57 protein-coding genes (2 of these 57 running past the window's edge) are annotated in these 56,383 nt (G+C 57.6%); 18 read left to right on the forward strand and 39 right to left on the reverse strand.

Features of this window, described 5'->3' with window-relative positions:
- Nucleotides 1-484, reverse strand: partial view of an NADP-dependent isocitrate dehydrogenase gene (gene icd / locus BBA90_RS13285; protein WP_039383903.1) — the 5' portion only. 767 nt of this gene lie to the left of the window's left edge; 484 of the gene's 1,251 nt are visible here — the first part of the coding sequence; it begins with the start codon at nucleotides 482-484; the stop codon falls past the left edge of the window.
- 131 nt (nucleotides 485-615) lie between these two features.
- On the opposite strand from icd, the gene rluE reads away from it, so the two are divergent.
- From rluE to BBA90_RS13325, 8 genes are all read left to right on the forward strand, one after another.
- Complete coding sequence (gene rluE, locus BBA90_RS13290; protein ID WP_412159128.1) at nucleotides 616-1,254, forward strand: 23S rRNA pseudouridine(2457) synthase RluE; 639 nt, start codon at nucleotides 616-618, stop codon at nucleotides 1,252-1,254.
- Nucleotides 1,255-1,281: 27 nt separating this feature from the next.
- A complete protein-coding gene (locus tag BBA90_RS13295) occupies nucleotides 1,282-1,755 on the forward strand; it encodes an NUDIX domain-containing protein (protein ID WP_065649563.1) in 474 nt (157 codons plus the stop codon).
- Between the two features lie 40 nt (nucleotides 1,756-1,795).
- The gene (gene mnmA, locus BBA90_RS13300) at nucleotides 1,796-2,908 is read left to right on the forward strand and encodes a tRNA 2-thiouridine(34) synthase MnmA (RefSeq protein ID WP_065649564.1); all 1,113 of its coding nucleotides are present in this window, start codon (nucleotides 1,796-1,798) and stop codon (nucleotides 2,906-2,908) included.
- A gap of 34 nt (nucleotides 2,909-2,942) precedes the next feature.
- Nucleotides 2,943-3,584, forward strand: coding sequence for a high frequency lysogenization protein HflD (hflD, locus tag BBA90_RS13305; protein WP_065649565.1), 642 nt, complete (start codon nucleotides 2,943-2,945; stop codon nucleotides 3,582-3,584).
- Nucleotides 3,585-3,628: 44 nt separating this feature from the next.
- On the forward strand, nucleotides 3,629-4,999 hold the full coding sequence (gene purB, locus BBA90_RS13310) for an adenylosuccinate lyase (protein WP_065649566.1): 1,371 nt from the start codon (nucleotides 3,629-3,631) through the stop codon (nucleotides 4,997-4,999).
- 108 nt (nucleotides 5,000-5,107) lie between these two features.
- The gene (gene phoP / locus BBA90_RS13315; RefSeq protein ID WP_065649567.1) at nucleotides 5,108-5,776 is read left to right on the forward strand and encodes a two-component system response regulator PhoP; all 669 of its coding nucleotides are present in this window, start codon (nucleotides 5,108-5,110) and stop codon (nucleotides 5,774-5,776) included.
- A gap of 4 nt (nucleotides 5,777-5,780) precedes the next feature.
- Nucleotides 5,781-7,241, forward strand: coding sequence for a two-component system sensor histidine kinase PhoQ (phoQ, locus tag BBA90_RS13320; RefSeq protein WP_065649568.1), 1,461 nt, complete (start codon nucleotides 5,781-5,783; stop codon nucleotides 7,239-7,241).
- A gap of 58 nt (nucleotides 7,242-7,299) precedes the next feature.
- Nucleotides 7,300-8,421 (forward strand): cupin domain-containing protein, encoded by a 1,122-nt coding sequence (locus tag BBA90_RS13325; RefSeq protein ID WP_065649569.1) that lies wholly within the window; start codon nucleotides 7,300-7,302, stop codon nucleotides 8,419-8,421.
- Nucleotides 8,422-8,472: 51 nt separating this feature from the next.
- Here the strand turns inward: BBA90_RS13325 and pepT are convergent, their stop codons facing one another.
- Complete coding sequence (pepT, locus tag BBA90_RS13330) at nucleotides 8,473-9,702, reverse strand: peptidase T (protein ID WP_065649570.1); 1,230 nt, start codon at nucleotides 9,700-9,702, stop codon at nucleotides 8,473-8,475.
- 286 nt (nucleotides 9,703-9,988) lie between these two features.
- Between pepT and potA the strand changes: the two genes are divergently transcribed.
- Genes potA through potD form a run of 4 tightly spaced genes read left to right on the forward strand, consistent with a single transcriptional unit; the run spans nucleotide 9,989 to nucleotide 13,769 of the window.
- The gene (gene potA, locus BBA90_RS13335; RefSeq protein ID WP_065649571.1) at nucleotides 9,989-11,104 is read left to right on the forward strand and encodes a spermidine/putrescine ABC transporter ATP-binding protein PotA; all 1,116 of its coding nucleotides are present in this window, start codon (nucleotides 9,989-9,991) and stop codon (nucleotides 11,102-11,104) included.
- Nucleotides 11,097-11,948: a spermidine/putrescine ABC transporter permease PotB gene (potB, locus tag BBA90_RS13340; protein ID WP_167350687.1), complete on the forward strand. Its 852-nt coding sequence runs from the start codon at nucleotides 11,097-11,099 to the stop codon at nucleotides 11,946-11,948. Before potA ends, potB begins: the two co-directional genes overlap by 8 nt.
- Nucleotides 11,945-12,718: a spermidine/putrescine ABC transporter permease PotC gene (gene potC / locus BBA90_RS13345; RefSeq protein ID WP_065649573.1), complete on the forward strand. Its 774-nt coding sequence runs from the start codon at nucleotides 11,945-11,947 to the stop codon at nucleotides 12,716-12,718. The genes potB and potC overlap by 4 nt, the downstream gene beginning before the upstream one ends.
- 10 nt (nucleotides 12,719-12,728) lie before the next feature.
- Complete coding sequence (gene potD, locus BBA90_RS13350; RefSeq protein ID WP_065649574.1) at nucleotides 12,729-13,769, forward strand: spermidine/putrescine ABC transporter substrate-binding protein PotD; 1,041 nt, start codon at nucleotides 12,729-12,731, stop codon at nucleotides 13,767-13,769.
- A gap of 32 nt (nucleotides 13,770-13,801) precedes the next feature.
- On the opposite strand, the gene cobB is transcribed toward potD, so the two are convergent.
- The 4 genes from cobB to lolC form a co-directional block, all read right to left on the reverse strand.
- A complete protein-coding gene (cobB, locus tag BBA90_RS13355; RefSeq protein WP_065649575.1) occupies nucleotides 13,802-14,635 on the reverse strand; it encodes a Sir2 family NAD+-dependent deacetylase in 834 nt (277 codons plus the stop codon).
- A gap of 145 nt (nucleotides 14,636-14,780) precedes the next feature.
- Complete coding sequence (gene lolE, locus BBA90_RS13360; protein WP_065649576.1) at nucleotides 14,781-16,025, reverse strand: lipoprotein-releasing ABC transporter permease subunit LolE; 1,245 nt, start codon at nucleotides 16,023-16,025, stop codon at nucleotides 14,781-14,783.
- Nucleotides 16,022-16,726 (reverse strand): lipoprotein-releasing ABC transporter ATP-binding protein LolD, encoded by a 705-nt coding sequence (gene lolD, locus BBA90_RS13365; RefSeq protein WP_065649577.1) that lies wholly within the window; start codon nucleotides 16,724-16,726, stop codon nucleotides 16,022-16,024. The genes lolE and lolD overlap by 4 nt, the downstream gene beginning before the upstream one ends.
- Nucleotides 16,719-17,918: a lipoprotein-releasing ABC transporter permease subunit LolC gene (gene lolC, locus BBA90_RS13370; RefSeq protein WP_065649578.1), complete on the reverse strand. Its 1,200-nt coding sequence runs from the start codon at nucleotides 17,916-17,918 to the stop codon at nucleotides 16,719-16,721. Before lolC ends, lolD begins: the two co-directional genes overlap by 8 nt.
- A 378-nt stretch (nucleotides 17,919-18,296) precedes the next feature.
- Here lolC and mfd point away from each other — a divergent pair, with 378 nt between their 5' ends.
- A complete protein-coding gene (gene mfd, locus BBA90_RS13375) occupies nucleotides 18,297-21,749 on the forward strand; it encodes a transcription-repair coupling factor (protein ID WP_065649579.1) in 3,453 nt (1,150 codons plus the stop codon).
- A gap of 66 nt (nucleotides 21,750-21,815) precedes the next feature.
- Here mfd and BBA90_RS13380 read toward each other — a convergent pair whose 3' ends face one another.
- From BBA90_RS13380 to yceD, 21 genes are all read right to left on the reverse strand, one after another.
- A complete protein-coding gene (locus BBA90_RS13380) occupies nucleotides 21,816-22,358 on the reverse strand; it encodes a glycine zipper 2TM domain-containing protein (RefSeq protein WP_039383872.1) in 543 nt (180 codons plus the stop codon).
- A 289-nt stretch (nucleotides 22,359-22,647) separates the two neighbouring features.
- The gene (locus BBA90_RS13385) at nucleotides 22,648-23,952 is read right to left on the reverse strand and encodes an NAD(P)/FAD-dependent oxidoreductase (protein ID WP_065649580.1); all 1,305 of its coding nucleotides are present in this window, start codon (nucleotides 23,950-23,952) and stop codon (nucleotides 22,648-22,650) included.
- 243 nt (nucleotides 23,953-24,195) lie between these two features.
- A complete protein-coding gene (nagZ, locus tag BBA90_RS13390; RefSeq protein ID WP_065649581.1) occupies nucleotides 24,196-25,236 on the reverse strand; it encodes a beta-N-acetylhexosaminidase in 1,041 nt (346 codons plus the stop codon).
- Between the two features lie 15 nt (nucleotides 25,237-25,251).
- The gene (gene thiK / locus BBA90_RS13395; RefSeq protein WP_065649582.1) at nucleotides 25,252-26,073 is read right to left on the reverse strand and encodes a thiamine kinase; all 822 of its coding nucleotides are present in this window, start codon (nucleotides 26,071-26,073) and stop codon (nucleotides 25,252-25,254) included.
- Nucleotides 26,054-26,653, reverse strand: a complete 600-nt coding sequence (gene lpoB, locus BBA90_RS13400; RefSeq protein ID WP_065649583.1) for a penicillin-binding protein activator LpoB — start codon at nucleotides 26,651-26,653, stop codon at nucleotides 26,054-26,056. The genes thiK and lpoB overlap by 20 nt, the downstream gene beginning before the upstream one ends.
- Before the next feature lie 11 nt (nucleotides 26,654-26,664).
- Nucleotides 26,665-27,030: a YcfL family protein gene (locus tag BBA90_RS13405; RefSeq protein WP_065649584.1), complete on the reverse strand. Its 366-nt coding sequence runs from the start codon at nucleotides 27,028-27,030 to the stop codon at nucleotides 26,665-26,667.
- Nucleotides 27,031-27,047: 17 nt separating this feature from the next.
- Nucleotides 27,048-27,398 carry a purine nucleoside phosphoramidase gene (gene hinT, locus BBA90_RS13410; RefSeq protein WP_065649585.1) on the reverse strand — a complete coding sequence of 117 codons (351 nt, stop codon included), beginning with the start codon at nucleotides 27,396-27,398 and terminating at the stop codon, nucleotides 27,048-27,050.
- 179 nt (nucleotides 27,399-27,577) lie between these two features.
- Nucleotides 27,578-29,011: a PTS glucose transporter subunit IIBC gene (ptsG, locus tag BBA90_RS13415; protein ID WP_065649586.1), complete on the reverse strand. Its 1,434-nt coding sequence runs from the start codon at nucleotides 29,009-29,011 to the stop codon at nucleotides 27,578-27,580.
- Between the two features lie 281 nt (nucleotides 29,012-29,292).
- Nucleotides 29,293-30,084: a metal-dependent hydrolase gene (locus tag BBA90_RS13420; RefSeq protein ID WP_065649587.1), complete on the reverse strand. Its 792-nt coding sequence runs from the start codon at nucleotides 30,082-30,084 to the stop codon at nucleotides 29,293-29,295.
- 15 nt (nucleotides 30,085-30,099) lie between these two features.
- Nucleotides 30,100-31,092 carry a DNA polymerase III subunit delta' gene (gene holB / locus BBA90_RS13425; RefSeq protein WP_065649588.1) on the reverse strand — a complete coding sequence of 331 codons (993 nt, stop codon included), beginning with the start codon at nucleotides 31,090-31,092 and terminating at the stop codon, nucleotides 30,100-30,102.
- On the reverse strand, nucleotides 31,089-31,724 hold the full coding sequence (gene tmk, locus BBA90_RS13430; RefSeq protein WP_065649589.1) for a dTMP kinase: 636 nt from the start codon (nucleotides 31,722-31,724) through the stop codon (nucleotides 31,089-31,091). Before tmk ends, holB begins: the two co-directional genes overlap by 4 nt.
- On the reverse strand, nucleotides 31,714-32,733 hold the full coding sequence (gene mltG / locus BBA90_RS13435) for an endolytic transglycosylase MltG (protein WP_065649590.1): 1,020 nt from the start codon (nucleotides 32,731-32,733) through the stop codon (nucleotides 31,714-31,716). Before mltG ends, tmk begins: the two co-directional genes overlap by 11 nt.
- Nucleotides 32,730-33,542 (reverse strand): aminodeoxychorismate lyase, encoded by an 813-nt coding sequence (gene pabC, locus BBA90_RS13440; RefSeq protein ID WP_065649591.1) that lies wholly within the window; start codon nucleotides 33,540-33,542, stop codon nucleotides 32,730-32,732. Before pabC ends, mltG begins: the two co-directional genes overlap by 4 nt.
- A 115-nt stretch (nucleotides 33,543-33,657) precedes the next feature.
- A complete protein-coding gene (fabF, locus tag BBA90_RS13445) occupies nucleotides 33,658-34,899 on the reverse strand; it encodes a beta-ketoacyl-ACP synthase II (RefSeq protein ID WP_065649592.1) in 1,242 nt (413 codons plus the stop codon).
- Between the two features lie 84 nt (nucleotides 34,900-34,983).
- On the reverse strand, nucleotides 34,984-35,220 hold the full coding sequence (gene acpP, locus BBA90_RS13450) for an acyl carrier protein (RefSeq protein ID WP_039383843.1): 237 nt from the start codon (nucleotides 35,218-35,220) through the stop codon (nucleotides 34,984-34,986).
- A gap of 153 nt (nucleotides 35,221-35,373) precedes the next feature.
- Nucleotides 35,374-36,108, reverse strand: a complete 735-nt coding sequence (gene fabG / locus BBA90_RS13455; protein WP_065649593.1) for a 3-oxoacyl-ACP reductase FabG — start codon at nucleotides 36,106-36,108, stop codon at nucleotides 35,374-35,376.
- 10 nt (nucleotides 36,109-36,118) lie between these two features.
- The gene (gene fabD / locus BBA90_RS13460; RefSeq protein WP_065649594.1) at nucleotides 36,119-37,051 is read right to left on the reverse strand and encodes an ACP S-malonyltransferase; all 933 of its coding nucleotides are present in this window, start codon (nucleotides 37,049-37,051) and stop codon (nucleotides 36,119-36,121) included.
- 16 nt (nucleotides 37,052-37,067) lie between these two features.
- Nucleotides 37,068-38,021 (reverse strand): beta-ketoacyl-ACP synthase III, encoded by a 954-nt coding sequence (locus BBA90_RS13465; protein WP_065649595.1) that lies wholly within the window; start codon nucleotides 38,019-38,021, stop codon nucleotides 37,068-37,070.
- The gene (plsX, locus tag BBA90_RS13470) at nucleotides 38,022-39,062 is read right to left on the reverse strand and encodes a phosphate acyltransferase PlsX (RefSeq protein WP_065649596.1); all 1,041 of its coding nucleotides are present in this window, start codon (nucleotides 39,060-39,062) and stop codon (nucleotides 38,022-38,024) included.
- Nucleotides 39,063-39,089: 27 nt separating this feature from the next.
- Nucleotides 39,090-39,260, reverse strand: coding sequence for a 50S ribosomal protein L32 (gene rpmF, locus BBA90_RS18840; RefSeq protein ID WP_017348070.1), 171 nt, complete (start codon nucleotides 39,258-39,260; stop codon nucleotides 39,090-39,092).
- Nucleotides 39,261-39,274: 14 nt separating this feature from the next.
- The gene (yceD, locus tag BBA90_RS13475; protein ID WP_065649597.1) at nucleotides 39,275-39,796 is read right to left on the reverse strand and encodes a 23S rRNA accumulation protein YceD; all 522 of its coding nucleotides are present in this window, start codon (nucleotides 39,794-39,796) and stop codon (nucleotides 39,275-39,277) included.
- A 140-nt stretch (nucleotides 39,797-39,936) separates the two neighbouring features.
- Between yceD and BBA90_RS13480 the strand changes: the two genes are divergently transcribed.
- Nucleotides 39,937-40,521, forward strand: a complete 585-nt coding sequence (locus BBA90_RS13480) for a Maf family protein (protein WP_065649598.1) — start codon at nucleotides 39,937-39,939, stop codon at nucleotides 40,519-40,521.
- Between the two features lie 11 nt (nucleotides 40,522-40,532).
- On the opposite strand, the gene rluC is transcribed toward BBA90_RS13480, so the two are convergent.
- Nucleotides 40,533-41,489: a 23S rRNA pseudouridine(955/2504/2580) synthase RluC gene (gene rluC / locus BBA90_RS13485; protein WP_065649599.1), complete on the reverse strand. Its 957-nt coding sequence runs from the start codon at nucleotides 41,487-41,489 to the stop codon at nucleotides 40,533-40,535.
- A 299-nt stretch (nucleotides 41,490-41,788) separates the two neighbouring features.
- On the opposite strand from rluC, the gene BBA90_RS13490 reads away from it, so the two are divergent.
- Entirely contained in the window at nucleotides 41,789-41,998 is a 210-nt protein-coding gene (locus tag BBA90_RS13490; RefSeq protein WP_139074200.1) for a hypothetical protein, read from the forward strand.
- 64 nt (nucleotides 41,999-42,062) lie between these two features.
- Nucleotides 42,063-45,392, forward strand: coding sequence for a ribonuclease E (rne, locus tag BBA90_RS13495; RefSeq protein ID WP_065649600.1), 3,330 nt, complete (start codon nucleotides 42,063-42,065; stop codon nucleotides 45,390-45,392).
- A 176-nt stretch (nucleotides 45,393-45,568) separates the two neighbouring features.
- On the opposite strand, the gene flgL is transcribed toward rne, so the two are convergent.
- The 11 genes from flgL to flgB form a co-directional block, all read right to left on the reverse strand.
- On the reverse strand, nucleotides 45,569-46,531 hold the full coding sequence (gene flgL, locus BBA90_RS13500) for a flagellar hook-associated protein FlgL (RefSeq protein WP_065649601.1): 963 nt from the start codon (nucleotides 46,529-46,531) through the stop codon (nucleotides 45,569-45,571).
- 17 nt (nucleotides 46,532-46,548) lie between these two features.
- Nucleotides 46,549-48,183 (reverse strand): flagellar hook-associated protein FlgK, encoded by a 1,635-nt coding sequence (flgK, locus tag BBA90_RS13505; protein WP_065649602.1) that lies wholly within the window; start codon nucleotides 48,181-48,183, stop codon nucleotides 46,549-46,551.
- 120 nt (nucleotides 48,184-48,303) lie between these two features.
- Nucleotides 48,304-49,251 (reverse strand): flagellar assembly peptidoglycan hydrolase FlgJ, encoded by a 948-nt coding sequence (gene flgJ, locus BBA90_RS13510; protein WP_065649603.1) that lies wholly within the window; start codon nucleotides 49,249-49,251, stop codon nucleotides 48,304-48,306.
- Nucleotides 49,251-50,360, reverse strand: a complete 1,110-nt coding sequence (locus BBA90_RS13515) for a flagellar basal body P-ring protein FlgI (protein WP_065649604.1) — start codon at nucleotides 50,358-50,360, stop codon at nucleotides 49,251-49,253. The genes flgJ and BBA90_RS13515 overlap by 1 nt, the downstream gene beginning before the upstream one ends.
- Nucleotides 50,361-50,369: 9 nt before the next feature.
- Entirely contained in the window at nucleotides 50,370-51,080 is a 711-nt protein-coding gene (locus BBA90_RS13520) for a flagellar basal body L-ring protein FlgH (protein WP_065649605.1), read from the reverse strand.
- 61 nt (nucleotides 51,081-51,141) lie between these two features.
- Nucleotides 51,142-51,924, reverse strand: a complete 783-nt coding sequence (gene flgG / locus BBA90_RS13525) for a flagellar basal-body rod protein FlgG (protein ID WP_039383803.1) — start codon at nucleotides 51,922-51,924, stop codon at nucleotides 51,142-51,144.
- 17 nt (nucleotides 51,925-51,941) lie between these two features.
- Nucleotides 51,942-52,700, reverse strand: coding sequence for a flagellar basal body rod protein FlgF (locus tag BBA90_RS13530; RefSeq protein WP_065649606.1), 759 nt, complete (start codon nucleotides 52,698-52,700; stop codon nucleotides 51,942-51,944).
- Nucleotides 52,701-52,720: 20 nt separating this feature from the next.
- Nucleotides 52,721-53,923 (reverse strand): flagellar hook protein FlgE, encoded by a 1,203-nt coding sequence (gene flgE / locus BBA90_RS13535; RefSeq protein WP_065649607.1) that lies wholly within the window; start codon nucleotides 53,921-53,923, stop codon nucleotides 52,721-52,723.
- Nucleotides 53,924-53,948: 25 nt separating this feature from the next.
- On the reverse strand, nucleotides 53,949-54,620 hold the full coding sequence (gene flgD / locus BBA90_RS13540; RefSeq protein WP_065649608.1) for a flagellar hook assembly protein FlgD: 672 nt from the start codon (nucleotides 54,618-54,620) through the stop codon (nucleotides 53,949-53,951).
- A gap of 12 nt (nucleotides 54,621-54,632) precedes the next feature.
- Entirely contained in the window at nucleotides 54,633-55,037 is a 405-nt protein-coding gene (gene flgC / locus BBA90_RS13545; protein WP_039383794.1) for a flagellar basal body rod protein FlgC, read from the reverse strand.
- A 2-nt stretch (nucleotides 55,038-55,039) separates the two neighbouring features.
- A complete protein-coding gene (gene flgB / locus BBA90_RS13550; protein WP_039383791.1) occupies nucleotides 55,040-55,453 on the reverse strand; it encodes a flagellar basal body rod protein FlgB in 414 nt (137 codons plus the stop codon).
- Nucleotides 55,454-55,606: 153 nt separating this feature from the next.
- Here flgB and flgA point away from each other — a divergent pair, with 153 nt between their 5' ends.
- Nucleotides 55,607-56,266: a flagellar basal body P-ring formation chaperone FlgA gene (flgA, locus tag BBA90_RS13555; protein ID WP_065649609.1), complete on the forward strand. Its 660-nt coding sequence runs from the start codon at nucleotides 55,607-55,609 to the stop codon at nucleotides 56,264-56,266.
- A gap of 103 nt (nucleotides 56,267-56,369) precedes the next feature.
- Nucleotides 56,370-56,383, forward strand: partial view of a flagellar biosynthesis anti-sigma factor FlgM gene (gene flgM / locus BBA90_RS13560; protein ID WP_065649610.1) — the start only. Its footprint extends 292 nt past the window's final position; only the first 14 of its 306 coding nucleotides appear in the window; the start codon lies at nucleotides 56,370-56,372; the stop codon falls past the right edge of the window.

Raw genomic sequence — 56,383 nt, forward strand, 5'->3', positions numbered from 1 at the left:
CCGCGTAGATATCTTCGGAGTTCTCGCGGAAGATCACCATATCGGTCTCTTCCGGGCGTTTCACCGGGCTTGGCGTGCCTTTGTAGTAGCGTACCGGACGCAGGCAGACGTAGAGATCCAGCTCCTGACGCAGCGCTACGTTCAGCGAGCGAATACCGCCGCCAACTGGCGTGGTCAGCGGGCCTTTGATGGCTACGCGATACTCTTTGATTAAATCCAGAGTTTCCTGCGGCAGCCAGACATCCTGGCCGTAAAGTTCTGTTGATTTCTCACCAGTAAAGATTTCCATCCAGGAAATTTTACGCTCGCCGTTGTAGGCTTTCTTCACGGCAGCATCAACCACTTTCAGCATGACCGGGGAAACGTCAACGCCGATACCATCACCCTCGATATAAGGAATGATTGGGTTATGCGGGACATTCAGTTTGCCCTGATCAAGGGTGATTTTCTGACCTTCTGCCGGAACAACTACTTTGCTTTCCATTAACCTCTCCTTCGAGCGATTTTTTGTTAATGATTTGTAAGATGCGGGTCAATACTACTTGAATATTTCCCCTACGCCAATCACCGTAGTTTCGCGTTATAATGCGCCGATTGTTACTTACTGCAAAGCTCATGCGAAAAACATCTCAGAAAATTCACCCACCTAAACGCACCGCGGTCTCCCGCCATGCTACACGCCGCCCGACACGTGCGGCCGGCCCGCGCCGTGTAATTTTATTTAACAAACCCTTTGATGTGCTGCCACAATTCAGCGATGACGCCGGGCGCCGCACGCTGAAAGACTTTATTCCGGTCAGTGACGTCTACGCTGCAGGCCGTCTGGATCGTGACAGCGAGGGGCTGATGCTGCTGACCAACGATGGCGCGCTGCAGGCGCAGCTCACCCAGCCCGGCAGACGTACGGGTAAAATCTACTTTGTTCAGGTCGAGGGCGTGCCGCAGGAATCAGATTTATCCCTGCTGCGCAGCGGCGTTGTGCTTAACGACGGCACAACGCTGCCAGCAGGTATTGAGCAGGTCAGCGAGCCGGACTGGCTCTGGCCGCGCACGCCGCCGGTGCGCGAGCGCAAAACGATCCCGACCAGCTGGCTGAAAATCACCCTGTACGAAGGGCGTAACCGGCAGGTACGACGCATGACGGCGCATATCGGTTTCCCGACCCTGCGCCTGATCCGCTTTGCGCTGGGAGACCACCAGCTTAACGGTCTTGCTCCCGGCGAGTGGCGCGATATCAGCGCTGAATTTCAATAACCGCAGGTTAATCAAAGCGAGTGAACGATGTTTAAACCTCATGTAACCGTTGCCTGTCTGGTGCAGGCGCAGGGTAAACTGCTGGTAGTCGAGGAGCGTGTCGCCGGACGCATTACCTGGAATCAGCCAGCGGGTCATCTGGAAGCGGATGAGACGCTGCAGGAAGCGGCACGGCGTGAGCTGTATGAAGAGACCGGCATCCGCGCGGAGCTGGACTATTTTCTCGGCGTGCAGCAGTGGATTGCGCCGGACAAGACACCTTTTGTGCGTTTTCTCTTTGGCATTGATCTGCCAGTACCCTGCGTGACCACGCCGCTCGACAGCGATATCGATTGCTGCTGGTGGCTGGCACCGGAGCAAATTCTTACGTCCGATCAGTTACGTTCGCCGCTGGTCGCGGAGAGCATACGGCTGTGGCAACAGGGTGCGCGCTACCCGCTGCAGCTGGTGGCGCCGTTCAACTGGCCGTTTCACAAGGGTGCGCATACCGTGACTCCATGATAGAATGCGCCGCCTGTTTTACTGTAATTAAGAGTGCGTCATGTCTGACAACAGCCAGAAAAAAGTAATCGTCGGAATGTCCGGCGGCGTCGATTCTTCCGTTTCCGCGTGGCTACTGCAGCAGCAGGGCTATCAGGTTGAAGGCCTGTTCATGAAGAACTGGGAGGAGGATGACGGCGAGGAGTATTGCACCGCCGCAGACGATCTGGCTGACGCACAAGCCGTGTGTGACAAGCTCGGCATAAAACTGCACAAAATTAACTTTGCGGCTGAATACTGGGACAATGTGTTTGAGCATTTTCTCGACGAATACAAAGCGGGGCGCACGCCCAATCCCGATATTCTCTGCAACAAAGAGATCAAATTTAAGGCGTTTCTTGAATTCGCTGCCGACGACCTTGGCGCAGATTATATCGCTACCGGCCACTATGTGCGTCGGGCCGATGTGGCAGGCAAAAGTCAGCTGCTGCGCGGACTTGATGGCAACAAAGACCAGAGCTATTTCCTCTACACTCTGAGCCACCAGCAGATCGCCCAGAGCCTGTTCCCGGTCGGGGAACTGGAAAAACCGGAAGTGCGCCGCATTGCCGAACAGCTGGATCTGATTACCGCGAAGAAAAAAGATTCGACCGGTATCTGCTTTATCGGTGAGCGTAAATTCCGCGATTTCCTCGGGCGTTATCTGCCTGCGCAACCAGGCGAGATTGAGACAGTTGACGGTGACATTGTCGGTGAGCATCAGGGGCTGATGTATCATACGCTCGGCCAGCGTAAAGGTCTGGGCATTGGCGGCCGTAAAGAGAGCAATGACGATCCCTGGTATGTGGTGGACAAAGATGTCGCGCGCAACCGGCTGATTGTCGCACAGGGTGGTGACCATCCGCGCCTGATGTCAGTCGGCCTGATTGCCCAGCAGCTGCACTGGGTCGATCGTCAGCCTGTAACCGCCCCGCTGCGCTGCACGGTTAAAACCCGCTACCGCCAGAGCGATATCCCGTGTGAAGTCCTGCCGCTTGGCGACGATCGCATTGAGGTGCGTTTTGATGAAGCGGTTGCTGCGGTGACGCCGGGCCAGTCTGCGGTGTTCTATCTGGACGACGTCTGTCTCGGTGGCGGTATTATTGAGCAGCGTCTGCCGCTGCCAGACGCCTGAAACGGCGCCGCTGATTTTTCTGCAGGAGTAGAGCGTGGCTAAAAATTTTTATGATATTACGCTGGCGCTGGCGGGCATTTGCCAGGCCGCACAGCTGACGCAGCAGCTGGCACATCAGGGTCAGTGCGACAGCGCAGCGCTGCAGGTGTCCATGCGCAGCCTGCTTGATCTCAATCCCGCTTCCACGCTGGCGGTGTATGGTAACGACGAAGCCAATCTGCGCCTGGGTCTGGAGACGTTAATGGCGGTGCTGAACAGCGGCAGCCGCCAGGGTGCCAGTGCTGAAATGACGCGCTACACGCTGGGTCTGATGGTGCTGGAGCGCAAGCTCAGCGGCAACAAAACAGCGCTGGCGACGCTGGCACAGCGCATTAGCCAGCTCGATCGCCAGCTGGCGCACTACGGCCCCGAATCCGATACCATCACCAGCGCCATGGCGGGTATCTATGTCGATGTTATCAGCCCGCTGGGTCCGCGCATACAGGTTACCGGCTCACCGCAGGTGCTGCAGAATACTCAGGTACAGAACAAAGTACGCGCTGCGCTGCTGGCGGGGATCCGTTCTGCGGTGCTCTGGCAGCAGTGTGGCGGTGGCCGCCTGCAGCTGATGTTCTCACGCCAGCGTCTGCTGAATGAAGCCAACGCTATTTTATCCCGGCTGGGTCCGGCGTATTAAGCGCCGCCCTGCCCTCATCTGTTAACGTTTCAGGAGTTGCACTGATGGAATTATCCTCTCTGACCGCCGTCTCACCCGTTGATGGCCGTTACGGCGATAAAGTCAGCCCGCTGCGCGCTATTTTCAGTGAGTTTGGTTTACTGAAATTCCGCGTGGAAGTGGAAGTTCGCTGGTTACAGAAACTGGCTGCGACCGCAGAGATCAGGGAAGTTCCTGCATTTGATGCCGACGCAAACGCTTTCCTTGATGCGATTGTCAGCAATTTTAACGAAACTGACGCCGCACGCATCAAAACGATAGAGCGCACCACCAATCATGATGTGAAAGCGGTTGAGTACTTTCTGAAAGAGAAAGTGGCTGATGTCCCTGCGCTGCAGGCGGTCTCTGAGTTCATCCACTTTGCCTGCACCTCTGAAGATATCAACAACCTCTCCCATGCGCTGATGCTGGAAACCGCCCGCCGCGACGTCATCATGCCTTACTGGCAGAAGATCATCACCGCGGTGAAAGGACTGGCGCAGGAGTATCGCGACATCCCGCTGCTTTCCCGTACGCATGGCCAGCCTGCTACGCCGTCAACCATGGGCAAAGAGATGGCCAACGTGGCCTACCGCATGGAGCGTCAGCTGCGGCAGCTGGGCAACATTGAGGTGCTGGGCAAAATCAACGGCGCCGTCGGCAACTACAATGCGCACATTGCGGCTTATCCGGAAGCGGACTGGCATCAGATCAGCGAAGACTTTGTGACCTCGCTTGGCATCACCTGGAACCCTTACACCACGCAGATTGAGCCGCACGACTACATTGCAGAGCTGTTTGACTGTATGGCGCGTTTCAACACTATCCTGATCGATTTTGATCGCGATATCTGGGGCTATGTTGCGCTGAACCACTTTAAACAGAAAACCATTGCCGGCGAAATTGGCTCCTCGACGATGCCGCACAAGGTCAACCCCATCGATTTTGAAAACTCTGAAGGTAATCTGGGTCTGGCAAACGCGGTGATGCAGCACCTCGCCAGCAAGCTGCCGGTTTCGCGGTGGCAGCGCGATCTCACCGACTCAACCGTTCTGCGCAACCTCGGCGTCGGCGTCGGCTATGCGCTGATCGCCTACCAGTCCACGCTGAAAGGCATCTCCAAACTGGAGGTGAATCGCGATCGCCTGCTGGATGAGCTGGATCACAACTGGGAAGTGCTTGCCGAACCGATTCAGACCGTGATGCGCCGTTACGGCATCGAAAAACCTTATGAAAAGCTAAAAGAGCTGACGCGCGGCAAGCGCGTGGACGCGGCGGGCATGCAGGCCTTTATCGACAGCCTGGCGCTGCCGGAAGAAGAGAAAGTGCGCCTGAAGCAGATGACGCCGGCTAACTATCTGGGCCGCGCGGTACAGATGGTCGATGATCTGAAGTAATCCCGTCCGCACAGGCGCGCGCCGCGCGCCTGTTGCGTTGTTCTCTGGTTTAGCTCCCTTCACGTATACTCACTTTATTATCACTGAGTTTGCAGGTAAGGAAAAAGTATGCGTGTTCTGGTTGTGGAAGATAATGCTCTGCTGCGCCATCATCTCGCCGTTCAGCTGCGTGATATGGGGCATCAGGTTGATGCCGCTGAAGATGCGAAAGAAGCTGACTACTTTCTTCAGGAACATCTGCCTGACATTGCGCTGGTTGATCTTGGCCTGCCAGACGAAGATGGCATGTCGCTGATTCGCCGCTGGCGCAGTGACGCGGTACGCCAGCCAATTCTGGTGCTGACGGCGCGCGAAGGCTGGCAGGCAAAAGTTGAAGCCCTGGAAGCAGGCGCGGACGACTACGTTACCAAGCCCTTTCATATTGAAGAAGTTGCTGCCCGCCTGCAGGCGCTGATGCGGCGCAATAGCGGACACGCTTCGCAGATCATCTCCCTGCCGCCGTTTCAGGTCGATCTCTCCCGTCGAGAGCTCTCAGTAAATGAGGTGCCGGTAAAGCTGACGGCGTTTGAATACACGATCGCGGAAACGCTGATCCGCAACGCGGGAAAAGTGGTCAGCAAAGATTCGCTGATGCTGCAGCTCTATCCCGATGCCGAACTGCGCGAGAGCCATACCATTGATGTGCTGATGGGCCGCCTGCGTAAGAAAATCCTTGCACTGCATCCGACCGAAGTGATCAACACGGTACGCGGTCAGGGCTACCGTTTCGATCTCTGACTGCATGAACTGGTTTCGCCGGCTGCGCCCGCTCTCGCTCCGTACCCGCTTTCTGCTGGCGACGGCCGCCGTAGTGCTGGTTATCTCACTCTCTTATGGCATGGTCGCGGTTATCGGCTACGTCGTGAGTTTTGATAAAAATACCTACCGCGTGCTGCGCGGCGAGAGCAATCTCTTTTTTACCCTGGCGCAGTGGCAGGACAACAAACTCACCATCGCGCAGCCGGAGCGCATGACGCTGAATTTCCCGACGCTGGTCTTTATCTATGATGAGCGCGGCAAGCTGCTGTGGCAGCAGCGCGACGTGCCGGAGATCCGGGATAAAATTCAGCCAGAGTGGCTGCTGAAACCTGACTTTTACGAAATTGACACCAGCAACCGCACCAGCCTGACGGCATTAGGCGATAACATACAGGCGCAGCAGCAGCTGCACGCACTGGACAGTAACAGTAACGACACCTTTACCCATTCGGTGGCGGTGAATCGCTACGACGCGACGGTGAACCTGCCGGCGCTGACCATTGTGGTGGTTGACTCCATTCCGCAGGAGCTGCAGCACTCAGACGTGGTGTGGTCATGGTTCAGCTATGTGCTGGCAGCCAATCTGCTGCTGGTGATCCCGCTGCTCTGGCTGGCCGCACACTGGAGCCTGCGCCCGATTGGCGATCTCACCGCGCAGGTGCGCGAGCTGGAAACCGGTCAGCGGGAAAACCTGGGCGACAACCCGCCACAGGAGCTGAAAAGCCTGGTGCGCAATCTTAACCTGCTGCTGACCAATGAACGCCAGCGCTACACCCGCTACCGCACCACGCTCTCTGATTTAACCCACAGCCTGAAAACTCCGCTGGCGGTGCTGCAGAGTACGCTGCGATCGCTGCGCAACGGTAAATCGCTGACGATTGAACAGGCGGAGCCGGTGATGCTGGAGCAGATCAGCCGTATTTCACAGCAGACGGGTTACTATCTGCATCGCGCCAGTATGCAGGCCGATCACAACCCGCTGCAGCGCGATTTTCATTCGGTTTCAGCCCTGCTGGACAGCCTCTGCTCTGCGCTCAACAAGGTTTACCAGCGCAAGGGGGTGGAGATCACCCTCGACATCCCGCCCGAGCTGGTTTTTGTCGGCGATCAGAATGATTTTATGGAAGTGCTGGGCAACGTACTGGATAACGCCTGTAAATATTGCCTGGAGTTTATTGAAGTGAGCACGCGCCAGACTGACCAGGCGCTGCATCTGTTTATCGACGATGACGGGCCGGGTATTCCTGAAAGCAAGCGCGACCTGATTTTTGTACGCGGCCAGCGGGCCGATACGCTGCGGCCGGGACAGGGACTGGGGCTTGCGGTGGTGCGGGATATTCTTGAACAGTATGCCGGAACCGTGATCGCCTCTGCCAGCCCGCTGGGCGGCACGCGCATGGAAGTGGTGTTCCGGCGGCAGGAAGTTACACATCACCGCGAGTAGAACCGGCTGCAGACTGTTATACTTGCCAGCAATTATTGCTCCAACCGGAATGCTTCGTATGGATTATCAGCTCGATATCAACCAGGCCGACTTTATTCAGCGCTACTGGCAGAAACGCCCGGTCGTGCTTAAACGCGGCTTTAAAAATTTTGTGGATCCCCTCTCTCCGGATGAGCTGGCGGGTCTGGCGATGGAAAACGAGGTGGACAGCCGCCTCGTCAGCCATCAAAACGACAAATGGCAGGTCAGCCACGGCCCGTTTGAAAGCTACGACCATCTGGGTGAAAACAACTGGTCACTGCTGGTTCAGGCGGTTAACCACTGGCATGAGGGCTCTGCTGCCCTGATGCGCCCGTTCCGCTTTCTGCCCGACTGGCGCATCGACGATCTGATGATCTCGTTTTCAGTACCGGGCGGTGGCGTGGGGCCGCATTTCGATCAATATGATGTCTTTATCATTCAGGGCACCGGCCGCCGGCGCTGGCGCGTGGGTGAAAAGGTGCCGATGAAGCAGCACTGCCCGCATCCCGATCTGCTCCAGGTTGCGCCGTTTGACGCCATCATTGATGAAGAGCTGGAGCCGGGCGATATCCTCTATATTCCGCCGGGTTTCCCGCATGAGGGCTACTCACTGGACAATGCGCTCAACTATTCAGTCGGGTTTCGTGCGCCTAATGGCCGTGAGTTAATCAGCGGCTTTGCGGACTATATGCTGGCCCATGAGCTGGGCAGCTATCGCTACAGCGATCCGGAGGTGCCTCCGCGCAGCTGTCCGTCGCAGATCCTGCCTTCTGAAGTGGAAGGCATTCGCCAGGTCATGCTGGACGTGATCAATCAGCCGGAGCAGTTCAGCCAGTGGTTTGGCGAATTTATTTCGCAGTCGCGCCATGAGCTGGACGTTGCGCCACCGGAGCCGCCTTATCAGCCGGATGAAATTTATGATGCGCTGCAGCAGGGCGATACGCTGACGCGCCTTGGCGGTCTGCGCGTGCTGACGCTGGGCGAGGCCGTCTACGTTAATGGCGAGCAGATCACCAGCCAGCATCCGCAGGTGCTGGCCGCGCTGGCGCACCGGCACGAACTCGCTCTGACAGATTTTGGTGACGCGCTGGATGACCCGTCACTGCTGGCCCAGCTGGCCGGCCTGGTGAACAGCGGCTACTGGTTCTTTGCTGATTAAGATCTTTTCCCGCGCCTCTCCTGCAAGCAGGAGAGGCGCGATGCGCCACCGTTACGCCTTCTTCTCTGCCGCCAGCGCAGAGAGCCGCACAATCACTTCTGTCGCTTTTTGCATCACATTCAGTGAGGCAAACTCATGTTTGCCATGGTAGTTATAGCCACCGGTAAAGATATTCGGACAGGGCAGCCCTTTCCACGACAGCGCAGAACCGTCAGTGCCGCCGCGAATCGGCTTCACGTCAGGCTCAATGCCGCAGTCGCGCATCGCCTGCAGCGCCAGCTCAATAATATGCGGATGCGGCTCCACTTTTTCGCGCATATTGCGATAGCTGTCGCTGATCTCTACTTTAACCGAACATTCGCTCTGCAGCCCTTTGCCCACCCGCTGTCCGATATTCTCCAGCAGCTGTTTGCGCTGTTCATAGCTGTCTGCATCAAAATCGCGGATCAGGTACATCAGCTCAGCGTGCTCCACCGTGCCTTTGATGGAGTGCAGATGGAAAAAGCCTTCGTAGCCGTCAGTGAACTGCGGCTTCTCTTTAGCAGGCAGCTCGGCATGAAAGCGCATCGCCAGATCCAGCGCATTCACCATGACGTTCTTTGCGCTGCCCGGATGCACATTATTACCGGTGATATAGACCATTGCGGTTGCGGCGTTGAAATTCTCAAACTCAAACTCACCCAGCCCGCTGCCATCCATCGTATAGGCCCAGTCGGCCGCAAACCCTTCCACGTCGAAGTGCGACGTGCCGCGGCCGATCTCTTCATCCGGCGTAAAGGCAACCCGGATAGCGCCGTGCGGCACGTCGCCCTTCGCCAGCTCCGCCATTGCCGTCATAATTTCTGCAATGCCCGCTTTATCATCCGCGCCCAGCAGCGTTTTGCCATCGGTGGTAATCAGCGTATGTCCGGTCAGCTTATGCAGCACCGGGAACATCACCGGCGACAGCACTTCGTCACCGTTCCCCAGGGCAATGTCGCCGCCGCGATAGTTTTCCACGATCTGCGGATTAACATTTTTCGCCGTGTAGTCTGGTGAGGTATCCATATGAGAGATAAAGCCGATAACCGGCACCGGCCAGTCGACGTTGGCCGGCAGCGTACCCATTACGCAGCAGTGGTCACTCAGTGATACATCAACAAAGCCCAGTGCAATCAGCTCTTCCTGTAGCTGACGCGCCAGGATCCACTGCCCCTCACTGCTGGGCACCTGCCGCGCCTGCGGTTTAGCCTGCGTCTCTATCGCTACATAGCGCAGAAAACGCTCCAGTAACTGTTCCATCTGTTATCCCCCTGTTTAAGCCGGTGTTATTATGGTGGCGGCAACTGTACGCCGCGTTGCGTTATATCACTCTTCTTTAGGTTAGCCTGCCTGCCGGGTACTGTACCAGGTAAATTATTGCCGGCTGACGTGCCATGCATAGTTCGGTAATTTTCCCTCTTTTCCGGGTAATTCAGCGGTAAACCATGGCATTACATAAATTTTCAGGTATTATCCCGCCTTCACTACGGCTCGCTGTCGCCGGCAGCGAGGCGGTATCCTGCTCCCTTCAGACTGAGTGACTAAAATGACGCAAACATGCGCACAACAGGCGCTGGTTACGCTTTCTGGCATCAGTAAAGCTTTCGATGGGAAAACCATCATCTCAGATTTCGACCTGCATATCGGACACGGGGAGTTTATTACCCTGCTCGGTCCGTCAGGCTGCGGGAAAACCACCATTTTGCGCCTGCTTGCCGGACTGGAAACCACCGACAGCGGCCGTATCACACTGGATGGCAGCGATATTACCGATACGCCCGCCGAACAGCGTCATATCAATACCGTGTTTCAGAGCTACGCGCTGTTTCCGCATATGTCCGTGTTTGAAAACGTCGCATTTGGTCTGCGCATGCAGAAGCGCCCCGCGGGTGAAATCGTGCAGCGTGTTGATGAAGTGCTGGCTATGGTGCAGCTGGAGCGTTTTGCCGACCGGCGCCCGCACCAGCTCTCAGGGGGACAGCAGCAGCGGGTGGCTATCGCCCGCGCCGTGGTCAACCGGCCAAAAGTGCTGCTGCTGGATGAGTCTCTCTCGGCACTGGATTATAAGCTGCGTCGTCAGATGCAGAACGAGCTGAAAGCGCTGCAGCGCAAACTGGGTATCACCTTTGTCTTTGTCACCCACGATCAGGAAGAGGCGCTCTCCATGTCAGACCGCATCGTGGTGATGCGCGACGGTCGCATTGAGCAGGATGGCACGCCGCGTGAAATTTATGAAGAGCCGGGCAATCTGTTTGTGGCGCGTTTTATCGGTGAAATCAACGTCTTTGACGCCGAGGTGATCGCGTGCGACCGCGCGCCCAGGATCCGCGCGCGCGTTGAAGGCATCGCCTGCGATCTGCACTGCCCGTTCCCGGTGGCACCCGGTGATAAACTGCACGTACTGCTGCGCCCGGAAGATCTGCGCGTTGAAGAGATTGCCCATGACAGCCGCAGCGAGTATCTGACCGGTTTTGTTCGCGACCGCAGCTATAAAGGCATGACCCTGGAGTCCTCGGTGGAACTGGAGAACGGCAAGCTGCTGACGGTCAGCGAGTTCTTTAACGAAGATGACCCCGATTTTGACCACTCGCTGAATCAAAAAATGGCCATCCGCTGGGTGCCGGACTGGGAGGTGGTACTGCCCTATGAAACTGATGCGTAATCGTCTGCAGAAAGCGATTGTTGCCCTGATTGTCAGCTGGCTGGCGCTGTTTGTGCTGTTACCTAATCTGATGATTATCGCCACCAGCTTTCTGACGCGCGATGATGCGCATTTTGTCAGCATGGTATGGACCTTTGATAACTATCGCCGCCTGCTCGACCCGCTCTACGCCAGCGTGCTGCTGCATTCGCTGAATATGGCGTTTATCGCCACCCTGTGCTGTCTGCTGCTGGGCTATCCGTTTGCCTGGTGCCTGACCCGGCTCTCGCCGCGGCTGCGTCCGCTGATGCTTTTTTTGCTGATTGTACCCTTCTGGACCAACTCGCTGATCCGCATCTATGGGCTGAAGATCTTTCTCAGCACCCGCGGCTGGCTGAATGACGTTCTGCTCTGGCTTGGCGTGACAGACAAACCCTTTCGTATCATGTTCACCTCTGAAGCGGTGATCCTGGGTTTAATCTATATTCTGCTGCCGTTCATGGTGCTGCCGCTCTACTCCAGCCTGGAGAAGCTCGACCGATCGTATCTTGAAGCAGCGCGCGATCTCGGTGCCAGTAAGCTACAGACGGTTGTACGCATTATTCTGCCGCTGACCCTGCCTGGCATCGTCGCCGGCTGCCTGCTGGTGTTTATCCCGGCGATGGGTATGTTTTACGTGGCGGATCTTATGGGCGGTGCCAGAAATCTGCTGATTGGTAACATTATCAAGAGCCAGTTTCTGAACATCCGCGACTGGCCGTTTGGTGCAGCAACCAGCGTGGTGATGACGCTGCTGATGGGCATTATGCTGCTGTTCTACTGGCGTGCGGCGCGGCTGCTGAATAACCGGGTGGATCTCTCATGATGACGCGTCTGCTACGCGGTGGCTTTATGACCGCGATTTACGCCTGGCTCTATATTCCGATGATTATCCTGATCGTGAACTCTTTTAATGCTTCGCGCTTCGGCATTAACTGGCAGGGATTCAGCATGCGCTGGTATCAGCTGCTGCTGAATAACGACAGTCTGATTCAGGCAGCACAGCACTCGCTTATCATGGGTGTGCTATCCGCAACCTGCGCCACGCTGATCGGGGCGCTGACGGCAGTCGCGCTCTACCGCTACCGTTTTCGCGGTAAACCTTTCGTCAGCGGCATGCTGTTTGTGGTGATGATGTCGCCGGATATTGTCATGGCAATCTCCCTGCTGGTGCTGTTTATGCTGCTGGGTATCTCGCTCGGCTTCTGGTCGCTGCTGTTTTCGCATATCACCTTCTGCCTGCCTTTTGTGGTGATTACCGTTTACTCGCGCCTGAAAGGATTTGATGTCCGTATGCTGGAGGCGGCAAAAGATCTCGGTGCCAGCGAAATGACCATTTTGCGTAAAATCCTGCTGCCGCTGGCGATGCCGGCCGTAGCGGCGGGCTGGCTGCTGAGTTTTACCCTCTCTATGGATGACGTGGTGGTCTCGTCATTCGTTACCGGACCGGGGTTTGAGATCCTGCCGCTGAAGATCTACTCCATGGTGAAGGTCGGTGTTTCACCCGAAGTGAACGCGCTGGCGACGATCCTGCTGCTACTGTCGCTGCTGCTGGTGGCGGTGAGTCAGCTACTGCTCCGTGATAAAACCCAATAGAGGATATCCCATGAAAAGACAATCTTGCTGGCTGGTCGCCGGAGCGCTGGCGCTGTGTATGCAGAGCGCGCAGGCTGATGACAAGACGCTCTACTTCTACAACTGGACGGAATATGTGCCGCCGGGTCTGCTGGAGCAGTTTACCAAAGAGACCGGGATCAAAGTGATCTACTCCACCTATGAATCCAATGAGAGCATGTACGCCAAGCTGAAAACCTGGAAAGATGGCGCTTACGATCTGGTGGTGCCCTCAACCTATTTTGTGGCCAAAATGCGTAATGAGGGGATGCTGCAGAAGATCGACAAAGCGCAGCTGAGCAACTTTAAGAATCTCGATCCCGACCTGCTTAACAAGCCGTTTGATCCCGGTAACGACTACTCTGTTCCCTATATCTGGGGCGCGACTGCCATCGGTGTCAACAGCGATGAGATCGATCCCAAAACGATCACCCGCTGGGCTGATCTCTGGAAACCGGAGTATAAGCAGAGTCTGCTGCTGACGGATGATGCGCGCGAAGTGTTCCAGATGGCGCTGCGCAAGCTCGGGTATTCCGGCAATACGCAGGACCCGGCGCAGATCACCGCTGCCTGGGAGGAGCTGAAAAAGCTGATGCCCAACGTACTGGCGTTTAACTCCGATAATCCGGGCAACCCGTTTATGGAGGGCGAAGTGAACGTCGGGATGATCTGGAACGGCTCCGCTTATGTGGCGCGTCAGGCGGGCACCCCGCTGAGCATAGTCTGGCCGGCAGAAGGCGGCATTTTCTGGATGGATAATCTGGCGATCCCGGCCAACGCGAAAAACCGGGAGGGGGCGCTGAAGTTGATCAACTTCCTGCTGCGCCCTGAGGTGGCAGCTCAGGTAGCAGAAACCATTGGCTACCCGACGCCTAATCTGGCAGCGAAGAAGCTGCTGCCTGCGGCCGTAGCGCAGGATCCGTCACTCTACCCGCCAGCTGATGTGATCAGAAAAGGCGAATGGCAGAATGACGTCGGTGCCGCCAGCGTACAGTATGAAACGCTGTTTCAGAAGCTGAAAGCCGGCCGCTGATGGCTCAGCCGGGCGCCGCACGGGCGCCCGGTTTAGTGCACCAGGCTCTCCAGCAGGCGCTGCACAAATGCCGGTACCACTTCGCTTGCCAGACCATACTTTCCTTCAGCAAACTCATTGCCGACCTGACTCGGCTCCAGGTTCAGCTCAACCGTGTGCGCACCCTGCAGCGTGGCTTCATGCACAAAGCCGGCGGCGGGATAGACATGCCCTGAGGTGCCGATGGCGATAAACAGATCGACCTGCTGCATCGCCTCATAGATCTCTTCCATGCCGAGCGGCATTTCGCCAAACCATACTACATGCGGCCGCAGCCGGGCCGGAAACTGACAGCAGGTGCAGCGATCGTCTGCAGTGACGTCGCTATACCACGTCACCACCTGGCCGCTCTCTTCACAGCGTACTTTCAGCAGTTCACCATGCATATGCAGCACGCGCTGGCTGCCGGCACGCTCGTGCAGATTGTCGATGTTCTGTGTGACCAGCAGAAAATTATCGCCCAGCGCCTGCTCCAGTTCTGCCAGCGCCAGGTGCGCGGCGTTAGGCTGGATCTCCGGCTGCTGCAGCTGCTGGCGGCGAATATTATAAAAGCGCTGAACCAGCGCCGGATCGCGACGGAATCCTTCCGGGGTGGCGACATCTTCAATGCGATGCTCTTCCCACAGGCCGTCAGAGGCGCGAAAAGTCCGGATACCTGATTCGGCCGAAATGCCGGCACCGGTCAGCACCACAACGCGCGGCAGCGGATGCGCGGCGAGTTCAGCGCTGCGATCGCGCTCAAAAATGCGCTGGCGAAAGCGCTGATGCACTTTACGGCGGTTTTTCCTGTCGCGGGCGAGTCGTAGGCGGCGGCGCTGTATGCGCATAAAAACTCCTTGATCTGCGGCGCGGTACGCCGTGTTTCGGGTGTTGTAGTGGGCAATGTTGTCCCGATAATAACGACTGCGCGGCGATACCGCCCTGCGCAGACGCTGAATCTGTACGCAGCCGCCGGAGCGGCTGCCAGGGTAGCTACTGACCGCTCAGCACACGGGCCGGGTCGAGGCGGCTGGCGCGCCGGGCCGGATACCAGCTGGCAATCAGGCTCAGCACGATAGCGGTTGCCAGTACAGTGACAACATCAAGCCAGTGCAGTTCCGATGGCAGGAAGTCGATAAAGTAGATATCGCCTGCCAGCAGCGTATGCCCGGTCAGATGTTCGATGCCGCGCATCACCGGCGTCAGGTTCAGCGCCACCAGCACGCCGGTGACCACACCGCTGACGCTGCCCAGCAGACCCGCCAGCAGCCCGTACCAGATAAAGATAGCGCGGATAAGCCCATCTTTCGCCCCCAGGGTACGCAGCACGGCAATATCTGCACTCTTATCTTTGACCGCCATCACCAGGGTGGAAACGATATTGAAACAGGCGACGCCAATCACCAGCACCATCGCCAGATACATAATGGCGCGGATCATCTGGATATCGCGATACATGTAGCCGTAGGTGCCAATCCAGCTTTTGATGTAAACATAGGCGTGGGCTACCTCACCGGCCGAGCGCACCAGCTTTTGCGCCTGAAACGGATCGTGCATCTTCAGCGCGATACCGCTGACGCTGTCGCCCAGACCCAGATAACGCTGCGCATCCGCCAGCGGCACCAGCGCCAGGCTGTGATCGAGCATACCGCTCAGCTGCAGAATACCGCTGACCTGCAGCCGGATGCGCTTCGGCTGCTGCAGCTTATTGTCCGCGCTGCTGTTCGGGATCATGATGGTGATCCAGCTGCCCTGCTTCACGTTCAGCGATTTGGCAATGCCGCCGCCTAAAATAATCTGCTGTTTGCCGGCAGCAAACTGTGACCAGGCGTCGCCAGCGACAAACTGCGGCAGTGCGCTGAGTCGCGACTCCTGCTGCGGATCAACCCCTTTTACCTGCAGCGCCTGCAGCCTGGCCCCGCTCTCGATTAAGCCGGTAAAGTTAACATAGGGCGCCGCCGCCGCGATGCCGGGCACCTGCTCCATCGGAGCTATCAGGGATTGCCAGTCGCGCAGCGGTCCGTCGACCGGCTCAATTTCGCCGTGCGGAACGACGGCCAGAATGCGGTTATTCAGCTCACGCTCAAAACCGTTCATCGCGCTGAGGCCGATGATCAGTACGGCCACGCCCAGCGCGATCCCCACGGTGGAGATCACTGAAATCAGCGATACCATGCCGCCACGCCGCCGGCCCCGGCTGAAACGCAGCCCCAGCAACAGTGAGAGAGAAGAGGTCATGCCTCAGCTCCCAGCGTCAGGCGATCGCTCAGCTGTCCGTCACGCATTTCCATCTGCCGCGTCAGGCGTTTTGCCAGCTGCAGATCGTGTGTTACCACCAGAAAAGCGGTGCCCTGACGCACGTTAAGCTCGCCCAGCAGTTCAAATATTGCATCGGCGTTGCGCGCGTCGAGGTTACCGGTTGGCTCATCCGCCATCACCAGACGCGGACGGTTGACCAGCGCCCGGGCTATCGCCACACGCTGCCGCTCGCCGCCTGACAGCTCAGAGGGACGATGCGCGGCGCGCTTCTCCAGTCCGACCGCCGCCAGCATTTCACGTGCGCGGCTCTCTGCTTCCGCTTTGGCCGTTTTGCCAATCAGCAGCGGCATCGCCACGTTTTCCAGCGCGCTGAAGTCAGGCAACAGGTGGTGGAACTGATAGATAAAGCCCAGCTCGCGGTTGCGCAGCTCTGCTTTCGCGGAAGCGCTCATGGCATTCAGCGTGCGGCCATCAAACACCACGTCGCCCGAGGTAGGCGCATCCAGCCCGCCCAGCAGATGCAGGAGCGTACTTTTACCTGAGCCGGAGCTGCCGACAATCGCCGTCAGCTCACCGGGCTGCAGGCTGAAAGCCACGTTGCGCAGCACATCGGTCTGCACGCTGCCTTCCTGATAGCGTTTGCACAGGTCGCGACACTGCAACAAAGGGGTATTACTCATAACGTAGAGCCTCAGCGGGTTGAACGGCGGCAGCGCGCCAGGAGGGATAAAGGGTTGAGAGCAGCGCAACCGTCATAGAGACCAGAGCGATAATCACCACCTGCCAGGGATTAATGTCCACCGGCAGCGCCGCGCCCTCAAGAAACAAACCGATGACCGGCATCAGCGTATTCAGCTGGCTGGCCAGCAGCACGCCCAGCAGCGCACCCAGCAGCGCACCAATGATCCCGGCACTCGCGCCCTGCACCATAAAGACCGCGACGATCTGCCGCCGGGTCAGGCCCTGCGTCTGCAGTATCGCCACCTCGCCCTGCTTCTCCATAATCAGCAGACCCAGCGAGGTAATGATATTGAACGCCGCTACGGCAATAATCAGACTCAGCAGCAGCCCCATCATATTTTTTTCCATGCGTACCGCCTGGAAAAGATCGCCTTTGCGCTCGCGCCAGTCTTTCCACACCGTGCCCTGCGGCAGCGGCTGGGTGCTCAGCGTATCCACGCTCAGCGGCTTTTCCAGCCAGAGCCGCCAGCCGGTGATGTTGCCTGCCGGATAGCGCATAACGCGTGACGCATCCTGCTGGTTGACCAGGATCTGATAGCCATCTACTTCACTATTCGCCGCATAAGTGCCGGCAACGGTAAAGATGCGCTGGCTGGGCAGGCGCCCGACCGGAGTAAACTGGCTCACCGACGGCACCATCAGACGCAGCGCGTCGCCCCGCTTCACGCCAAGCTGTGAAGCGAGCTGCTCACCGAGGATCACATTATAGTGGCCCGCCTGCAGCACCTGCTGCTGCGTGTTGACCAGGTAAGGCGTGAGCGGATCGGGTTCGTCCGGGTTTATTCCCAGCATCACGCCAACCGACACATTGTGCGCACTCTGCAGCACCACATCAGCGGTGGTCAGGGGCGCAACGCGCGTGACGCCCTGCAGCTTCAGGCTGTCAGCCGGCAGCTGCTGCGGATCGATACTGCCTTTGTCGCTGGTAATGAGCGCCTGCGGCATCAGCCCCAGGATATTTCCCTCCAGCTCACGCTCAAAGCCGTTCATCACCGACAGCACGGTCACCAGCGCCATCACGCCCAGGGTAATGCCGATAGTGGAAAGCCAGGAGACGAAGCGACCAAAGCGGTCTGAAGCCCGTCCACGCATGTAGCGTAAACCGATAAATAGCGCAACTGGTTGATACATGAGTTCCGTTCTGGCCATTGCCTGATAATAAGGTAGAGGGATGATAATGGAGCCGCCTGCTTTATGAAACCTCTAACCCACTGAGTGATGAGCGAAGTTGCATCAAAATGCGTCCCTGCCGCGTCACAGGCCAGATTTCTCTCGCAGCGGCCGGCGCGGCCGGCTGCACGGGCGAACAAAAGCTGTACGAACGGCTGCAGCGGGCGGCGCGCGCATACCATCACTGGCATATCGGGACTATTATATCTGTCAGGCTGATAGCGCGGAGTCGCTGTCGCTCCCTTCCGGCCTGCCTGCGGGCACAATGGAGAGATGATCATCAGGGCGGTTTATGGAATGATGACGCCCTGAAATACAAGGAGAGCACGTCGAGACCCTATGTCGGAACAGCATCGTTATACCCTGCCTGCCAAAGCAGGAGACCATCGTCAGCTCGGCCAGCTGGTCGGCGCCGCGCAGGCGGTTGAGTGCGCCAGTATCACCGAACGCCATCAGGGTCCGGTGTTGATGATCACCCCGGATATGCAATCCGCGCTGCGGCTGCAGGAGGAGATCCGTCAGTTTACCGACCTGCCGGTCATTAACCTGCCGGACTGGGAAACGCTGCCTTACGACAGCTTTTCGCCCCACCAGGATATTATTTCAGCACGCCTCTCTACGCTTTATCAGCTGCCGATGCTGGCACGCGGCATGCTGATCCTGCCCGTGAATACGCTGATGCAGCGCGTCTGCCCGCATAGTTTTCTGCACGGGCATGCGCTGGTGATGCAGCAGGGACAAAAACTGTCACGCGACGCGCTACGCGATCAGCTGGAGCAGGCGGGTTATCGCCACGTCGATCAGGTGATGGAGCACGGCGAATACGCCACGCGCGGTGCCCTGCTCGATCTCTTCCCGATGGGCAGCGACCAGCCCTATCGCATCGACTTTTTTGATGATGAAATCGACAGCCTGCGCCTGTTCGACGTTGACAGCCAGCGCACGCTGGAATCAGTGGACGCAATCAACCTCCTGCCGGCGCACGAATTTCCCACTGACAAAGCGGCGATTGAGCTGTTTCGCACCCGCTGGCGCGAGATTTTCGACGTGCGCCGCGAGCCGGAGCATATCTATCAGCAGGTCAGTAAAGGCACGCTGCCCTCCGGCATCGAATACTGGCAGCCGCTGTTTTTTGAGCAGCCGCTGCCCACGCTGTTCAGCTACCTGCCCGCCAGCACGCTGGTGCTGAACTGTGGCGATCTGCCCGGCAGCGCGGAGCGCTTCTGGCAGGATGCGCACGCGCGCTTTGAAAACCGGCGCATCGATCCGATGCGTCCGCTGCTGGAGCCGGCCACGCTCTGGCTGCGACCCGATGCGCTGCTCAGCGAACTGAAAGACTGGCCGCGCATGCAGCTCACGGCAGAAACGCTGCCGGAAAAAGCGGCCAATACCAACCTGGCGTATGAGCCGCTGCCGGAACTGACCGTGCAGGCCCAGGCGAAAGCCCCACTCGACCTGCTGCGCCAGTTTCTGGAGCAGTTTAGCGGTCAGGTGATTTTCTCGGTAGAGAGCGAAGGCCGGCGGGAAAGCCTGCAGGAGCTGCTGGCGCGCATTAAGCTACGCCCTCAGCCGGTTGAGCACTTCAGCGAAGCAGCGGCTCAGCCCTACAGCCTGATGATAGGCGCCAGCGAGCGTGGCTTTATTGATACGCTGCGCAATCGCGCGCTGATCTGTGAAAGCGATCTGCTGGGCGAGCGCGTCAGCCGTCGGCGGCAGGATAACCGCCGCACCATCAATCCGGACGTGCTGATCCGCAACCTGGCGGAGCTGCATCCCGGTCAGCCGGTGGTGCACCTGGAGCACGGCGTCGGACGCTATATCGGACTCACCACGCTTGAGGCCGGCGGGATTGTGGCGGAGTACCTGATGCTCTCCTACGCCGGCGACGCCAAACTTTATGTGCCGGTCTCCTCACTGCATCTGATCAGCCGCTACGCCGGCGGCGCCGATGACAATGCGCCACTGCACAAGCTTGGCAGTGATGCCTGGTCACGCGCGCGGCAGAAAGCGGCAGAAAAAGTGCGCGATGTGGCGGCGGAACTGCTGGATATCTACGCCCAGCGTGCCGCGAAGAGCGGCTACGCCTTTAAGCACGATCGCGAACAGTACCGGCTCTTCTGCGAAGGCTTTCCGTTTGAAACCACGCCGGATCAGGCGCAAGCGATTAACGCCGTGTTGAGTGATATGTGCCAGCCGCTGGCGATGGATCGCCTGGTGTGTGGCGACGTCGGCTTTGGTAAAACGGAAGTGGCGATGCGCGCGGCGTTTCTGGCCGTGGAGAACACCAAGCAGGTGGCGGTGCTGGTTCCCACCACCCTGCTGGCGCAGCAGCACTATGATAACTTCCGCGATCGCTTTGCCAACTGGCCGGTGCGTATCGAGATGCTGTCACGCTTCCGCAGCGCTAAAGAGCAGGCGCAGGTACTGGAGCAGGCGAGCGAAGGCAAAATCGATATTCTGATCGGCACGCACAAACTGCTGATGAGCGATCTCAAATGGCGCGACCTCGGGCTGCTGATTGTGGATGAAGAGCATCGCTTTGGCGTGCGGCATAAAGAGCGCATCAAGGCGATGCGCGCCGACGTCGATATCCTGACGCTGACCGCCACACCGATTCCGCGTACGCTGAATATGGCGATGAGCGGGATGCGCGATCTGTCGATTATCGCCACGCCGCCTGCCCGCCGCCTGGCGGTAAAAACCTTTGTGCGTGAATATGACAGTCTGGTGGTGCGCGAAGCGATTCTGCGCGAAGTGCTGCGCGGTGGCCAGGTTTACTACCTCTATAATGACGTGGAAAACATTGAGAAAGCGGCGCAGCGGCTGGCGGATCTGGTGCCGGAAGCGCGTATCGCAATTGGTCACGGCCAGATGCGCGAGCGCGATCTGGAGCGGGTGATGAACGATTTCCATCACCAGCGTTTTAATGTGCTGGTCTGTACCACCATTATTGAAACCGGTATTGATGTACCCAGCGCCAACACCATTATCATTGAGCGTGCCGATCACTTTGGTCTGGCACAGCTGCATCAGCTGCGTGGCCGCGTGGGTCGTTCGCACCACCAGGCCTACGCCTGGCTGCTGACACCCCACCCCAAAGCGATGACCACCGATGCCCAGAAGCGGCTGGAAGCGATCGCCTCGCTGGAAGATCTTGGCGCCGGCTTTGCGCTGGCAACGCACGATCTTGAAATTCGCGGCGCCGGTGAGCTGCTGGGTGAAGATCAAAGCGGTCAGATGGAGAGCATCGGCTTTACGCTCTATATGGAGCTGCTGGAAAACGCGGTGGATGCGCTGAAAGCGGGACGTGAGCCGTCGCTGGAAGATCTCACCAGCAATCAGACCGAGATAGAACTGCGGATGCCGGCGCTGCTGCCGGATGATTTCATTCCCGATGTCAGCACCCGTCTTTCACTCTATAAACGGATTGCCAGCGCCGCCGACGAGCAGGACCTGGCTGAACTGCGGGTAGAGATGATTGACCGCTTCGGTAAACTGCCTGATGCCGCGCGCAATCTGCTGGATATTGCCGCGCTGCGCCTCGCCGCGCGCGAGCTGGGCGTGCGCAAAATTGAAGCCAGTGACAAAGGCGGCTTCTTTGAGTTTGCCCCACAGAACCAGATCGATCCCGGCTGGCTGATTAGCCTGCTGCAGAAAGATCCGGCACAGTGGAAGCTGGATGGCCCGACGCGGCTGCGCTTCACGCGCGATCTGACTGAACGCAAGCTGCGCATGGAGTGGGTTCAGGAGTTTATTACCGAACTGGCAAAGCACCGGCTGCCGGCAGGCTGATACACAATAAAAAAGCGCCTTACGGCGCTTTTTTTATCTGGTTTGCTGTGAAATAGCTTTGCCCAATCAGGCCTGATTCGAATTCAGGATGAGCTGACCATTACGGTCAAGCGGGATGCGGGTGCCAGGGTCATTCTCCATGCGGATTTTGCCCTGCTGGTCGCCTATTTTATAGGTCACATCATAACCCAGCATCTTTTCCTGTTTACTGTATACCGTTCTGCAGCGCTGTTCGCTGGTGGTGTAGGTATCCCGCTCCTGCAGCGCGCCCTGCACCTGATTACCGCCGTAGCCGCCGGCCAGCGCACCCGCTACGGTAGCCACATCGCGACCGCGACCGCCGCCGAACTGATGACCCAGCACGCCGCCAGCGACGGCACCCAGCACAGAACCGGCAATGCGGTTCTCATCCTGTACCGGACGACGGTGCGTCAGCGTAACGTTACGGCACTCCTGACGCGGCTGTTTAATACTCTCTTTAATCGGGGTGGCTGACAGCACCTGAGCAAATTGCGGACCGCGATCAAACACGTTCATGCTGGCGACCGCCGCCACGCCCAGCGCTGCTGCTACGCCGATTCCGATACCCGCAAGCATTGATTTATTCACAGGAATATCCTCCTGACAGTGTTACCGCGCATTCCCGTCGCTACAGGCTGTAGCGGAGGCATAACCGGCGTGCGCGCCGCGCCGTGTTCCTGAAGATAAGTTTTGCAGATGGTCCGGAATTGCAACATCAGATTAATGGAGGAAACGCAGCATAAGCGCAGCAGGGCCAGCTTTTAGGAGAGTTCCGAGCAGCAGGCTGAAGGCAGGTATTCTTACGGTGAACTGATGATTTGCAGCGATGTAATGACGGTAAAACAGGCGCGGGCGACATCATGTCGCCCGCGATTAATTAGTGCAGTTTAAGTCGCGGACGCAGTACGCGGTTCAGACTGCCGACCAGCATCATTAACCCGGTCTTGAAGTATCCATGGAGCGCAATCTGATGCATACGATACAAAGAGATATAGACAAAGCGCGCAATACGCCCTTCCACCATCATTGAGCCGCGCATCAGGTTACCCATCAGGCTGCCTACCGTGGTAAAGCGCGACAGCGAAACCAGCGAGCCGTGATCTTTATAAACATACGCTTTCAGCGGCTTACCTTTACGCTGCGCCAGGATGTTATCCAGCACGCGCGACGCCATCTGATGTGCCGACTGCGCGCGCGGCGGTACGAAGCCACCATTGGGCAGCGCACAGGAGGCGCAGTCGCCAAGCGCATAGATATTTTCATCGCGCGTGGTCTGCAGCGTCTCTTTTACCACCAGCTGGTTAATGCGGTTGGTCTCCAGACCGCCAATCTCTTTCATAAAGTCAGGCGCTTTGATGCCTGCTGCCCACACCATCAGATCGGCAGCAATATACTCACCCTCTTTGGTGTTAAGCCCTTTAGCATCGGCGCTGGTCACCATGGTCTGCGTCAGAACGCGCACGCCCAGTTTGGTCAGCTCCTGATGCGCCGCTGCAGAGATACGCGGCGGCAGCGCGGGCAGAATGCGTTCACCCGCTTCCACCAGCGTGACGTTGAGCGCGCTGCTGTCGAGGCCTTTGTAGCCGTAGCTGTGCAGCTGCTTCACCGCATTGTAGAGTTCAGCGGAGAGCTCCACGCCGGTGGCGCCGCCGCCAACAATGGCGATATTCACTTTCTGCAATTCGCCTTCGCTGGCGGAAAAACGCAGGAACTGATTCAGCATCTCATTATGGAAGCGACGCGCCTGATGCGGATTGTCGAGGAAGATGCAGTGATCTTTCACGCCCGGCGTACCAAAATCGTTGGACGTACTGCCCAGCGCCACCACCAGACGGTCCCACGCCAGCTCACGCTGTGGCACCAGAATCTCACCCTGAGCGTCGCGGATTTCTGCCAGTTCAATGGTTTTGCGGTCGCGGTGGATCTGCGTCAGCGATCCCAGCTGAAACTGAAAGCCGTGGTTACGGGCATGGGCCAGATAGCTCAGCGCATCGATGCCCTCATCCATAGAACCGGTCGCCACCTCATGCAGCAGCGGTTTCCAGAGATGACTGTGGTTACGGTCAACCAGAATAATCTCCGCTTTTTTGCTGCGGCCCAGCTTATGCCCCAGCTGCGTTGCCAGCTCCAGGCCGCCGGCACCTCCGCCAATAATGACGATCTTTTCCACGGTTGTAGTCAATGCAGACCCCTCAAAGTTGTAAACCAAAGGTTAATTGATGGTTAAATAAAACCTTAATAAACATAGGGTTGGCGATAGTTAATCGCGTGCTGAGGGCAGAATATCACGCCGGCAGAACCAGATCATAAGGAAATTGATGCAGATCAATCTTTCACGGGGATTATCAGAATGTTACACATTTTGTGAATAGCATCACACGACAAACGCCGCATTCACAGAGCGGAACGCGGCGTTTCGACATGCTTACGGCTGCGCGTTATGTGCCAGCCAGCGCGTCTGCAGATCGCTGAGCTGACGCTGATTCTGGCGCCAGCGCGCGCTGTCCTGTAGCGCATCCAGCGAGTGCCGGCCGCGATGCCAGAGCCGCGCAATACGCTCTGCCGGACCCGCCTGCAGATTATCCAGTACGCTGATTGCGCCCGCCCGCTGGTTGCAGACCAGGATCATATCGCACCCGGCATCCAGCGACTGCTGCGCCCTTTCGGCATAGCTGCCCATCACGGCAGCCCCCTCCATCGACAGATCGTCGGAGAATATCACGCCGTCAAAGGCGAGCTCCTGACGCAGTACCTGCTGCAGCCAGTAAGGCGAGCCGCTGGCGGGCAGCGGATCCACATCAGTATAGATAACGTGGGCTGGCATCACCGCATCCAGCAGCTGTTCACTGATGAGCTGCTGAAAAATAGCCATATCGTGCTGGCGCAGCGTGGCTGCATCGCGCGTGTCGCGCGGTGTCTCTTTATGCGAATCCGCGCTGACCGCGCCGTGGCCGGGAAAATGTTTACCGGTGGTTTTCATACCGGCTTCGCGCATGCCATTAATAAAGCGCCGTGCGATCTGCAGCGCAATGGCAGGGTCAGCATGAAACGCCCGATCGCCTATCGCAGCGCTGATGTGTCCGATATCCAGTACCGGAGCAAAACTGATATCAATATCAAGCCCGGTCATTTCTGCCGCCATCTGCCAGCCCGCCTGCTGCGCCAGTTCGCCTGCCGTAGTCAGATCGTGCAGGGCAGCAAAGGATTGCATTGCCGGCAGCTGTGTAAAGCCTTCACGGAAACGCTGCACGCGTCCGCCTTCCTGATCAACCGCCACCACCAGCCGGTTGCGGGAAGCAGCGCGGATCTGACGCACCAGCTCGCGGAGCTGAGCAACGTCATGAAAGTTGCGCGTAAACAGAATAAGTCCGCCCACCAGCGGGTGCTGCAGTATTTCGCGCTCTTCGGCGTCCAGCGTGTAGCCGGCAACGTCCAGCATCAGCGGGCCGGGTGCATTGATTGTCATAGCTCTGTTCCTGAGTTAAATATCCTGCCAGCTGGCCTGCGCCAGCTGCTGTAAAGTTGCCTCTCCGCTCTGCTCGGCGCGCAGCTGATACCAGCTCGCCATCAGCAGTTGCAGCCACGGCTGCCAGCGCGCTATCTGACGCGCCAGCACGGCGCCATCCATTTGCGTCAGTGCGGCATACTCTTCTGTCCACGCCGCGGCCTGCGCCGGTGCCCCTGCGCAGAGGGCAGCCAGTTCCAGCGCCACGTCGCCATCGGCCGCATACTCCCAGTCAATCAGCCTTAGTCCGGCCGGCGTGGCGATCACATTACCCGGGTGGACGTCCATATGCAGCGGCGCAAGGCGCAGCGGGTGCGGTTCACCCTGTCGCTGCAGCCGCTGCAGCCGCTTCAGCCAGCGCCAGTGCCGCTGACGGCAGCGCTGCCAGTAGTGCTGCAGCAGAGGCAGCAGCCGCAACGGATAGCCGGTCAGCGGCTGCCGGTGCAGCGTACTGATCAGCGTCACTATTTCGCTGCGCTGCGCGTCAAAGCCGGCAGGCGTCAGCGCCTCGCCCGGCAGCCAGCGCTGCAGCAGCCACGGAGTCTGCCAGCTGAGCGGTTCAGGCCCAAGGCCGGCCTCGCGCAGCTGGCGCAAAATACGGTACTCGCGCTGCCGGTTAACAAAGGGTATGGGCTGCAGGGGTATGCGCCGCGCCAGCAGCGTATCCTGCTCGCCCGTGATTTTAAAACTGTTGCCGCTCAGCCCGGGCAGCGCGAAAAAATAGCCGGCGGCGGATGCCGTCGGCCACTGTTGCTGCACCAGATGAACCAGCGCGGGATCAGGGTTGTGTTGCACCATTACCTGACCAGATGATTTCGCCGGTCTGTACCAGCATCAGCTGCATCTGCAGCGTGGGTGACTTCACCTCGCCTTTCGCATTGCTGTAAAGCACATACTGCGCATTGACGATGCGCGCCAGGCCAATCGCTTTGCTGCGCGAATTCAGACTGTCTTCCGGTGAGAGGCCCAGCGTCTGCCGTGCCTGATTCAGCTGGTCATCGGACACCAGGGTGAATTTGCCGTTATTTGCCAGCGCGTTCTGAATCGCACTGGTGGCTTTTTCTGTCTGCAGCGCGCCATTGGTGCTGTTTTTAAGGCGATCAACCAGCAGCACGCTGCCCGGATTCACTCCGGCAGACTGTACCATGTTTGCCACCAGCGGCGAGACGCTGGCGCTCCAGTTAATGGTCTTTAGCTTAGGCGGCTGCGGCACATTTTGCGGCGGCGGCACGGGTTGCGGTTCCGGCTGCGGCTCCGGCTGAACCGGGGTCGTCGGCTGTGTCGGTTCGACCGGTGCCGGCGTCTGCTGTTTTACCACACAGCCGGTAAGCATCAGCGCAAACAGTAGCGCGCCAGAACGTTGAACACTGCGGATCACGGGGTTACTCCTTAGAGATAAAGATAAAGCCGCACTTTGCTGGCGGTGAGATTGCCCATTTGCGAAGCCACCACTACGCTGCCGTGTGCGGGAACAGTTTGCGTCTGTGCCGGCTCCTGTGGCTCAATTTCCAGTCCTTTATCGTCATACCAGTAAAAACGATAATGCACCGTCACAGGCGCTTCACGCAGATTTTGCAGCGTGCTGGCCGCCTGCAGCTGTCCGTCGCGGCTGGTAAGCTCTGGCTCGTCAGTAATGATCCCCGCAGACAGCACGGATGACTCCATCACCAGCGATTGCGAGGTATTGATCATCGGTTTATCACTACTGCAGCCTGCCAGAGTCAATAATAGCAGGCCACTCAGCCATTGACGCATATCAGGTCCGCCTGAGGTTATTGAGCAAGCATCGGGCCCAGGGGTTCACCACCCACCAGGTGCATGTGTATATGATAGACCTCCTGACCGCCGTGGCGATTGCAGTTCATGATCAGGCGGTAGCCATCTTCAGCAATACCTTCATCGCGGGCAATTTTCGCCGCCACGGTGATCATCCGTCCCAGCGCATGTTCATGTGCTGGCTTAACATCGTTTGCCGTGGGGATCAGCACATTAGGGATAATCAGTACATGAACCGGCGCTTTCGGTGCAATATCGCGAAAAGCAGTGACCAGTTCATCCTGGTAGATAATATCGGCCGGAATTTCACGGCGAATGATTTTACTGAAAATAGTCTCTTCAGCCATGGTGCGGTTCCTTTTTACCTGAGTCAGTCTGGCAGTATGCGCGAGAAAATCCGTTTCGTTCAACCTTCTCCGGGCTTTTCTTCACTGACTGACTGCTTTTACAGCGTCATGCTGAAAAACAAAAACCCCCTCACAGGAGGGGGTTTTTAGTGACTGCACATACTGTCGCTGCAAAGGTGTTACATACTGCGGATGTAATCATCCATTTCTGTTTTCAGGTTATCTGATTTAGTGCCAAAGATAGCCTGTACACCGGAACCGGCCACCACCACGCCGCGGGCACCGAGGTTTTTCAGTTCAGCCTGATCAACCTTCGCCACATCGGCTACGCTGACGCGCAGACGGGTAATACAGGCGTCCAGGTTGGTAATGTTCTCTTTGCCGCCAAAGGCGCTGACCAGCTTGCCCGCCATTTCGCTGCCGGTAACGCTGCTCTGCTCAATCGCGGTATCTTCACGACCCGGCGTTTTCAGATTCAGTTTTGTAATCAGCACGCGGAAGACGGTGTAGTAAACCAGGCCGTAGATGATGCCAACAATCGGGAACAGCCAGATTTTGCTGCTGTTGCCGCTCAGGACGATAAAATCGATCAAGCCGTGTGAGAAGCTGGTACCGTCACGCATGCCCAGCAGGATACAGATAGGGAACGCCAGACCGGCCAGAATCGCGTGGATCACGTAGAGGATCGGTGCCACGAACATGAAAGAGAACTCAATCGGTTCGGTGATCCCGGTCAGGAACGAAGTCAGCGCGGCAGAGATCATGATACCGCCGACTTTGGCGCGGTTCTCAGGCTTCGCCGAATGCCAGATAGCGATAGCTGCAGCCGGCAGACCATACATTTTAAACAGGAAGCCACCAGAGAGTTTACCGGCAGTAGGATCTCCCGCCATATAGCGCGGAATATCACCGTGGAATACCTGGCCGGCCGCATTGGTGAACTCACCAATCTGCATCTGGAAAGGAACGTTCCAGATATGATGCAGGCCGAAAGGCACCAGCGCACGCTCAATCACACCGTAGATGCCGAAGGCCACAACCGGATTCTGATACGCCGCCCACTGCGAGAAGTCCTGAATCGCGGTACCAACCGGCGGCCAGATAAACGACAGCACAATACCGGTAAAGATCGCGGTCAGACCCGAAATAATAGGGACAAAGCGTTTACCCGCAAAGAAGCCGAGGTACTCAGGCAGCTTGATGCGGTAAAAACGGTTAAACATATAGGCAGCGATCGCACCGGCAATGATCCCGCCCAGTACGCCGGTGTCCGCCAGATGTTTCGCTTCTATCTCGGCAGCAGGGAGATGCAGCACCAGCGGTGCCACAACGGCCAGCGTTTTGACCATGATGCCGTAGGCGACAACCGCCGCCAGTGCTGACACGCCGTCGTTATTGGTAAAGCCCAGCGCCACACCAATCGCAAAAATCAGCGGCATGTTGGCAAAAACGGACCCGCCTGCCTCGGCCATGACGTGGGAGACCACTGCCGGCAGCCAGCTAAAGTTTGCAGAACCAACACCTAACAAAATACCGGCAATCGGCAGAACCGATACCGGCAACATCAGCGATTTACCTACTTTCTGCAGGTTCGCAAATGCGTTCTTGAACATAGAAGCTCCTGAGTATGAGTGCATAGTTGCGCGATGCGCGTGGCTGCGGGGGAGGTTCCGCAGCCGGATGACGCTGAGCGTCTTTTGATTTATTACGAAGAGTAAAATAAATGGGTGCGCGTTACTTTGACGGCTATCACGTTTCCTCAATGATAGCGCGCAGCTTTCAGCACTTTCTGACTGACCTGCCGGATAATAGCGCAATAAAACACTGCCTGTTTCGGGATTAACCTGATACAGGCAGTTCGTTACGGATTAATTACAGCGTTTGAAATAAAGGCTCAGGCACCCAGACGCGCCATAGGGATATGAAACAGGCGTGAGAAATTCTGCGTGGTAGCCGCCGCCAGGGTCTCAATATCCACCCCTTTCAGCACTGCCATATAATCGGCCACGTCACGCGTAAAGGCAGGCTGATTCTCTTTGCCGCGATGCGGCACCGGAGCCAGATAGGGCGAATCCGTCTCAACCAGCATACGATCCAGCGGCACAAAGCGCGCGGCGTCGCGGATCTGCTCTGCATTACGGAATGTCAGAATGCCGGAGAAAGAGATATAAAAACCGAGATCCAGAAGTTTTGCTGCGGTTGCACGATCTTCGGTAAAACAGTGCAGCACGCCGCCACACTTCTCAACCTGCTCTTCGCGCAGGATCGCCAGCGTATCGTCGCGGGCTTCCCGGGTGTGCACAATGATCGGCTTATTCAGTGCAATACCGGTGCGAATATGTTCGCGAAAAGCAGCCTGCTGCTGCGCTTTGGTCTCCTGCTGATAGAAGTAGTCGAGGCCGGTTTCCCCCAGCGCCACTACCTGCTCCTCTGCGGCCAGGCGGCGGAACTCCGCCACATCCCAAGGTTCCTCCTGGTTCAGCGGATGAACGCCGCAGGCCAGCGCAATATTCTGCCGCTCGCCCACCAGCGCTTTGATGCGATAGTAGTCCGGCAGCGTGGTGGCAATCGCCAGCATAAATTTTACGTCGCGCGCGGCGGCTTTGGCGATAACGTCATCCAGGTCGCGGTGCTGGTTTTCATAGTCAAGGCCATCGAGGTGGCAATGGGAATCAACAATAAACATAATTTTCTCAGATAATTACGGGCTGATGACAGGCGGTGCCAGTAAACGGCTCCAGGCCAGCAGCCGGTCGGTCAGAATAAGTTCGCGGTTAAGCGATGCAACGTGCAGCAGCTGTTCGCGACAGGCTATCCACTGCTGCACACTGCTGTTCAGGGCGTTGCTGTTCAGCTGACGGGCCAGCGCGGTCACAACATCAGGCCGATCGCCATTACTCAGCCACGCCGCTGCACCCTGCTGCATTTTCATGGCGTCCACCAGCAGCGAGATGAGCCAGCCCAGACGATCGGCCACGTCGTCACTGTTCAGCGCAGGCAGCAGCTGCAGAATGTCGTCATTCAGCGCCGTGAGCAGCGTATCGCATAGCGTCTGACGCATCTGCCAGCGGGCGGGCTGCAGCAGCGCCAGCGCTGCGGCAGGCGCCCCCCCGCTCAGTCGCAGCGCAGCGCGCAGCGCCGCTTCCGGCTGTGTCACCTCACGGCCCAGCCAGGCGAGGCTCTGCGACTCCTCCGGCGGGATCAGCGGCCAGCTGAGACAGCGGCTGCGCAGCGTGGCCAGCAGCCTGGATGACTCCCGCACGCTCAGGAAGAACCAGCAGTTTGCGGGTGGCTCTTCCAGCGTTTTCAGCAGCGCACTGGCAGCCGCTTCCGTCAGCTGGGCAGCATCCGGCAGCCAGACCACCTTCGCACCCCCCTGCTGCGCAAAATGATAGAGCTTTTCCGTCACGTCGCGCACGGCATCAACACCCAGCGACGCTTTTCCTTTTTCTGCTTCCAGCCGGTACCAGTCCGGATGCGTATGCGCCTGCATCAGTTCACAGCCGTGACATGCGCCGCAGCTTTTAGCCCCTTCACGCTGCTGGCACATCAGCCAGCGGCTGATGCCCCATACCAGCGCATCGTCTCCCATGCCCTCAGGTGCCTGCAGCAGCAGCGCATGATGCGCCACGCCCTCCTGATGGCGGGCAATAATCTGCCGGTAGGGCTGATTCAGCCACGGATACCAGTTCATGGGCGCTGCCCGGCCAGCCAGCGATGCAGGGCAGCTTTAAGTGACGTTGTCACCTCATCAATAGGCTGCGTTGCATCGACAGTCACGATGCTGGTGTCCGCCTGCGCCAGCGCCAGATAGCGTGCACGGGTGCGTTCGAAAAAGCGCAGCGACTCCTGCTCAATGCGATCCAGCGCGCCACGGGCCCGGGCGCGCTGCAGTCCGATTTCCGGCGTCACATCAAGGTAGAGTGTCAGGTCGGGACGAAAATCGCCCAGCACCGCATCACGCAGCGTGGTCATCAGCGCGGCATCCATTTCACGTCCGCCGCCCTGGTAAGCCTGCGAGGAGAGATCGTGACGATCGCCCACCACCCACGCGCCGCGCGCCAGCGCCGGCTTGATCACGTTTTCTACCAGCTGCACCCGGGCAGCATAGAGCATCAGCAGCTCAGCTTTGTCGGTAACCTGTTCGCCTTCAATACCCTGCTTCACCAGCACCCGCAGCTGTTCGGCCAGCGGTGTGCCGCCCGGCTCGCGGGTGAATACGATGTCGCTGATACCGTGCTGCTGTAAAACGTCCACTACCGCATCGCGCGCCGTGGTTTTACCCGCGCCTTCCAGTCCTTCAATGACAATAAACTTACTCTTCATTTTTTTCCTTCAGCGCCTGGCGGTAAGCCTGCACCGCCCGGTTATGGCTGGCGAGATTCGTGGTAAAAGTATGCCCGCCCTTGCCATCCGCGACAAAATAGAGATAGCTGCTCTTTTCCGGATGCGCAGCGGCTTCCAGCGAGGCGCGCCCCGGCATCGCAATCGGTCCGGGCGGCAGGCCGCTGATGCTGTAGGTATTATAGGCGGTCGGCGTATCGAGATCTTTACGCGTCAGCGTGCCGGTATAGCGCTCGCCCATTCCGTAGATCACGGTGGGATCGGTCTGGAGCTTCATCCCGGTGCGCAGACGATTAATAAACACAGACGCTACCCGCGCGCGCTCTTCGCTTACGCCCGTCTCTTTCTCGATAATTGACGCCATTGTCACCAGCTCCCGCGGATCTTTATAGGGCAGATTCGCCATACGCTTCTGCCAGACCTCATCGACCAGCTTGTTCATGCGGGTGTGTGCACGCGTCAGTACTGCAACGTCCGTGGTATTGGCAGTATAGAGATAAGTATCGGGATAGAAGCTGCCCTCGAGCTGTGCAGCCTCCAGCTTCAGCGCTGCCGCCACGCTGGCAAAACTGTCATCTGCGAGCGTATGCTTCAGATAAGGCGCTTTACGCAGCTCGCTCAGCCACTCACTGAGGCGTGAACCTTCGATAAAACGGAGCGGGAACTGCGCCTCTTTACCGCTGGCCAGAAGCTGCAGCAGCTGACGCACGGTCATGCCCTGCTCCAGCCGGTAAGTACCCGCTTTGAACTCTGCCAGCGCCGGATGCAGCTTCAGCAGCGGTCCAAACCAGATACTGCGCGGAATAATATGCTGACTTTCCAGCTGCGCTTCCAGCACTACACGTCCGCTACCCGCCGGCAGCGTGTAAAGAGTTTCCTGGTGAATGGTCAGCGGCGCGTCTGCCAGGCGCTCTGTCTGCCAGTAGCTAAACGCGGCAGCGGCAGCAGCGATCGCTGCCACACCCGCAATAATTTTTTTGGTTCGACTCATGTTACGTCCATTTTCTGGCAACAGGTAAAAAGTTGCTGATACAGCGTGCGTTCAGTGAAAACGATGTCATCGATTTGCCGCACCGGCAGCACCGGCATCAGTGCATTACAGATCACGACTTCGTCAGCGCCGAGGACCGCTTCACGCGGCGCGCTGACTTCCTGGCAAGCCTGGCCGCTGGCCGCCAGCTGTGCCATCAGAAAACGTCGCATAATGCCGTTTACGCCCGCCTGATCCAGATGGGGAGTAAAAATCCGGGTGCCGCTGCGCCAGAACAGATTGGCAGCGCAGCATTCTACCACGCATCCCGCGGTGTCCAGTACCAGCGCCTCGTCTGCATCGGTTTCATCAAGGTGGTGGCGAATCATCACCTGCTCCAGCCGGTTGAGGTGTTTGATGCCTGCCAGCAGCGGATTACGGGCCAGGGGCACCGGACTGGTGACCAGGCTCGCACCCTGCTGCTGCAGTGTAGCGTAATGCTGTGGCCAGGGTGACAGTGAGAGGATGCGCACAGGAGCCTGACAGCCGCGCCGGCTGTAGCCCCGTCCGCCGGAGCCCGGCGTGAGGATGATCTTGAGCACCGCCCGGGCATGCCCCTGCGCAATGCGCCGCATTTCATCCGCCAGCAGCGACAGATCAGGCATCGGCAGCAGAAGCTGCCTGCACCCCTGTTCCAGACGCTGCAGGTGCGCCTCAGCCATCACGACTCTGCCGTTATGCACGGCGGCCGTGGTAAAACAGCCATCGCCAAACTGAACGGCACGATCGCTGGCCGGCAGCATTGTTTGCGGAATACCGTTAATCCACACCGCGCTCTCCTCAGACAGTCAGCCCTGAAATGATCTCATCTCCCCGGATAGGTGCGCTGAAGAGCAGATCAGAAAAAAGGCCCGCATTGCGGGCCTCTGTTCGGCAGAATAGCGATTATACCTTGCGGAAAATCAGCGAGCCGTTTGTGCCGCCAAATCCAAAGGAGTTACACAGTGTATACTCCAGACCGCTAACCTGGCGCGCCGTATGCGGCACAAAGTCCAGGTCACATCCCTCATCCGGATTATCCAGGTTGATGGTTGGCGGAACGACCTGATCGCGCAGTGCCAGAACCGAATAAATCGCTTCTACAGCACCGGCAGCACCTAACAGGTGACCGGTCATTGATTTGGTCGAGCTGACCATAACGCTGTGTGCTGACGCACCAAATACGGATTTCACCGCCTGCGCTTCTGCTTTATCACCGGCTGGCGTAGAAGTGCCGTGCGCGTTGACATAGCCGATCTGTGACGGATCGAGTCGCGCATCACGCAGCGCGTTAATCATCGCTGCAGCGGCGCCTGAGCCATCTTCCGGCGGTGATGTCATATGGTAAGCATCGCTGCTCATGCCAAAACCAATGATTTCAGCATAGATTTTCGCACCGCGCTTTTTGGCGTGTTCATACTCTTCCAGTACCACAATACCGGCACCGTCACCCAGTACAAACCCGTCACGATCTTTATCCCACGGACGGCTGGCCGCCTGCGGATTGTCGTTTCGCGTTGAAAGCGCACGTGCCGCACCAAAACCGCCCACGCCCAGAGGCGTACTGGCTTTTTCCGCGCCACCCGCCAGCATCACATCAGCATCATCATAAGCGATAATACGTGCAGCGTGGCCGATGTTATGTACGCCTGAGGTGCAGGCCGTAGCGATCGAAATACTTGGGCCTTTCAGGCCGTACATAATGGTGAGATGACCGGCGACCATATTAACAATGGTAGAAGGTACAAAGAATGGACTGATTTTGCGCGGGCCGCCTTTAACCAGCGAGCTGTGGTTCTCTTCAATCAGACCCAGTCCGCCAATACCAGAACCAATAGCCGCGCCAATACGTCCGGCGTTCTCATCAGTTACGACCAGACCGGAGTCCGCCATAGCCTGAATGCCAGCCGCAATACCATACTGGATGAAATCGTCCATCTTGCGCTGATCTTTCCGCGAGATGTACTCATCACAATTAAAATCTTTCACCAGGCCCGCAAAACGCGTTGCATAAGCACTGGCATCAAAATGGTCGATCAGGGTAATGCCGCTCTGACCGGCAAGGAGAGCACTCCAGGTAGACTCTACGGTATTGCCGACAGGAGACAACATGCCAAGACCGGTCACAACTACACGACGCTTAGACACGTTCGTCCTCCAGGGAGGGAAAAATAACGCAATGTGGGGCAAACATAAAACTCAGGCGGTCATAAGACCGCCTGAAGATATTCATTAGCCTTGATGGCTAGTGACGTAATCGATCGCTGCCTGAACGGTAGTGATTTTCTCAGCTTCTTCGTCTGGAATTTCAGTATCAAACTCTTCTTCCAGAGCCATTACCAGCTCAACGGTGTCAAGAGAATCTGCACCCAGGTCTTCAACGAAAGAAGCAGTGTTAACCACTTCGTCTTCTTTAACGCCCAGCTGCTCAGCTACGATTTTCTTAACGCGTTGTTCGATATCGCTCATACTATTTAATTTCCTATCAAAACTCGCTTTCGCGATGGTTTTCGTAGTGTATAAAATGGTGAAAAAGATGCAACAAAATCCCGGCTGGTCGAACCACGATTTTGCGCTATTCTGCGGTGTTTACCGCAAATAATGCAAATGATTTCGTGATTATCAGACCATGTACATGCCGCCATTGACGTGCAGCGTTTCACCTGTGATGTAGGCTGCTTCGTCAGAGGCTAAGAATGCAACAGCATTAGCAATTTCCTGCGGGTCGCCTAAACGGCCTGCAGGCACTTCTGCCAGAATGCCCGAGCGCTGATCTTCATTCAGTGCACGCGTCATGTCCGTCTCAATAAAGCCCGGTGCCACGACGTTTACGGTAATGCCACGTGACGCGACTTCACGCGCCAGTGATTTGCTAAAGCCAATCAAACCCGCCTTTGCTGCAGCGTAGTTAGCCTGACCCGCGTTACCCATGGTTCCAACTACAGAACCGATGGTGATGATACGGCCCACACGTTTTTTCATCATGGCACGCATGACCGCCTTGGACAGACGGAAAACTGATGTCAGGTTGGTATTAAGAATATCATCCCACTCATCATCTTTCATGCGCATCAGCAGATTGTCACGCGTGATGCCTGCATTATTGACTAAAATGTCCACTTCGCCAAATTCAGCACGTACTTTTGCCAGCACTTCATCGATAGAGGCTGCATCCGTGACGTTCAGCGCCAGACCTTTGCCGTTGTCGCCGAGATAGGCGCTGATGGCTTCAGCACCGCTTTCGCTGGTCGCTGTACCAATAACTTTTGCACCGCGTGCCGCCAGCGTCTCTGCAATGGCCCGGCCAATACCGCGGCTTGCGCCCGTTACCAGCGCAACTTTACCTTCAAAATTCATGATTATCCTCTTATTCCTGAGAGAGTGCTGCAGATAGCGATGCAGGATCGTTGACTGCGGCTGCCGTCAGGCTATCAGCAATACGCTTCGTCAGACCGGTCAGGACTTTGCCCGGACCCATCTCCAGCAGCTGGGTAACACCCTGCTCTGCTATAAATTGTACTGATTCGGTCCAGCGTACCGGGCTGTAAAGCTGACGTACCAGGGCATTACGGATAGCCGCAGCATCACTTTCGCATTTAACGTCAACGTTATTCACGACCGGCACATCTGGCGCGTTAAAGGTAATCTCTTCAAGCGCTACGGCGAGCTTTACAGCGGCAGGCTTCATCAGCGCACAGTGCGAGGGCACGCTAACCGGCAGAGGCAGCGCACGTTTCGCACCGGCTGCTTTACAGGCCGCGCCAGCACGTTCAACCGCGTCTTTGTTACCGGCAATTACCACCTGGCCCGGCGAGTTAAAGTTCACCGGCGAGACCACTTCATCCTGTGCGCTCTCTTCACAGGCTTTGCGAATCGCTTCATCATCAAGACCGATAATCGCCTGCATGGCGCCCGTGCCTTCCGGGACCGCCTCCTGCATCAGTTTGCCGCGCAGTTCGACCAGTTTAATGGCATCATCAAACGCCAGCACGCCCGCACAAACCAGCGCCGAGTACTCACCCAGACTGTGACCTGCCAGCAGCACCGGCTGAGCGCCCTGCTTCTGCTGCCAGACGCGGTAAATAGCGACTGAGGCCGCCAGCAATGCTGGCTGTGTCTGCCAGGTTTTGTTCAGCTCTTCAGCGGGCCCCTGCTGAACCAGCTGCCACAGATCGTAACCCAGCGCATCAGACGCTTCGCGAAAAGTCGCCTCAATCTGAGGGTTATCAGCAGCGAGCTCAGCCAGCATGCCAACGGTCTGAGATCCCTGTCCCGGGAAAACAAAAGCTAATTGCGTCATCTGTCCTTCCTGTCAATCAAAAGCGTACCAGTGCAGAACCCCAGGTAAAACCACCACCAAAGGCTTCCAGCAAAATCAGTTGTCCCGGCTTGATCCGGCCATCGCGCACCGCTTCATCCAGCGCGCTGGGGACCGAAGCCGCAGAGGTGTTACCGTGTCGGTCAAGCGTCACTACCACTTTATCCATGCCCATGCCGAGCTTGCGAGCGGTTGCGCTGATAATGCGCAGATTTGCCTGATGCGGCACCAGCCAGTCAAGCGCGCTGCGATCGAGGTTATTCGCCTGCAGCGTCTCATCAACGATGTGTGCCAGCTCTGTTACCGCCACTTTAAACACTTCATTACCCGCCATGGTGAGATAGGCAGGTTCATCCTGCCGCGCGCGATCCTGATAAGGCAGGGTCAGCAGCTGGCCATAGCGGCCATCGGCGTGCAGATGAGTTGAGAGAATACCCGGCTCGCTGCTCTGTCCCAGCACCACCGCGCCCGCGCCGTCGCCAAACAGAATAATCGTCCCGCGATCGCTGGGATCAAGCGTGCGCGCCAGCACATCAGCACCAATCACCAGCGCATGCTTAACCGCACCGTTTTTAATGTATTGATCGGCAACGCTCAGCGCGTAGGTAAAACCGGCACAGGCGGCACCGAGGTCGAATGCCGCGCAGTCGTTGATCTCCAGCATCTGCTGGATCATGCATGCGGAGCTGGGGAACGCGTGGCTGGATGAGGTTGTGGCAACGATAATCAGGCCAATGTTGCTGGCGGCAACGCCTGCCATTTCCAGCGCGCGCTGTGCAGCGTTAAAGCCCATGCTGGCAACCGTTTCATCGGGTGCAGCAATACGACGTTCGCGAATGCCGGTACGGGTGACAATCCACTCGTCTGAGGTTTCCACCATTTTTTCCAGATCGGCATTGGTGCGGATCTGCTCAGGCAGATAGCTGCCTGTTCCGATAATTTTGGTATACATCTACGCTTTGTCACTCCTGGCTAATACAGCGTCAAGGCGCGCGGCAATTCTTTCGGGAACTTGCTTACGCACCGCCTGCTCTGCCTGTTCTATTGCCACAGCGAATGCCTGAATATTGGCAGCGCCATGGCTTTTGATCACTGTTCCGCGCAATCCTAACAGACAAGCGCCGTTATACTGGTCGGGGTTTAGATGACCGAAACGCCTGATCATACGCTTTTTCAGCCAGCGTCCCAGCAGTTTCAGCCACCACGTCCCTTTATTACTTTCGCCTGACGATTTCAGCAGCGACAAAAACAGCCGCACCACGCCTTCCATCGTTTTCAGCGTTACATTACCGGCAAAGCCATCACAGACCAGCACATCTGTTTTGCCGGTCAGCAGGTCATTACCTTCAAGATAACCAATATAGTTGATCTGAGGGCTTGCTCGCAGAACCGCAGATGCGGTGCGAATCGATTCAAGCCCTTTGGTCTCTTCCTGGCCAATATTGAGCAGCGCAACGCGTGGTTGCCGGATTTCCAGCACCTCTTCCGCCATGACAGCCCCCATGATGGCAAACTGCACCAGCATATCGCTGTCAGAATCGACGTTAGCCCCCAGATCAAGAATGACCGTTTTGCCCTGCTGTTGATGGGGCAGAACGGTCATCAGTGCCGGCCGCGCAATGCCGTCCAGCGGTTTTAACAGGAGTTTAGCCAGCCCCATCAGCGCACCCGTATTACCGGCACTGATGCAGGCCTGCGCTTTGCCATCCACAACCAGCTCCAGCGCCACGCGCATAGAACTGCCACGGCTCTGTCGGATAGCCTGTGAAGGCTTCGCATCACTTGCAATAACCGATTCGGCAGGGATAACCTGCACACGCCTCAAAAGTGAGGAATCCGCTTTGGCAAGAAATGACGAGATTGTGTCGGGATCGCCGACCAGAAGAAGAACCAGCTGCGAATGAGAGGCCAGTGCCTGCAAGGCTGCAGGCACTGTCACGCAGGGACCGAAGTCCCCGCCCATGGCATCAACTGCCAGGGTCAAACGTGTCAAGGTATCGCCTTGCGTAACCGCAAAGAATTACTTGGTGATAACCTTGCGACCGCGGTAGTAACCATCCGCAGTGATATGGTGACGCAGATGAGTTTCACCAGAAACTTTATCTACTGACAGAGTGGCAGTGGTCAGGGCATCGTGCGAACGACGCATGCCACGCTTGGAACGGGTTGGTTTATTCTGTTGTACGGCCATGGACCTTACTCCTATTACTTACGCTTTAAACTGGCTAATACGGCAAATGGATTTGGTTTTTCTGCCTCTTCAGGCAGCTTACCAAAGACCATGTCCGCGTCGGACACTTCACAGTGTTCAGAATCATGCACCGGAACCACCGGCAGCGCGAGGATGAGCTCATCTTCTATCACTGCCAGCAGGTCGATCTCACCGAAATCGTTGACATCAACCGGCTCGTAGGCTTCCGGTAGTGCTTCAGCCTGATCGTCAGAAGAGACCGGACTAAAGCAATAGCTTACGTGTACAGCTTGCGGAAATGGCTGGTTGCAGCGTTGACACATTAACGTCACCTGCACATCCGCTGTTCCCTGAAGAACCGCGAGGCGCTGGTTGTCAACCGCAAACGACATGGCACATTCCACATCACTGTCCACACTCACGACCGTTTCGGCCAGGCGCGCCACCAATTCAGGTGCATAAACACCATGATAATCCAGGCGTTTTTGCGCGGCGCGGACCGGATCGAGCGTCAGGGGTAATTTTACCTTTTGCATAGGGCGCGCATATTAACTTTGTAACGTCTTAGAGTCAAAGAAAAAGGCCGTTTTACAGCATCTTTCACCAGCTAGTCGCATCCAGTGCGGCGCATAGTTTAAAATGCCCGTCATGTTTACGCTATCTATTCTGTAAAAAAATGATGATGCCACTGGTTTTAGCCTCAACGTCCCCGTTTCGTCAGGCACTGCTCAGCAAGCTTGGCGTGCCTTTTATTACTGCCGCGCCTGCATGCGATGAGACCCCGCTGCCCGAAGAAACCGCGCCTGAACTGGTGCAGCGTCTCGCGCTGGCCAAAGCGCAGGCACTGGCCGGGCAGTTCCCGGATCGCTGGATCATTGGCTCTGACCAGGTGTGCGTACTTAATGGCGCGATCGCCGGGAAGCCGCACACTCGCGAAAACGCCTGCCGGCAGCTGGCGCAGGCAAGCGGTAAAGCCATTGTGTTTTATACCGGACTGGCGCTGCTGCAGCCTGCCACCCGTCAGCAGTTTGTGCTCTGTGAGCCTTTTACGGTGCACTTCCGTACGCTGAGCAGCCAGGAGATTGCGCGCTACGTTGAGCGGGAGCAGCCGCTGGCGTGCGCCGGCAGTTTTAAAAGCGAAGGGTTGGGGATTTGTCTGTTTGATCGGCTCGAAGGACGCGACCCGAATACGCTGGTCGGGCTGCCGCTGATTGCGCTTAATCAGCTGCTGATTAAGGCCGGCATCAACCCGCTGGGCTGATGCCGGTATATTCAGCTTTTCTTCTGCCGCAGTCTGGTCAGGCAGTGTTTGAGTGCCGCATCCAGCGGCGCTTCCATGCGTAATGTTTCGCCGGTTGCGGGATGCGTAAATGTCAGCGCTGCCGCGTGCAGAAACAGGCGCGATAACCCTGTGCCGGCCAGCTGACGATCAAATTCGCGATCGCCATAGCGATCGTCAAAAGCAATCGGATGACCGCCATGCAGAGTATGCACGCGGATCTGATGCGTGCGTCCGGTCACCGGGCTGGCTTTAACCAGCGTCGCCAGCTCAAACCGCTCTTCCACTTTGAACCGGGTTTCTGAAGGCTTGCCTTCTGCACTGACGCGCACTATCCGCTCTCCGCTCTGCAGAATATTTTTCAGCAGCGGCGCCTGCACCACTTTCAGATGAGAGGGCCAGTCGCCGCGTACCAGCGCCAGATAATCTTTTTGCATCCCCTTCTCACGCAGCTGCTCATGCAGCGAACGCAGGGCCGAGCGCTTTTTAGCAACCAGCAACACGCCCGAGGTGTCGCGATCCAGCCGGTGCACCAGCTCCAGAAAGCGCGCCTCCGGACGCAGTGCCCGCAACCCTTCAATAACACCAAAACTCAGACCGCTGCCGCCATGTACCGCCGTGCCAGACGGCTTATTCAGCACCAGCAGATGGTCATCCTCATACAGAATGGCATCCGCTAACGCTGCAACTTTATCGAGTTTAGGCGACACCGCCTGCTCTTCGCGCTCTGCAACCCGTACCGGTGGCACGCGCACTTCGTCGCCATCTTCGAGTTTATATTCAGGCTTGACGCGTTTTTTATTTACCCGTACTTCGCCTTTACGCAGAATGCGATAAATCATGCTTTTTGGCACCCCTTTGAGCTGGGTACGCAAAAAGTTGTCTATACGTTGTCCGGCATTTTCAGCCGTGATGGCGACAAAATGTACGCCGGGATTCTCTGTTTTCATGCCGGCGATTCTAAATAGTGTCCCCTGATAGCGCCACCCCTTTTTCTGTGCTTAACTCACTCTTGTTTCAGGCGTCTGACCGCTTAAAACGGTGGCTTTTTCAGCAATCTGCTGATTAGCCCCGCAAATGAACAGGTTAAGGGCGTACAAACTTCACAGCTCGACAAAAGTCGCCTTGCTATATGCGGGTGAGCAGTGGAATAATGCTGCTGTTTCTGCATCGGAAAGATTCGGGCAGAAAAAGAGCGAAATTAAGGTAATTTGCCGGATAAAACGAGCACGCAGCAATGGCGTAAGACGTGATGCTTTATCAGGCACTTAGCGGGCTGCGGGTTGCGGCCTGGACAACAGACTGGGATGTGTGGATTTTCAAAAATTTTGTATTATTTCCACCTTCAGGCGCTGGTTTTCCTTATGAAAAGCAGGCCACCGACAAGATTTGCGCCCCTTTAGCCGCCGACAACCGTGAGGTTGACGTCAGTGCATGCAGACACGGGGCCATCGGTTGATTCTCGTCCAGGGTAACGATGCCCGCAGCTTTATCACTCATGTGAGAATAACGAGTAAGTCACGATGAAAAGAATGTTAATTAACGCAACTCAGCAGGAGGAGTTGCGCGTTGCCCTTGTTGACGGTCAGCGTCTGTACGATCTGGATATCGAAAGTCCCGGACACGAGCAGAAAAAAGCCAATATCTACAAAGGTAAAATCACCCGCGTTGAACCCAGCCTTGAAGCGGCATTTGTCGATTATGGCGCTGAGCGTCACGGTTTCCTCCCTCTGAAAGAAATTTCCCGCGAATACTTCCCAGCTAACTATAACGCGCATGGCCGTCCTAACATCAAAGATGTGCTGCGTGAAGGTCAGGAAGTGATCGTTCAGATTGATAAAGAAGAGCGCGGCAATAAAGGCGCTGCACTTACGACCTTTATCTCTCTTGCAGGCAGCTACCTGGTTCTGATGCCTAATAACCCGCGCGCCGGAGGCATTTCCCGCCGGATTGAGGGTGATGACCGCACTGAACTGAAAGAAGCCCTGTCGGCGCTGGAATTGCCGGAAGGCATGGGTCTGATTGTACGCACGGCAGGCGTGGGTAAATCAGCGGAGTCGTTGCAGTGGGATCTGAGCTTCCGTCTTAAGCACTGGGAAGCGATCAAAAAAGCTGCAGACAGCCGTTCCGCCCCGTTCCTGATCCATCAGGAGAGCAACGTTATTGTGCGTGCTTTCCGCGACTATCTGCGTCAGGACATTGGTGAAATTCTTATCGATAATCCTAAAGTCCTGGAGCTGGCGCGTCAGCATATCGCTGCGCTGGGCCGCCCTGACTTTAGCAGTAAGATCAAACTCTATACCGGTGAAATTCCGCTGTTCAGCCACTACCAGATTGAGTCGCAGATCGAGTCCGCCTTCCAGCGTGAAGTTCGTCTGCCTTCTGGCGGCTCAATTGTTATAGACAGCACCGAAGCGTTAACCGCGATCGACATTAACTCTGCCCGCGCAACCCGCGGCGGCGATATCGAAGAAACGGCATTCAATACCAACCTTGAAGCAGCCGATGAGATTGCCCGCCAGCTGCGCCTGCGTGACCTCGGTGGCCTGATCGTTATCGACTTTATCGATATGACGCCGGTACGTCACCAGCGCGCCGTAGAGAACCGGCTGCGCGAAGCGGTGCGTCAGGATCGTGCACGCATTCAGATTAGCCATATCTCCCGTTTTGGTCTGCTGGAGATGTCGCGTCAGCGTCTCAGCCCGTCACTGGGTGAGTCGAGCCACCACGTCTGCCCGCGCTGTAGCGGTACGGGTACCATCCGCGATAACGAATCACTGTCGCTCTCTATTCTGCGCCTGATTGAAGAAGAAGCGCTGAAAGACAATACCAAAGAAGTGCACGCCATTGTGCCGGTGCCGGTTGCCTCTTACCTGCTGAACGAAAAACGCGAAGCGGTCAGTGCAATTGAGAAGCGTCAGGGTGGCGTACGCGCCATTATCGTGCCTAACGATCAGATGGAAACGCCGCACTACTCCGTGCTGCGCGTGCGCAAAGGTGAAGAGACACAAACCCTCTCTTATCATCTGCCGAAGCTGCATGAAGCTGAAATGGCACTGCCATCAGAAGAAGAGCACGCTGAACGTCGTCGTCCGGAGCAGCCTGCGCTGGCAGCCTTTGTGATGCCGGATGCCCCGCCGGCACCGGTTGAAGTCGCTGCCGAAACACCTGCGGCGAAGAGCGAGACAAGCGCTCAGGCCGCAGCACGTCCTGCGGCAGCGCCGGCCACGGTCAGCACGGGTCTGGTGGGTCGCCTGCTTAACGGTCTGAAAAAGCTGTTTGCGAGCGATACCCCGGCAGCAGCTCCTGCGGAAGCGCCCTCTCAGCAGGAGAGTAAGCCAGCAGAAGAAGAGAACAACACGCAGCAGCGTGGCGAACGCCGTAATAACCGTCGCAACAATAATCGTCGTGAACGCACGCCGCGCAATGGTGAGCAGGTTCAGAACCGCGAAGCTCGTGAGCCGCGCGAACCGCGTGAACCACGCGAACCACGTGAAGCACGCGAGCCGCGTGAAAATCGTGAACCGCGTGATAACCGCGAACCGCGCAACGATCAGGACAATCGCCGCAACAAGCGTCAGAACGAGCCGCGTGCCGAGCGCCCGGCTCTGACTGAAGAGCAGCAGCAGCAGCGTGATGAACAGCAGCAGCAGCGCCGTGAACAGCGTGCCGAGCGTCAGCGTCGTCGTCAGGAAGAGAAGCGTGCTCAGCAGCAGGAAGAGAAAGCCGTTGAGACCGTCGCGACTGAAGAGATCCCTGCGGTGGACGCAGCGGTACAGGAAGAAGAACGCGTTCAGGTCATGCCCCGTCGCAAGCCGCGTCAGCTGACTCAGCGTATCCGCAGTGGCGAGACACCGGAAGCATCATCAGTTGCCGCGCAGCCAGAAGCAGCAGCGGACATCGCACAGCCGGTGAACGCCGCTGAACAGCCGGAAATGAGTGATGAGCAGGATGATAACGAGAACCGCGAAGGCGCGAACATGCCACGCCGTTCACGTCGCTCGCCGCGTCACCTGCGCGTAAGCGGTCAGCGCCGCCGTCGCTATCGCGATGAGCGCTATCCGCTGCAGTCGCCGATGCCGCTTGAAGCGGCAGCCGCCTCACCGGAGATGGCATCTGGTAAAGTCTGGGTATCCTATCCGGTTGCTCAGACGCACGAGCAGTTCACCTCTCAGGAGGCGCTGAACGAAATGCCAGACTACGGCTATCAGGATGCAGACGCGCTGCCGGCAGCTGCCGAAGCCGCCTCAGCGGTTGCGCCACAGCCAGAAACGTCAGAAGTGGTACATCAGGCTGAACCGCAGACGCACACCGAGGTGCCCGTGGTAAACACCGATGATCTGACCCCTGTTGCCGCGCCGGTTAATCATGAGCCTGCGGTTATCTCTGCAGCCGATGAAGCGGTGGCGCAGGAGACGGCGGCGGAAGCCGGTCCTGCGACCGTGACAGAAGAGGCGCCACAGCCTGCTACGCAGGAAGAGGTACAGCCCGCGGTAACCGAAGCCGTTGCCACAGCAGAACAGGCACCAGCGGATGTTACCCCTGTTGTCGAAACGCAGGTTGAAAACGTGCTGTCAGCGCCGGTCGCGGCGGAAGCGCCTGTCGCGCCGGTCACTGAACCTCATGCGCCGGTTCCGGCTCGCGATGTGTCAGTCGAACAATCAGAGTCACGCTTTAAGCTGCACGCCACGGCACCGATGACCCGCGCCCCGGCACCAGCGTGGGAACCGGAGCCGGAACGTCACAGCGACTGGGTACGTCCGCCGTTCAGCTTTGATGGCCGCGGCTCTGCCGGTGGTCATAGCGCGACGCACCAGGCTACCGCTCCGGCCACCCGTCCGGACAGCGTGTAACCCTGCGCGGATAAAAAAAATAAAACCCCGGCTGGTCCGGGGTTTTTTATTGCCTGCTGTTTACCGTGGTCACCGCGCCAGCTGTGGCCTGAACCGCAGACAAAAAAAACCCATCGCCCGCGAAGGCGATGGGAAAAACAAGCATACCCGGTTAAGTACGCTGAACGTCTGGTCAGTTACGAATTCAGCTGGAACAGCGACATCTTCGACATATCACTAAAGGTTTTGTATGACGCCTGCAGCGCCGTCTGCTGCATGGTGTAGCTGGAGATTGCCTGGGTATAGTCCACCTGCACCAGATCGCTCATCTGCGTATTCATGATGGTTTTGCGATCGTCACCCTGCTGATTCAGCGTACCCACCTCTGCCATCTGGATCCCCACTGCAGAACGCACTGTCAGCACGTTATTGAGTGAGTTACTCAGTCCGCGGTTGGTTTTATCCATCGCAGCCTGAAACGCCTGCTTTGTGGCGTCGTCCGCGTTATCCTGCGGTGTTTTAAGCGCGGCAATTGCACTGTCGAGCATGCTGAACAGGCTGGTCTCGCTGGTGCCGTTATCAGGTTCTGGCTTTGCGTTGCTGGTGATAGCCATAAACACTGATTTACCGGTACTGCTCACCTGCATGGTACGGCTTTCGTCAACTTTCTGAGTGATCGGCTCATCCCCGCCCAAATAGGCCACACCGGTACTGCTGTCGCTGAACGGCGGGGCGTCTGTCTTATAACCGGCAAAAATGTAGCGTCCGTTGCCATCCTGACTGTTCGCCTGGTTCAGCAGCTGCGCGCGCAGCCCTTCCAGCTGGGTCGCCAGCGAGGCGCGATCGTCATCGCTCAGCGTGCCGGTGGACGCATTGACAATGGTGGTCTGCGCATCCTGTATGGTGCCGATCACGCCGGAAAGCGCGTTCTCTTCCATTGACAGGCTCTGATTAGCAAAACTGCGCGCCGTGGCGTACTGGCTGCTTTTTACCTGCGACTGTGACAGCACGACCGCGCGTGAAGCCGCGATAGGATCGTCAGAGGGATTACTGACCCGCAGCCCGGTTGCCAGCTGCTGGCCTACCTTCAGCCAGGAGGATTGCGAATCGGTGATCCCGCGCACCTGCTGGTCAAAAATCATACTTGAGCTAAGACGCACTTTCTTCTCTCCTCTGCTTAGCTGCGAATGCCCATCAGCGCGTTGAATACCGCGCTGGCGGTCTGCAATACCTGCGCATTCGCCATATAAAACTGCTGATATTTCGTCAGGTTGGCGTACTCTTCATCAAGGTTGACGCCAGAGACAGACTGCTGCCGGTCACTCAGCTGCGTCACCACGTTTTTCTGCGTGGTGCTGGCCGTTTCCAGCGAGTTGGTTTTGTTGCCCACGCTGCTGACAAGGCTGGCATAAGCCTGCGCGATAGTTGCGTTTCCGTTAACCAGCTTGCTGTCCTGCAGATCGAGCAGCTTCTGCGCATTGCGGTTATCGCTTTCGCCGCTGCCTTTCACGGCTGCCGCTGCAATCTCTGATTCGCTGGTGATGGCAACCGACATACCGCCAATCACATTCTGTACCGGCTTGACCAGAAAACTGTCACCGCTATTCGCACTGCCGCTGACCGTCAGCTGCAGACCATCAAAATTCAGCGTGCCGTCAGCAGCCGGCGCAACGTCGAAGCGCACATTATCGGCAGCACGGGTAACGGACCATGTGCCGCTGTCATAGCTGACGGTGTAGTTTGAGGCTTTCAGCGCGCTGGCATCACTCCAGCTGGCGCTAACGGAAGCCGCAGAGCTGTTTTTCAGATTGCTGAGCACATCCGGAGTACCGATAGTGAAAAAGTCCTCTCCCGGGTTGCCCTTACTGTCAAAGCCGCCTTTGTGCACGTCATTAAACGCGGTGGTAAACGCTGCGGCCAGCTGGCCCAGCTGGTTCTGTGCACCGTCCAGATCCTGACTGCGAAACGCCAGCAACCCTGCCAGCGAACCGGTGGTCAGCGTTTTTTCCGGGATTGCTACGTTACCGGCCTGTTTGTCGCTGTAGCCAACGGTAATGCGCGTGGGATCGGCGCTGGAAGGCATCGCCACCAGGCTGGTGGCATTGCGGCCATTGACCAGGGTAATGTTGCCTGCTGAGACGATATAGCTGCCATCCTGCTGCGCAACTTTCACGCCCACCACATTGTTCAGACTGTTTACCAGCTGGTCGCGCTGATCCAGCAGGTCGTTAGGGGCTGCGCCGCCGCCGGTGGTCAGCTTCGCAATCTGCGTATTGAGATCGGCAATCTGGCGCGTAAAGGTATTGACCTGATCGACGCTGGCGGTGATATCGGTATTGACGCTGGTCTGCATGTTATTGAGATATTGCGCCGTGGTCTGGAACTGATTGACCAGCCCCTGGGCATAACTCAGCATCGACTGACGCGCGGACGGATCGTTAGCGTTACTGACCACGTTCTGTACGTTGGTAAAAAAGCTCTGAATGGACGTTGAGAGGCTGGTCGTAGAGGTCGAAAGCAGATCGTCAATATTGGAGATCTGATTATGCTGGGTATTGACCGCGCTGTAGCTGGCGCTGGATCCGCGCAGCTGCGTCGTGATGAACTCATCATATTCGCGCTGTACGCCGCTGACATTTACGCCGTTGCCATAATAGCTGTTGCCCTGCAGCGTACTGCCGGCCTGCGACAGCAGAGTAGTCTGCCGTGAATAGCCCGCCACAGTGTAGTTACTGATGTTATTACTGGTAGTGCTTAATGCGGCCTGTGCGGCGCTCAGCCCGCTCATTGCGGAGTTAATTATACTGGACATCTCGGTTCCTTTCTTTCCCGTTAACCGGGCTGGCAGTCATCAGTGCAGTTGTGCGGACGGCAGGCGCCCGCAACATATGAAGGTTATCGGCGTGCTTAAGGGAAACTTGAGGCTAAGACGTCAGAACAGATCGGTGATATCCTGGCCATAAGCTTTTACAACTTTTTCGCCCATGTTTTTGAATTGCTGGATCATTCCCACCAGTTTCTGCGCATATTTCGGATCGGTGGCGTAGCCCGCCGCCTGCAGCGCGCGCGCGCCCTGCTCGGCACTTGGCGCGCTGGTGACCGCCGCATAGCGCGGATTTTTCGACAGCAGGCGCACATAGTCAGTCAGCGCCTCAAGATAGGAGCCATAGACACGGAAACTGGCCCGCACTTTCTTCGCCTCACCCGCCTCATATTCAGTGGTCATGATATCCGTGGTTTCGCCTTTCCAGTCGCCGCTCGCTTTAATGCCAAACACGTTATAGCTCGGCTTGCCGTCGCGGGTCAGGATTTGACGCTGGCCCCAGCCCGACTCCAGCGCCGCCTGCGCCAGAATCAGATGGTGCGGGATACCGCTCTGCTGGCTGGCGAGCTTCGCCGGCTGCGCCAGCTGGGCGATAAACTCACTGCTGTCAGAAGGAAGATTCACAGGCGTAACCGGCAGACGCGGTACCGCTTTGCGCACAATCTGTTCCAGCTGCATCGGCACGCTGTTGCTGCTGCTGTAGATAAAGCTGTTATCCAGCTTCATCGGAACCGTGCCGGCACGCTCATCGGGCTCCTGCGGGGGCTGCATCTGTTTGACAATGGTGTCAGCCAGACCCAGTCCGCGCTTGCCTATCTCCTGCGCAATCTGCTGATCGTAGAGCGAGGTGTAGAGTCGGGTCTGGTCGTTGCTCAGCGCGCCATCCTGCGGCAGCGCGTCGCGCATGCTTTTCAGCATCATCTGCACGAACATGCCCTCTACCTGTTTCGCCACCTGCAGCGCTTTTCCTTTGGGATCGGCAGCGGCCTGGCGTTTCAGCTCGTTCAGCGAGCGACTGTCATACGCCGCATTATTCAGCGATTGCATATCGGTCATCAGATGATTTCCAGCTTCGCGCGCAGACAGCCTGCGCTCTCCATCGATTGCAGAATCGACATCAGCTCAATCGGCGTCGCACCCAGCGCATTCAGGGCGCGTACCACGTTGTTCAGGTTTGCACTGGCGTTAACGCGCTGCAGCGCACCACCGCTCTGCCGCAGATCGATCTGCGTCTGCGTTGTCGCCACCGTCTGCCCGCCGGCCAGCGGCGTATCAGGCTGACTGACGTTCTGCTGCTGATTCACCGTGACCGACAGGTTCCCCTGCGCAACGGCACAGGTGTTCAGCGTGACCTCACGGTTCATTACCACCGAGCCGGTGCGTGAGTTGATGATCACTTTTGCATCTTCCAGCGGTACAGAGACGTCAATGTTCTGGATCTCCGCCAGCGCCCGTACCTGAGAGCTGTTGTTTGGTGAAACGCGGATCTGTACGGTGCGCGCATCCAGCGGCAGTGCCGATCCAACGCCGCGGCTGTTGATGGCATCCGCGATACGCTGCGCCATGGTAAAATCTTCGCTGTTCAGCTGCAGGTTAATGGTGTTCTGGCTGCCAAAGTTGCTCTGCAGCTCGCGCTCCACGGTGGCGCCGCCGGTAATCCGGCCGCCGTTAAGCTGATTGACCTGCACGCTGCTGCCGCCGGCCGAGGCACCAGCGCCGCCGACCAGAATATTTCCCTGCGCCAGCGCGTATACCTGATTATCCACCCCTTTCATCGGCGTCATCAGCAGCGTACCGCCGCGCAGGCTTTTGGCGTTACCCAGCGAAGAGACCACCACGTCCAGCGTCTGTCCCTGACGGGCAAACGAGGGCAGCTTTGCTGTCACCATGACCGCCGCCACGTTTTTCAGCTGCATATTGGTGCCAGCCGGGACAGTGATCCCCAGCTGAGAGAGCATGTTACTGACCGTCTGGGTGGTAAACGGTGTCTGGGTGGTCTGGTCGCCGGTGCCGTCCAGCCCCACGACCAGCCCATAGCCAATCAGCTGGTTTTCGCGCACGCCCTGGATGCTGGTTAAATCGCGAATGCGGTCCGCCTGCGCCATCAGGCTGCTGACGGCGAGCAGTAATCCCAGACCTGCCCGCAGCAAAGTACTTTTTTTCATAATATCCTCTTACATCGGCGAGATGTTCAGGAAGAAGCGCTGGAACCAGCCCATGGTCTGCGCCTCATTGATATAACCGTTACCGACGTACTCAATACGCGCATCGGCCACCTGGGTAGACAGCACCGCGTTGCTGGCACTGATGGTGCGCGGGTTCACCACGCCAGAGAAACGAATAAATTCGGTTCCCTGATTAATCTCAATCTGTTTCTCACCCACGACGCGCAGGTTGCCGTTAGAGAGCACCTGATTCACGGTCACGGTGATGGTCCCGGTAAAGGTATTGTTGGCGGTTGCGCCCCCTTTACCTGCAAAATCGTTTTTACCGCCGGCGCTCAGTGCAGCTTTCTCACCGCCTGCGCCCAGTAATCCTTCCAGCCCGGTCGGCACACCGGTTACCCCAAAGCTGTTGCTGCCGTTGCGGTTGGCGCTGGCGGAAGAGCTTTTGCTCGCGCTGACGTTCTCCTGCAGCGTGATGGTCAGCGTGTCGCCGATATTACGTGGACGACGATCCTCAAACAGCGGCTGGTAGCCGTAGTTCAGCGGTGCCACGCCCTGAAAAATAGAGCCGTTCACCACCGGTGGTGCAGACGGCGTTGGCTCTGCCGTGGTTGCCCCCTGAACCAGTGGCGTGCGCGGCACCAGCGCACAACCGTTGAGCGTCAGTAGCAGCGTGGCTACCAACCAATGACCAGGCTTGAGAATCGCTTGCTTCGCCACGGAGTTCTGACCTTCTGTATGTTCTTAATCGGGCCAGCGGAGTGGCCCGGCGATCCCGGCGTTAAAGCTGGGTAAGTTTCTGCAGCATCTGATCGGACGTACTGATCGCTTTGCTGTTAATTTCATACGCGCGCTGCGTCTGGATCATGGTCACCAGCTCTTCCGCCACGTTGACGTTGGAGGTTTCCACATATCCCTGATAGAGCAGACCGGCGCCGTTCTGACCGGGCGTGCTTTCAGTGGGCGCACCGGAAGCCTGCGTCTCCTGATAGAGGTTCTCGCCCACGCTGTCGAGACCGGCATCGTTCATAAAGGTGCTCAGCGTTAGCTGGCCCACCTGCGCTGGCTGCGCCTGCCCCTGCTGCGTCACCGTGACCACACCGTCGCGGGCAATCGTGATGCTGGTGGCGTTTGCCGGGATAGTAATACCCGGCTGTACCGGGAAGCCGGCGTTGGTCACCAGCTGACCATTCTGGTCCACCTGGAAAGAGCCATCGCGCGTATAGGCCGAGGTGCCATCCGGCATCTGCACCTGGAAGTAACCCTGTCCGTTGACCGCCACATCTTTGGAGTTGCTGGTCTGCGACAGGTTGCCCTGGTTATGCAGCCGCTCGGTAGTGACCGGGCGGACACCGGTACCGATCTGCAGACCAGACGGCAGCGTAGTCTGCTCAGACGATTGCGCGCCAGGCTGACGCAGCGTCTGATACATCAGATCTTCGAAGACCGCGCGCGAACGTTTAAAGCCGTTGGTGCTGACGTTTGCCAGGTTGTTGGCAATCACGTCCATATTGGTTTGCTGTGCGTCAAGACCGGTTTTCGCGATCCATAAAGAACGAATCATTCTGTTTTCCTTACGCTTTAGCTGTTCATGTTGAGCAGCTGGTTAGCGCGCTGTTCGTTTTCATCAACGTTTGAGATCACTTTCATCTGCATCTCGAAACGTCGGGCGTTGGCGATCATATCGACCATGGTTTCAACCGGCTTAACGTTGCTGCCTTCCAGCACGCCCGGCATCACCTGTACCGTGGCGTCGTTAGCCAGCGCAGCACCGCGCTGCGCCTGCGTCGCCGCGCTGGGACGAAACATGCCGTCGTCACCGCGCGTCAGCTCCTGCCCGGTGGCGCGCACCAGCTTCAGGCGGCCCAGCTGAACCGTGGCGTTGGGCGCGTCACCCGCATTGAGCGCGGTGATAGAGCCATCCGCCGCGATGGTAAGTTGTGCCCCCTGCGGCACCGCGATCGGTCCGCCGTCGCCCATGACGGGATTGCCCTGAATGGTCAGCTGACCGGTCGGGCTGATCTGCATATTCCCGTTACGGGTATAGGCTTCACTGCCGTCGGCGGTGCGAACTGCCAGCCAGCCATCCTGCTGGACCGCCACATCCAGCGGACGCTCGGTATAGTCGAGCGACCCCTGTGTCATATCGGCACCCGGCGTTGAGGCGGCAACCAGCGTACGCGTTGGCAGAGACCAGCCGCTGACCGGCACCGCGCGCAGCGCGTTCAGCTGCGCCCGGAAGCCCGGTGTTGAAGCATTCGCGAGGTTGCTGGCGGTAACAGACTGCTGCTCCATCGTCTGACTGGCCGCGCCCATTGCGGTATATATTGCGTGATCCATAAAGCAATCCCGTTAGCGTATTAGCGAAGGTTAACCAGGGTGTTGAGGATCTGATCCTGGGTTTTAATGGTCTGGCTGTTCGCCTGATAGTTACGCTGCGCCACGATCATATTCACCAGCTCTTTACTCAGATCAACGTTGGAGGCTTCCAGCGCGCCTGAGGTCAGATTGCCGTAAGTACCGGTACCGGCAAGGCCGATAGCCGCCTGCCCGGATGAGCTTGAGGCTGACCAGACGTTATCCCCTTCCGACTTCAGCCCTTCCGGGTTAGAGAAGCTCGCCAGCACGATCTGACCCAGCAGCTGGGTTTTACGGTTGGAGTAAGTCCCGCTGATGGTGCCGTCATCGTTAATGGTGTAGCCGGTAAGATCGCCAGGCGAATAGCCATCCTGCGTCGGGTTACCAAAGTTGGTCGCGCCGGTGTTCTGCTGCAGGCTGCCCAGTACGCTCAGATCAATCGGCTGGTTTGCTGCCGCGCCGTTGGAGCCGTCAATGGTCAGACGGATGGTGTTAGCTGAAGTCAGCTTGCCGCTGGTGTCAAACGTCATGGTGAAGTTACCGGCGGCCTTACCGGTGGTGGAGTCAATCGCGTGTACCGCCCAGGTATTATCCGCGCTCTTGGCGTAGTAGAGATCCAGCGCGTGATCGTTACCCTGCGAGTCATACACGGTCACGGTGCTTTTGGCGTTATAGCTGTCCACTTTGCTGGTATCGAACGGCGTGACGGTCGGGACCGCATCGGTTGAGTTCAGGTTTGACACCAGGGTCGCCGCGGTAGTGGCGCGCGCTGACATCTGCGTGGTAGGAATGCTCAGCGCAATCGGGTTCGCACCGTTCTGAATGGTCGGCGGAGTGCCGTTTGCCGGGTAACCGGTGACCTTCATCCCCTGGGTGTTCACCAGGTTACGGTTTTCATCCAGCGTAAACTGGCCGTTGCGTGAATAGAACACGCCGCCGCTGGCGTCGGTCATACGGAAGAAGCCGTTACCGCTCAGCGCCACATCCAGCCCGCGGCTGGTTGAGGTGGTGGTGCCGTCGTTGAAGTTCTGGATCACCGCCGCCACTTTGGTACCCATACCCACGTTAGAGCCCGCGAACATATCGGCAAACGCGATGGTGCTTGACTTAAAGCCCGCCGTGGCGGAGTTGGCGATGTTGTTACCAATGACATCAAGGTTGCTGGAAGCAGCACCCAGGCCGCTCACCGCTTGTGAAAAAGACATGTAATCTCTCCTGCTAAGGGGTTAGTCAGAGAATCTGACGAATTTCATCGAGGGTCGCGGAGCCCATGGTGCCGAGATCCAGTTTCGCGGTGTTGTTCACGGTGCTGACGCCATTGACATAGGCGTAGTTCAGCGGTTGTGCCACCAGCTGTGTGCTGCCATTGCTGGCGGCGAGTGCTACAGAATATTTGCCATCCGGCGCGACGCTGCCGTCATCCAGTTTGCCGTCCCAGGAGAAGGTGTGTACCCCTGCGGTCAGGCCGCCCAGATCGATGTTGCGTACCACGTTGCCGTTGGCATCTTTAACCGTCACGCTGGTGCCGGTTGACGCCGTGCCCAGCTCCACGCCAAACGGCGTCGTGGTGCCTTTGCCAACCAGAACCTGATCGCCTTTGACCATCACGCCATGCCCGATCAGCGTGGAGCTCTGCAGCGACTGGCTGGTGCTGATCTGGCCGGAAATCGATCCCAGCGTGGTGTTCAGCTTCTCAATACCGCTCAGGGTGTTGATCTGCGCCAGCTGTGTGGTGAGCTGGCTGTTATCCATCGGATTAGTAGGGTCCTGATTCTGCATCTGCGTCACCAGCATGTTCAGAAACTGATTCTGCAGCTCCTGCGCGCTGTTACCGGTGCCGGCCGAGCCGGAGCTCAGGATCGTCGGGTCGAGATTGTCTTTAATGCCTACGGTTAAGCTCATCGTGTCTCTCCGTTACTGCCCGATGGTGAGCGTTTTCATCATCATCGACTTCACTGTGTTCAGGACTTCGACGTTGGCCTGATAGCTGCGCGACGCAGACATGGTGTTGACCGTTTCAGCGACCACATCCACATTGGGCATTTTGACGTAGCCTTTCTGATCGGCCATCGGATTGCCCGGGTCATAAACCAGTTTTGCAGGCGTTGGGTCGTTGACCACGCCGGCCACTTTAACGCCGCCGGTAGCCGCGCCCTGGGCGGCATTGGTCTGGAAAATCACCTGCTTTGCCACATAGGGCTGTCCATCCGGTCCGGTTACGCTGTCGGCGTTGGCCAGGTTACTGGCGCTGACGTTAAGCCGCTGCGACTGCGCCGTCATCGCCGAGCCGGCGATATCAAAAATATTCAGCAATGCCATGCTTATTGCCCCTGCAGTACGCTCATCATGCCTTTGATCTGGCTGCTGATGAGGGTGAGATCGGTTTGATACTTCAGGCTGTTATCTGCGAACTGCGTACGCTCACGATCCATATCAACCGTGTTGCCATCTGCAGCAGGCTGGTCGGGAATGCGATACAGCAGATCCATCGCGGGCTGCGCCTGCGTTTGTGCTTCAATATGGCGCGATGAGGTCACATTCAGCGCCAGACCGCTGCCCTGCGCGCGTCCGTTCTGCATCACTTTGTTCAGCTGGCTGGCAAAGTCGATATCGCGCGCCTGATACCCGGGGGTATCCGCATTGGCAATATTTGACGCCAGAATCTCCTGACGCTGTGCACGCAGGTTTAACGCTTCGGTACCGAATCGCAGTGCGGCATCGAGTTTGTCGAGCATGCTTCCTCCGCGAATGAAAATTTTGAGCTGACAGCTTAATCGGAGGATTGCAAGGGCGATCGTCTGAATAACAGCAAAAATCACAGCTATTTTTAGCCTTGATTTTTTTTTGCAGCGGGTAGACTCATCAGCAACTTTCAGTCAGGAGGCGTTATGCGCAGAGCAACACATGGGCTGATTCTGTCGGTACTGCTGCTGGCGCTGCCAGGCTATGCAGCCGATCTGAATGCGCAGCTGACATCCTATTTTAAAGCGCGCGATCCGCAGCACGCCGCTGGCATGGTGGTGATTGTTCGTACACCGCCCGCGCAGTGGCCCGACTGCGAGACGCCGCAGCTGCAGCTGCCCGGCAACAGCCGCCAGTGGGGCAATCTGAGCATTGCCGCCAGCTGCGGACAGAATCGTCGCTATCTGCAGGTGCAGGTACAGGTGACGGGTGACTATCTGGTGGCGAATCACCAGCTCACGCGCGGCACCGTTGTCAGCGCGGCGGATTTCAGAACGGAAACGGGCCGGCTCGATACGCTGCCAGCCCGCGCGCTGGTTGACGGCACGCCTCTGGCCGAGGCAATTGCCCTGCGGGATATTCCGCCTGGTCAGCCGGTTACGGCCTCAATGCTGCGCCAGCCGTGGCGGGTTAAAACCGGCCAGTCGGTGATGGTCACGGCGAGCGGCGACGGCTTTAATGCCAGCAGCGAAGGCCGGGCGCTGAGCAACGCCGGCGTGGCACAGACGGTTCGGGTACGCATGGGAAATGGTCAGGTGGTAAGCGGTCGCGTCGGCGAGGATGGGAATATTCTGATATCACTCTAAAGCGCTAAAGAACAGAGGTGTTCAGCCGATAGAGATAACAGCTAAAATATAACCCTATGCCGATTCAGTGGGCGCATCCCACTGTACTTACAGGAGCCAAGCCATGAGCATCGACAA

Origin of the sequence: Pantoea eucrina (genome assembly GCF_001691555.1) — a bacterium.
Classification (GTDB): Bacteria; Pseudomonadota; Gammaproteobacteria; order Enterobacterales; family Enterobacteriaceae; genus Pantoea; species Pantoea borealis.

What these genes read in the sequence shown, in the direction of transcription:
- lolC (WP_065649578.1), bottom strand. Translation starts at nt 17,918, where the DNA reads ATGTATCAACCAGTTGCGCTATTTATCGGTTTACGCTACATGCGTGGA.
- potA (WP_065649571.1), top strand. Translation starts at nt 9,989, where the DNA reads ATGACGCAAACATGCGCACAACAGGCGCTGGTTACGCTTTCTGGCATC.
- flgD (WP_065649608.1), bottom strand. Translation starts at nt 54,620, where the DNA reads ATGAGCTTAACCGTAGGCATTAAAGACAATCTCGACCCGACGATCCTG.
- mltG (WP_065649590.1), bottom strand. Translation starts at nt 32,733, where the DNA reads ATGAGTCGAACCAAAAAAATTATTGCGGGTGTGGCAGCGATCGCTGCT.
- nagZ (WP_065649581.1), bottom strand. Translation starts at nt 25,236, where the DNA reads ATGACAATCAATGCACCCGGCCCGCTGATGCTGGACGTTGCCGGCTAC.
- holB (WP_065649588.1), bottom strand. Translation starts at nt 31,092, where the DNA reads ATGAACTGGTATCCGTGGCTGAATCAGCCCTACCGGCAGATTATTGCC.
- lolE (WP_065649576.1), bottom strand. Translation starts at nt 16,025, where the DNA reads ATGACCTCTTCTCTCTCACTGTTGCTGGGGCTGCGTTTCAGCCGGGGC.
- BBA90_RS13515 (WP_065649604.1), bottom strand. Translation starts at nt 50,360, where the DNA reads ATGAAAAAAAGTACTTTGCTGCGGGCAGGTCTGGGATTACTGCTCGCC.
- flgA (WP_065649609.1), top strand. Translation starts at nt 55,607, where the DNA reads ATGCGCAGAGCAACACATGGGCTGATTCTGTCGGTACTGCTGCTGGCG.
- ptsG (WP_065649586.1), bottom strand. Translation starts at nt 29,011, where the DNA reads ATGTTCAAGAACGCATTTGCGAACCTGCAGAAAGTAGGTAAATCGCTG.
- fabG (WP_065649593.1), bottom strand. Translation starts at nt 36,108, where the DNA reads ATGAATTTTGAAGGTAAAGTTGCGCTGGTAACGGGCGCAAGCCGCGGT.
- potC (WP_065649573.1), top strand. Translation starts at nt 11,945, where the DNA reads ATGATGACGCGTCTGCTACGCGGTGGCTTTATGACCGCGATTTACGCC.
- flgG (WP_039383803.1), bottom strand. Translation starts at nt 51,924, where the DNA reads ATGATTCGTTCTTTATGGATCGCGAAAACCGGTCTTGACGCACAGCAA.
- purB (WP_065649566.1), top strand. Translation starts at nt 3,629, where the DNA reads ATGGAATTATCCTCTCTGACCGCCGTCTCACCCGTTGATGGCCGTTAC.
- phoQ (WP_065649568.1), top strand. Translation starts at nt 5,781, where the DNA reads ATGAACTGGTTTCGCCGGCTGCGCCCGCTCTCGCTCCGTACCCGCTTT.
- yceD (WP_065649597.1), bottom strand. Translation starts at nt 39,796, where the DNA reads ATGCAAAAGGTAAAATTACCCCTGACGCTCGATCCGGTCCGCGCCGCG.
- flgE (WP_065649607.1), bottom strand. Translation starts at nt 53,923, where the DNA reads ATGTCTTTTTCACAAGCGGTGAGCGGCCTGGGTGCTGCTTCCAGCAAC.
- acpP (WP_039383843.1), bottom strand. Translation starts at nt 35,220, where the DNA reads ATGAGCGATATCGAACAACGCGTTAAGAAAATCGTAGCTGAGCAGCTG.
- BBA90_RS13465 (WP_065649595.1), bottom strand. Translation starts at nt 38,021, where the DNA reads ATGTATACCAAAATTATCGGAACAGGCAGCTATCTGCCTGAGCAGATC.
- BBA90_RS13420 (WP_065649587.1), bottom strand. Translation starts at nt 30,084, where the DNA reads ATGTTTATTGTTGATTCCCATTGCCACCTCGATGGCCTTGACTATGAA.
- mnmA (WP_065649564.1), top strand. Translation starts at nt 1,796, where the DNA reads ATGTCTGACAACAGCCAGAAAAAAGTAATCGTCGGAATGTCCGGCGGC.
- cobB (WP_065649575.1), bottom strand. Translation starts at nt 14,635, where the DNA reads ATGCGCATACAGCGCCGCCGCCTACGACTCGCCCGCGACAGGAAAAAC.
- fabD (WP_065649594.1), bottom strand. Translation starts at nt 37,051, where the DNA reads ATGACGCAATTAGCTTTTGTTTTCCCGGGACAGGGATCTCAGACCGTT.
- potB (WP_167350687.1), top strand. Translation starts at nt 11,097, where the DNA reads ATGCGTAATCGTCTGCAGAAAGCGATTGTTGCCCTGATTGTCAGCTGG.
- flgB (WP_039383791.1), bottom strand. Translation starts at nt 55,453, where the DNA reads ATGCTCGACAAACTCGATGCCGCACTGCGATTCGGTACCGAAGCGTTA.
- potD (WP_065649574.1), top strand. Translation starts at nt 12,729, where the DNA reads ATGAAAAGACAATCTTGCTGGCTGGTCGCCGGAGCGCTGGCGCTGTGT.
- rne (WP_065649600.1), top strand. Translation starts at nt 42,063, where the DNA reads ATGAAAAGAATGTTAATTAACGCAACTCAGCAGGAGGAGTTGCGCGTT.
- mfd (WP_065649579.1), top strand. Translation starts at nt 18,297, where the DNA reads ATGTCGGAACAGCATCGTTATACCCTGCCTGCCAAAGCAGGAGACCAT.
- BBA90_RS13325 (WP_065649569.1), top strand. Translation starts at nt 7,300, where the DNA reads ATGGATTATCAGCTCGATATCAACCAGGCCGACTTTATTCAGCGCTAC.
- tmk (WP_065649589.1), bottom strand. Translation starts at nt 31,724, where the DNA reads ATGAAGAGTAAGTTTATTGTCATTGAAGGACTGGAAGGCGCGGGTAAA.
- phoP (WP_065649567.1), top strand. Translation starts at nt 5,108, where the DNA reads ATGCGTGTTCTGGTTGTGGAAGATAATGCTCTGCTGCGCCATCATCTC.
- hinT (WP_065649585.1), bottom strand. Translation starts at nt 27,398, where the DNA reads ATGGCTGAAGAGACTATTTTCAGTAAAATCATTCGCCGTGAAATTCCG.
- BBA90_RS13480 (WP_065649598.1), top strand. Translation starts at nt 39,937, where the DNA reads ATGATGATGCCACTGGTTTTAGCCTCAACGTCCCCGTTTCGTCAGGCA.
- rluC (WP_065649599.1), bottom strand. Translation starts at nt 41,489, where the DNA reads ATGAAAACAGAGAATCCCGGCGTACATTTTGTCGCCATCACGGCTGAA.
- BBA90_RS13530 (WP_065649606.1), bottom strand. Translation starts at nt 52,700, where the DNA reads ATGGATCACGCAATATATACCGCAATGGGCGCGGCCAGTCAGACGATG.
- BBA90_RS13295 (WP_065649563.1), top strand. Translation starts at nt 1,282, where the DNA reads ATGTTTAAACCTCATGTAACCGTTGCCTGTCTGGTGCAGGCGCAGGGT.
- thiK (WP_065649582.1), bottom strand. Translation starts at nt 26,073, where the DNA reads ATGGTGCAACACAACCCTGATCCCGCGCTGGTTCATCTGGTGCAGCAA.
- BBA90_RS13405 (WP_065649584.1), bottom strand. Translation starts at nt 27,030, where the DNA reads ATGCGTCAATGGCTGAGTGGCCTGCTATTATTGACTCTGGCAGGCTGC.
- rpmF (WP_017348070.1), bottom strand. Translation starts at nt 39,260, where the DNA reads ATGGCCGTACAACAGAATAAACCAACCCGTTCCAAGCGTGGCATGCGT.
- pepT (WP_065649570.1), bottom strand. Translation starts at nt 9,702, where the DNA reads ATGGAACAGTTACTGGAGCGTTTTCTGCGCTATGTAGCGATAGAGACG.
- flgJ (WP_065649603.1), bottom strand. Translation starts at nt 49,251, where the DNA reads ATGACCGATATGCAATCGCTGAATAATGCGGCGTATGACAGTCGCTCG.
- lolD (WP_065649577.1), bottom strand. Translation starts at nt 16,726, where the DNA reads ATGAGTAATACCCCTTTGTTGCAGTGTCGCGACCTGTGCAAACGCTAT.
- rluE (WP_412159128.1), top strand. Translation starts at nt 616, where the DNA reads ATGCGAAAAACATCTCAGAAAATTCACCCACCTAAACGCACCGCGGTC.
- flgC (WP_039383794.1), bottom strand. Translation starts at nt 55,037, where the DNA reads ATGGCATTGCTGAATATTTTTGATATCGCCGGCTCGGCGATGACGGCG.
- flgK (WP_065649602.1), bottom strand. Translation starts at nt 48,183, where the DNA reads ATGTCCAGTATAATTAACTCCGCAATGAGCGGGCTGAGCGCCGCACAG.